Below are 49,058 nucleotides of genomic sequence, written 5' to 3'. Positions count from 1 at the left end.
AATTTTTGCAAATTAAATATAGCAATCCCTGCTATATAAATTACCGCCATTTTTTACCTTATTTGGGACGCTTCTGAAATTATTTAACAAAATTTTGCTGTTTACAGTATTGATTGGTGCTATTTCTTGCTCTAAAGATTCGGATAGTGGACAGCCTTCTGAAAATAAAGAGACTTTAAAGGTAACTGTCACAAGTTCGTCGTCATTTACAAATGACAATTCAGATATTCGTGTAACAGTATCATCGCACGATAACAAAGCAAATCCGATGAAATGGGTGGTAAATGGTGTTAACGGAACCGATGGGCAGGTGTTGTATAATGTGTCAAAAGAATATTTTTATGGTGGCAAAACTGCCGTATTGCAGTCTCCGTCAGGATATTTGACGTCATCAATAAATATAGGTGCTTTTGCTATTACCAATGCTTTTACATTGACTTACAAGATTGAAAAAGGGGATAAAGTAATGGTTGAAAAAACCGAAACGATTAATCCTGGAGGAACACCATTCACTCTCGCTTTAAACTATTAAAATAATAAAGAGTGCTACTAGCACTCTTTATTTAAGATAATAAAGTAAAATCAATTTGTCTTTTTTCCAAATCTACTTTCTTTACTTTGATTTGCACTTCATCACCCAGTTGGTAAGTTTTCTTTTTACGTTGACCGATGATGGCGTAATTCTTCTCATCTAGCGTGTAAAAGTCATCCGTGATATCGCGTAAGCGTACCATACCTTCACATTTATTTTCTTGAATCTCTACATACATTCCCCATTCTGTCACACCAGATACGATGCCTGCGTATTCTACACCAACTTGATCTTGTAAGAATTCTGCTTGTTTGTATTTGATTGAAGCGCGTTCAGCTTCTGCCGCACGTTTCTCCATTTGAGAAGAATGTTCAGCAAGCTTTTCGTAGTGCTCCGTATTTACTTTTGTACCGCCATCTAAATAGTACTGCAATAAACGATGCACCATTACATCAGGGTATCGGCGGATAGGAGAGGTGAAGTGTGTGTAATAATCAAAAGCCAATCCATAGTGGGATGAGCCTTTGGTTGTATAAATAGCTTTTGCCATAGAGCGAACGGCTAATGATGTCAACATGTTTTGTTCTTTAGAACCCTCAATTTTTGTCATCAGCTCATTCAATGATTTGGCAGTTTCTTTATCATTTTTAGTAAGCAACTTGTGTCCAAATTTTGCAGCAAATAGGGAGAAGCTAGCTAAGGCATCAGGTTTTGGGACATCGTGGAAACGGTATATAAAACCTAATTTGTTTTTACCTTTTCCTTGCTTGCCGATATATTCTGCTACTTTGCGATTTGCCAAAAGCATGAAGTCTTCGATAAGTTTGTGCGCGTCCTTACGAACTTTCGTGTACACGCCCAAAGGTTTTCCATTTTCATCCAAATGAAATTTTACTTCTTCGCTTTCGAAACTGATAGCGCCATTTTTGAATTTGCGTTCACGCAGGATATAAGCCAGCTCATTTAATTTTAGGATAGCTTCGGAATGATCTCCTTCTTTATTCTCGATAATCTCTTGCGCTTCTTCATAGGTGAAGCGACGATCGGAATGAATAACGGTGCGACCAAACCATTGATCGACGACGTTAGCTTTTTCGTCCATTTCAAATACTGCGGAGAACGTAAGCTTATCTTCATTCGGTCTTAACGAACAAAGATTGTTAGAAAGACGTTCTGGGAGCATCGGTATTACGCGGTCAACTAAATAAACTGAAGTGCCACGTTGGAATGCTTCTTTATCTAGAATAGAATCTGGCGTTACGTAATGAGACACGTCTGCAATGTGCACGCCAATCTCATAATTTCCATTTTCTAAAACTTGGAATGAAATTGCATCATCAAAATCTTTAGCATCAAAAGGGTCGATCGTGAATGTTAAAATATTTCTGAAATCACGACGTAAGGAAATCTCTTCTTGGCTGATTTCTTCCGAAATATTTAGGGCTGCTTGCTCAACCTCTTTTGGAAATTCTAATGGGAATCCGAAGTCCGCAAGGATCGCATTCATCTCCGTATTATTCTCTCCTTTTTTGCCCAATACAGCTTTCACTTTTCCGATGGGATTTTTCGCATTTTTGGGCCACTCGATAATAGACACGACGACCTTTTCTGTATTCTGTGCACCATTCAAATTGTCTAGTGGAATGAAGATGTCGTGCAGCATTTTTCGATCATCCGGAAGGAAGAATGCATAGGTTTTGGAGATGTCAATTGTACCTGTGAAATCTGTCTTTGCGCGGTGTAAAATCTCAACGATTTCACCTTCTCTTTTTCTGCCTTTTTTGCGTTCATAAACGTGCACTTTCACGGTGTCACCATGAAGTGCTTGACGCAGCTTTCGTGGTGCGACGAAGATGTCATTTTCGAGTTCATTCTCGGGTACAATATAGGCTGAACCGTCAGCTGTCATATCGACAGTTCCGGTGATGTATACGTTCAATTGACGTAGTTTGAATTTGCCTCTTTCGGGTTGTTGAAAGTGACCCTTTTTTGAAGCGTCGTTTAATATATCTGCTATCGTTATTTTGGAATCTGTATCGGTGATGTTAAGTTTTGCGGCCACCTGTTTGTAGTTCATCAGTTGGTTGCCGTTTTTCTCAAACACATCAATTATCATTTGAGTTATTACGTCTTTATATGGATTTTCTTTTTTGGTCTTCATATGAGTTATTCGTATTTGTTTTTTATTTAGATGAATTAAGGCAGGGTAGAGGAGAAGTGTTTCCCAATATGTGATGCCCTGAAAAATCTAATACTAATATACAACAATACTGCCAGAGTTTTCGAAAGTTTTGAGTCAAGGGGATGGGAACGACTGTTAAGATTATGTTTATTAACTTTATATTTATTTTAGCTATTTTAAGTTCTTGAATAACATATTTTTGTGCTATTTATTTGCTAAAATTGTGTTTTTTAAAACTGTGTTTAATAGGGGTTTATGAGGTGCTGTTGTAAATGTATATGTTATTTAAAAATATTAATATAATTTAATTTGTAATTTTAGCATATTTAATGTATTAAAAAATAGATAGATATGTTATTTTTAGCTAAAATAAATTTAGTTTTTTTTACTTAAAATGTGCTTAAAAAATGACAACAAAGATGCTTATCCCACATGTAAAATATGCGAGAGAAATCTTTAGAATGAATTACGATAAGCTTACTTTAATCCTGCTGTACTTGACACCCCGAACAAATACCAACGGCATTTATTGCGATAGCGTGTAAGGAAAAATTAGTGGGGATATTGATTTTGGGAACGGAGATTTCATCCAAACAATATACACTATTGCATACCGAGCAGATAAAGTGTACGTGCTGATCGTGGTGGTGATCAGCCGAACATTTAGTCGAACAGATAGCGTAAGTTGCTGTACCTTGCAAGTCGAAAATCTTATGTAAGATTCCTTTCTCTTCGAATGATGCAAGAATTCTGTATAAGGTTACGCGGTCTATTTCAGCACCGAAAACTTTCTCCAAATCAGGTTGTGTAATGGCTGTCTTTTTGTCAGAAATAACTTCCAATACACGCAGACGAGGCTTCGTAACTTTCAAGCCATTTGACTTTAAAAGTTGTGTAAAATCTGTGGGATGATTGTGGTTTTGTGCCTCGTGACCTGTTGTTTTCATAGGAGTAAATTTACGAATAATTGCTGGTATAATAAAGCCTCTCAAACGCGTGGTCAGAGAGGCTTTATTAAGCTGTATTTGGGGTTGTATTATTTGCCCGCAGCTTTGGCGTGATCCGCTAAAAATTGAGCAAGACCGCTATCTGTTAATGGGTGTTTTAACAACGCTGTGATTACCGATAATGGACCAGTCATAACATCTGCACCGATCTTCGCACAACCTAAAAGATGCGCGCTATGACGAACTGAAGCAGCTAAGATTTGAGTCGTGAAACCGTAGTTGTCATAGATCAAACGGATCTCTTCGATTAGGCCTAAACCATCTACTGAAATGTCATCCAAACGACCTACAAATGGAGATACATAAGTCGCTCCAGCTTTAGCCGCTAACAACGCTTGACCCGCTGAAAATACCAATGTACAATTTGTTTTTATACCTTTTTGGCTAAAATATTTGATCGCTTTAACGCCGTCTTTGATCATAGGAATTTTAACTACAATCTTAGAATCTAAAGCAGCTAATGCTTCTCCTTCTTTGATCATGTTTTCGTAATCTGTAGAGATAACTTCTGCACTTACATCACCATCCACGATTTCGCAGATCGCTTTGTAATGATTGATTACATTTTCGTCGCCAGAGATTCCTTCCTTAGCCATTAGGCTTGGATTAGTAGTTACACCGTCTAATACACCTAAGTCTTGCGCTTCTTTAATTTGAGCCAAGTTGGCTGTGTCGATAAAAAACTTCATTGTTTGGTTTTGTTGTATTTTAATAAATTTAAAACTATCTATAATTTTAGCTGTTACAAAGGTAGTTATTTATTCAGATTAAAAGCTATATCGTTCTCATGGAAATTTTCAGATCGTTGCACTATCCGAATTTCAGATTGCATACGATAGGACAGTCGTTGTCGCTATTAGGTACCTGGATGCAGCGAATAGCTATCAGTTGGTTGGTATATGAGCTAACAAACTCTGTATTTTGGTTGGGTTTCGTTTCATTTGTATCCTTATCTCCATCGCTTTTCTTATCTCCATTTATTGGATCTTTTGTGGACGGTCGATCGAAGTATAGGCTTGTGGTGTGGACACAAATTCTTTTGATGATTCAAGCTGGCGTACTGGCATTAGTAGTCTATTTTGGTTGGGAGACGGTCATTTGGTTGTGTGTACTGGGATTTATACAGGGCATAATCAATGCATTTGATGTCTTAGGAAGACAAGCTTTACTCTCTTCTTTGATCGACAATCGTAAGGATTTACCAAATGCAATAGCCCTGAATTCATCAGTTTTTAATGCTGCTCGTATGGTTGGGCCTGCTATTGGTGGGATTTTGCTTAGTACCTATGGAGAATTTGTTTGTTTCCTAATGAATTTTCTAAGTTTTATCCCCGTACTGACGACTTTGTCCTTGATGAAGGTGGTAGAAAAACCAATTATAAGGAAAAATGGAAGTTCCACGTGGCAAGGGCTTCGTGACGGTTTTGATTACTTAAAGCGTTCACCGCATTTGGCGTCATTGATAGTGATTATGACATTCTCAAGTTTGTTTGTCATCCCATATACTTCCTTGTTGCCCGCTGTTGCTCGAGATTTGTTCAATGGTAATGAAACAACATTCTCCTGGTTTGAGTCGGCAGCAGGCCTAGGCGCAATGATTGGTGCGATACGTATGGCAAGTTTGAAGACAGGAGAAAATCTTCGGTATCGGGTCATGTTTTCTGCCTTGATGATGGGGATTTCGTTATTGCTTTTGGCTTATGCACATTATTTGCCGTCAGCAATTTTCTTCACAGTGGCTGTTTCCTTTGCGATGATGATGCAAAATTCCAGTATCAATACTTATATTCAAACACATTCAATGTCTTCGTATAGAGCCCGAATTATGTCTTATTATGTAATGGCTTTCCAAGGGATATTTCCAATCGGAAGTTTATTGACAGGAGCTATTGCGGAGGCTGTGGGACTCAAAAATGCGCTATATATAATGGGGGGCGTTGGCGTGGCTATTTCGATTGGATTTTATATTTATTTGCGAATACACTTACATCGACGACTATTTAAAATTGATTATTCAAGTTGGAAGAAATAAGATTATTAATCTAAAAAGGACTAGTAATTTAATTACAAGTCCTTTTCGTTATAAATTTACAATCAAAAATTAAAGTATATTCTTAAATTTCAATACCAATAATTCTCCAGCGATTTCTCCTGGTTTAAAGCCTGATAAATCCACCTCACAATTCTTTCCTACATTTTTATTTTTTAAAATTTTAGAAGAACCTAATATAGATACAGTCGTATTAGACTTGATATTATAATCTTTCAACACGACCTTTGACTGGTACTTTGGTAAGAAAGCATAAAGATCCTTGTCTTTCATGGTGAAAAATAACTCCACATGTGCTACATCAGCTTTTGGTTCTATCAGTTTTGCAGCACTGTATCCTGCCATATAGCTTTTGTCATCTTTCTTTGGAATGCTAGTTGAACTCCATTGGTATGGATTTTTAACAGTTTTAGTGCCGTAAATTGCTTCTCCATTTACTTTAAGCCAGTCACCCATTTCAGTCAGACGCTCCTGCATAATAACCGGTATTCTTCCATCGGATGTAGGACCAATGTCGAGTAGTAAATTTCCGCCACGTGCGACAATATCAATAAGTAACAATAACAGTTCTTTCGAAGTTTTGTAATCATTGATATTTTCATTACGGTTGTAACCGTAGGAATGACCTATTCCTTGGCTTTCTTCCCAAACAATATCCGCATTCATGCCGCTACCATATTCGGAAGTCGTATAAGTCGCTCCGTGGTTTGTTTCCCGTGTATTTTTACCCCAACGATCATTTACGACTACATCTTTGGCTACAGGTGATTCATTGAAAAGCCAAGCCAAGAATTCTTTACTTTGCCATGTGGTATCGGATAAATCCCATTCACCATCCGAAAAAATAATAGATGGTTTATGTTTGTTAACCAAATCTTTCAATTGAGGAAGCATATGGTCGTTGATATATTTCTTTTTATCGGACTGCCATAGGGGGTTATACCATTCGTAAAGCGAATAATAGTAGCCCATTTTCAATCCTGCATCTCGTACAGCAGTTGTTAAGTCACCAAGCAAATCACGTTTTGGCGTACCAGAAACCGCATTCCAAGGTCTTCCCCAGGTGCGATCCGCTTGTGGATTATCCCATAATGCATAACCGTCATGATGTTTTGATGTCAAAACTACATATTTTGCCCCCGAATTTTTGAATACTTCAGCCCATTGTGCGGGATTGTATAATTCGGTCTTAAAATTTGGCTCAAATTGGTCGTATGTAAAATTTTCACCGAAATTCTTCGTGTGAAAATCCCAATATTTTGGTTCTTTGGAAGCAATTCGTTGCCAATACCATTCCGAATAACTTAATCCATTATTCGGGATGACAGGTGCATATGCTGGAACCGCATATACTCCCCAATGGATGAAAATTCCGAATTTATCTTGATTAAACCATTCTGGAATTCCTCTTTTGTTCAGTGATTCCCAATTCGCATCAAATTTTTGGGCATGTGAAAGACTGCTAATAAGCAAAGTGCATAGAAAAATGAGTTTTTTCATAAAGTTTATTTTGGTTTCCTTAAACTTAAATATACAAATTAAAAACAAAAGCCTTAAGTATCTACACTAAAGGCTTTGTAATCTCTTTATAGGGATGAAGATTAACTTTCTTCTACCCAAAGTCCATCGGACTTGATAATATTTATAAGTTCATCTAATGCATTTGCTGAGGAAACATTTTTCTTTACAACTTCTTGTCCACGGTAAAGTGTTATTTTATCAGGTCCCGCACCTACGTAACCATAATCCGCATCCGCCATTTCACCTGGTCCATTTACGATACAGCCCATAATGCCGATTTTCAAACCTTTAAGGTGGTTTGTGCGCGAGCGAATCATTTGTGTCGTATCTTGCAAGTCGAACAATGTACGACCACAGCTTGGACATGAAATATATTCGGTTTTTGAAATGCGTGAACGAGTAGCTTGTAATATTCCGAAAGAAACTGAAGCTAATTTATCTGTTGGCGTTGCAGGGGAATCAATCCAAATTCCAGATCCCAATCCATCGATTAATAAAGCGCCCAAATCTGTAGCCGCATACAATTGAATCTTAGAAATTGGCTCTTCAGGATTCATAATGTCACCAACAGGACCAGAGAAATCTTCTGCGGCATAACTGCGGCGTATAATCACCGGATTGTCTAATCCAATTTCTTGCAAATTTGCGAAAAACTGACGTTGATCTGCCATGCCGTGTGTATGTGTTGTCTCCAACAAAAAGACTACAGTTTTGTCTATTTGCAAGTTATTGAATTCTTCGCTGGCTAAATCATCATTTGAAATACGGACCATATTCAATGCAGAATCTTTTAGCGTTGCTTGATTAAATTCTGCTAAGCTATATACAGGATGAATATTGGCTTTATTTGTCAAGGACAACCACGTGTTGTAATTATACAATTGTTTTAGATTGCCGGGCATCGTAAACGAAGGTAATTGATCCGCCAAATAAACGAAATCTACCGATTGATCGCCCATGTGGTATTTATCGTTGATTGCATCATATTTGTAACCAACTTCCGAAAGAATAAATGGATCTTTCAAGTTTTTAGCTGAAATATCAATGATGACACGTGGAACGAGCGAACCACCTACAAATGTATTCACTTCACGTGAAACATAAGGAGTTGTCTCCCCAACTTCGTTTAATGTTAAGATTTCTCTATGTGGGTCTTGTGCTAGCGCAACTTTTCTTTTGCTGTAACGATTGACCAATGCAATAGCTACCGGCGCTTCTTTTTCGGGTTCTTCTGTCAAGGAAACACGTACAGTATCGCCTAAACCATCTTCTAATAAGGTTCCGATCCCGACAGCCGATTTGATACGACCATCTTCACCATCACCAGCTTCTGTCACGCCCAAATGCAATGGATAGTTCATGTTTTCCGATACCATTCTTTCCACCAGGAGTCGGTAAGCCTGCACCATAACTTTTGGATTAGACGATTTCATCGAAACACATAGGTTATAGAAATTCAAATCTTCGCAAATACGGATGAATTCCATTGCGGATTCCACCATACCTTCTGGGCTATCGCCATAGCGGCTCATAATGCGATCCGAAAGCGAACCGTGGTTTGTCCCGATACGCATAGCTGTGCCGTATTCTTTGCAAATACCCACAAGTGGAGCAAATTTTTTATAAATACGATCTAATTCAGCTTGATAAGCTGAATCGGTATAGTCTATTTGATCAAATTTCTTTTTGTCCGCGTAATTTCCTGGATTGACACGTACTTTCTCGATCAGACGTGCTGCTACTTCTGCGGCATTGGGAGTGAAATGAATATCAGCGACCAAAGGGACGTTATAGCCTCTTGCACGAAGTTCATTCTTAATATTACCTAAGTTTTCGGCTTCTTTGATACTAGGAGCGGTTATTCTCACAATCTCACAACCAGCATCCACCATGCGAATAGTTTGTTCGACCGATCCCAAGGTATCCATTGTATCAATAGTAGTCATACTTTGGATACGAATAGGATTATCACCACCCATTCCAAGATGACCAATTTGGATTTCACGCGTTTTGAATCGTGAATATGTTAATTTGGAGTTGCAATAACTACCTGGCAATATCAAACTTTGTTGTGTGTCCATTTCAAAAACAAAGGTAGTTATTTATAGATTTAATATCTATCGATCTTAAGAGAATTCGCTGCACCGTTTAATTCAACATTGTATTTTTTAGCTGCGGTTTCGTAATTATCGGTTTGCCATACTCCATCTTTCTTCGTAAATCCTTCTAATTTATTGTTTGAAAGAATTGTTGTCATATCGATGGCGCAAGCCACATCTTTAGGTAAAGAAAGTCGAGCTGTAGAAGCTGCTGTGTTTATTTCAATTTTGACATCATCTAAAGCAGGCTGTCCTAATTTTAGTGTTACGTTAGCAGCGCCTGAATTGATTTCCATTCTCGAAAACTTATGGGCAGAAAAATCTGCGTTGAATTTGGCCGCGCCAATATTAAAAGTCATCTTCCAAAGAGGAGTACTATTAAGTGCTAAATTTATTTTATGGCTCTTGGCGCTTTTGTCACTTATAGCTGCATTTAACTCAAAATTGTCTTCAATTCTATTTAGGTTAAATCCTAAGCTTTTGCTTTGAGAGTTTGCTTCAATAAGTTGATTGGTATTGCTGTCTATATCAACCAGTGCTGCGCCAATATTCAGTGTGAACTTTGGTTCTTTAATTTCATCTGAATAAGGTACTTCGACAGATTGTTCGCTTCCTGTTGTATCGTTGGCCATATTATTCAAGACCACTTTATTTGACCAATTAAACTTGTCTGTAGATGTATATCCAACATACGCTAAAAAAAGACACAAAGCCATATTTAATGCAATGATTACAGCCGTGCCGTAGTTTTTATATTGAAATATCAAATTGATACCTAAGGAAACAATCAGCAAAGGCCAATATTTTATGATGGCATAAAAATTAAAATCGATGATATTGAAATTGTCCAATAAAGCAATGATTCCAAAAAATACAAGCCAAATGCCGGTGGAAATTTTACTTTTCATATTAGTGTAAATATATACATTCTTCTATATATGATACGAATGTAAGAAGGTCGTTTAATGTTTGGTAACTATATTCGGTAAAGAAAGGAAAACTTTCGGTGAATGTGTAGATGTTTATTGAATTTTAAACAAAAGCAAATTTTATGGGTTATAAGTATATAATATGTATTTTAGCATAAACCGTAATTACACATATGATATTCTATTATTTTGGTGAATATATTCTCTTATTAAAAAAGGTTTTCAAAAAACCAGAAAAATGGCGCGTATACTATAAAGAAATGTTGCATGAGATGAGTGAGATAGGCGTAGGATCCTTGGGCTTGATTGTCATCATCTCAACATTCATCGGTGCTGTAATGACCATGCAAATTGCTTTTCAGCTGAATTCTGACTTTATTCCAAGATCTGTTATCGGACAAATTAACCGTGACTCTAATATCCTTGAGCTTGGACCAACCATTTCTGCGCTTGTATTAATGGGAAAAGTAGGGTCATCTATTTCTTCGCAAATAGGTTCTATGCGTGTGACTGAGCAGATAGATGCGTTGGAAATTATGGGAATTAATGCTGCAGGTTATTTAATTATGCCAAAGTTGATTGCTGGTGTGATCATGGTGCCTGTTTTGGTCATAATCGCTATAGTTTGTGCATTGGTAGGTGGTCTATTAGGTGGTGTATTGACAGGAGCAGTGACTACGAATGAGTATATACAAGGTATTCAGGGTGGATTCAACGGATTGACAGTGGCTGTAGCAATGGTGAAAGCTTTTGTGTATGGTTTTATCATTACGACTATTCCAGCGTATAAAGGTTTTCATGTGCGTGGGGGAGCATTAGAAGTAGGTCAAGCAGGTACGCGTGCTGTAGTGGTAGGTTGTATTACGATATTAGCTTGTGATTATGTGATTACTGCATTGATGTTATAATTAGAGAAGAATGATTGAAGTTCAAGATATACATAAATCTTTTGGCGATAAAAAAGTATTAACAGGAATTGATGCGATTTTTGAACCTGGAAAGGTTTCTTTAATAATTGGTGGTTCGGGATCTGGAAAGAGTACTTTGCTTAAATGTATTGTAGGGTTGCATAAACCTGAGCAGGGGCGCGTTTTCTTTGATAAGCAAGAATTCACAGCGATGGATTTTGAAGAGAAGGTTCCTGTCCGAAAAGAAATTGGTATGCTATTCCAGAATTCAGCATTATTTGACTCGATGACGGTAGAACAAAACATAATATTTACTTTGGATATGTTTACCGAAATGAGCAAATCCGAAAAACGTGATCGTGCTAATTTTTGTTTGGAACGCGTAAACTTATTGAATACGAACAAGCTTTATCCTGCTGAGCTTTCTGGAGGGATGAAGAAAAGGGTCGGGATTGCACGGGCAATAGCGATGAGTCCCAAATATTTGTTTTGCGATGAACCTAATTCGGGATTGGATCCAGCGACTTCTATTTTGATAGATGAACTTATTCTAGAATTGACCCAAGAATACGAATGTACAACTGTTGTCGTGACACACGATATGAATTCTGTGATGGGAATAGGCGAGTATATTATGTTTTTATATAAGGGGCAGAAATTTTGGGAAGGCTCGAATCAAGATATGTTGCATTCGGATGTACAAGAATTGAATGACTTCGTGTTTGCTAGTCCATTGATGAAAGCCGCTAAGGATACAATGAAGTAATTTATGTTAGAATTTAATTTTGAAACTTGGTATGCAAAAGATGAAAAGCCTAGTGAATGGTTGGTTGGAAACTTATCTAACTTAAACAAAGTTGAATTAAAGACAAATACGAAATTATTTTTATTAAAAGGGTTTCCTAGAGATGCGCCTTTATATATCTTTTTTAATAAAGAAAATGAATGTCTTTGGGTTGAATCTATAACAAAAGGTTGGTTGCATGAAGGCTATGATAACTATATTCAATTTGGTTCAGATGGTGCTGGAAATCCCATTTGTATTGATTTAAACGATAATGATAGTATTTGGATATTAGATCATGATAATGATTTTGAAGAAATATATATTAATCAAAAAATAGATTATTACGCACAATGCTTATTGGTATATAAAAACTTTTTATATGATATAGCTGATAAATATGGAGATGATGCATGGTACGATGGATTGTATAAAGAAAATGATATTATAGATTTAAAGAAATCATTCGAACAGATTGATAAAACCATTTTTGATGTATACAAAAGTTATTGGAGGTTGACAATTGATGATTTATTAGCCTTTATGAAAACCTAAAATAATTATTCGGTTTTCCGTATCTTTGCAAAAAATTAAACGAATAGCACATTGTCTACTTCAACAAATATCCAACTACTTACGCCACAGCATTGGAAAGATTACGAGTTAATCGATTGTGGTGATTTTGAAAAATTAGAACGTTTTGGTGATTTAATCTTGATTCGTCCAGAGCCGCAGGCTGTTTGGCCAAAAACTTTAGGCGATGCCGAATGGAATAAACGTTACCATATTAAGTTTAAAGGTCGTTCGGCAACAAGTGGTGAATGGCTTAAGAAAAATCCAAAATCGGCAGACCGTTGGCATATTGAGTACAAGAATAACGATGTGGCAATCAAATTTCGTTTGGGATTAACATCGTTTAAGCATGTGGGAATCTTCCCAGAGCAAGCGGTGAACTGGGATTATATTTCGGAATCGGTTAAATCCTTTAAAACGCCGAATCCAAAGGTTTTGAACTTATTTGCTTACACGGGCGGTGCTTCGATGATCGCACGTGCGGCTGGTGCTGATACTACGCATGTCGATTCAATTAAGCAAGTCGTGACTTGGGCGAACGAAAACCAGGAGCTTTCGGGCTTGTCTAATGTACGTTGGATGGTAGAAGATGCTTTGAAATTTGTAAAACGTGAATTGAAGCGTGGTAATAAATATAACGGTATTATCTTGGATCCGCCAGCTTACGGTCACGGGCCGAAAGGAGAGAAGTGGAAGTTGGAAGATCACATCATGGAAATGATGCAAGATGTGGTTCAATTGTTGGATCCAAAAGAACACTTCTTGATTTTGAATACTTATTCGTTAGGATTTTCTTCCGTAATCGTTGAGAATTTAATACGTACGTCATTTCCTAAAGTAGAAAACTTAGAAATAGGCGAGCTATACTTACAAGCTACTGCAGGACCAAAATTGCCATTAGGTGTATTTGGTAAATTCAGAAAATTTTCGAAATAAATAATAGAAAAGCTGCTCCAGAGCAGCTTTTCATTTTTATAATGTGTTGATTTGGTCTTTAGCTTCTTCCAGCTGTTGACTGAAATTATGATATTCTTTAGCGTTTGTTTCAAAAAGTGCTTCGCGTAAATTTTGATAGTATGCAACACCATCGAGCAATTCAGCTTTAAATTTCTGAATATATTTCTCTTTTTTAGTATCCAAGTCCTGTTTATTAGATTGAATATATGTTGTCAAATGTGCAATATATAAGCGTAATTCGTTGATAAATATAGAAGGTCTCGCGACATTCTTCAATAAATCCTGTCTTCCATATATGTGATCAACCATTTCTTGCAAAGAATAAATCCGATCGAAGTATGCCGTATTGGGTCCTGGGCAAATTGCAACAGTGCTCGAATCTTTTTTCTCCAATATATCATATTTTAGATATGCGGCATTTGCTAATCCTTCGCAGAGACAAGTTTTTTCTGTAATTTCTGCTAGTTTTGCTGCGTAGGTTTCCTCATCAAGCTCGAGTTCCTCCAGTTCCGTGATTTTTAGATGTTGGTATATTCTGGATGCGGAACACATGGGCTCTTCTTCATACGTCGACGGTGTGACAAGGTATTTTTTAGTACAAGGCGCACCAGGACGACCTTTTTCTATTCGAGATTCACGTAATATTTCTGCCGTACTTTTCTTGAAATTGTTAAAAGGCACTCCCAAAGGTGATGCACCACTGATATAGAAGTCGTCTGCTGTTGCTGTAGCTAAATTTTTAAGTGTATTTTCATCCACCGTAGTTGCTTCTGGAACTAATAAAAATGGTGATCCCCAACCTGTACCATCTAGTTTGTAATAATCTATCAAAAATTTTTGTTCTGCAGCTGTTCCAATTCCTCCTTGCGCAGTGATTTTTATCAGTGGAACCTTGTCAAGGACTATATTTTTTTCAATTAGAGCGAATTGATATATTGGAAAAAGCTCTTCCCTTAATTGCGATCGTTTTTGTTTAAATTCTTCTAAGATTGGACCAATTAAAAATCCATCAGTTGCAAAAGCATGACCTCCACAGTTTAATCCCGATTCTATACGATATTCAGAAATCCAGATTCCTTTTTTTGCCAAAAATTTAGCTTGAATTAGGGCTGATCTAAAGTCAGAAACTTTCAATGTTATTTTTTTATCGAATTCTCCAGCCTCATTCGGTAAGAACGATGGAAGTTCCGATATATAACTGTATAACCTTGGATTCATTCCTGCGGATAATACAACAGAAGACTTAACTTTACTATTTGCGAAACCGCGTAAAGCTGCACTGGCATCAGAATAGTGTCCTTCCAATGCATTTCCTTTTCTGTCGTGATTAATTTTATCCACTTTAGACATGATGTTTACATCTATCTGTCCAGCTTCAATACAATTCACTAAATCAGCAAAAATTAACTTCTTTTTTTCTTCCGAACCTTCTGCTAAGAATTTCTGGTAGGTTTCGCGGATTGGCGAAGAATCTGGTTGTAAGTCAATGTATTTTTTAAGTGATTCCGAAATCTCTTGTCTTGAATTTTTAAGTCTTTGGATTTGCGTGTTAACAATATCTTGCACCAAATCCAAATAAGCAGTAATTCGTTTGGCTCTACCGTCTTCTTCGAAAGCGGAAATACCTTGAAATGGTATCCCGTTTTGACTGCTGTAATATTTGCGCATACGCTCGATGAGTTCGTCATCGACAATAGATATTACAGATGAGATGCCATATTGCGCAACTTTGATAGGAGAATCAATAGAAAAAGCAAGTCCTAAGACGGGTATATGGAATGTATGTGTCATAGTTTGAAATATGACGCAATTACCTAAAATATCGCGGACTAAAAAATAGTGCAGTAGATACTAAAAAGTGTTTTAAAGCACATTTTAGTATCTATAAAATATAAAGTAAGGGCAAAATAAGTTCAGAACTATGCCTTAAAAACAATAGTTTTATTTCCATTGAGCATTACACGATCTTCTACAATCAATTGTATTGCTCTCGTAAGAACCGCTTTTTCAATTTCTTGACCTGCAGTACGCATTTTTTGGGGATCGTAACTGTGGTCTATAGACTTTGTGTTTTGAACAATAATTGGGCCTTCGTCCAAATCATTTGTCACGAAATGGGCAGTTGCACCAATTATTTTTACACCACGATCGTGCGCCTGTTTATATGGATTGGCACCAATAAATGCGGGTAAGAAAGAATGGTGAATATTAATGATTCGGTGTTCAAATTCTTTCACAAATGTTGGAGATAGAATGCGCATAAATTTGGCAAGAACGATGAAATCAGGATTTATCTCTTTCAGTTGAATCGCTAATTCATTTTCAAAGTCATCCTTTGTCTTATTTTCATGCGTAATGTAATAGTAGGGAATGTCAAATCTTTCTGTAAAATCTCGCAAATTGTCATAATTACCAATAACAGCGCAAACTTCAGCATTCAACGTTCCAAAGTAATTACGAACCAAAATATCTCCTAGACAGTGATGTTCTTTGGTGACTAATACAGCTATTTTTTTCTTTTTCGAAGGATTTATTTTAATCAATGCTTTTTCAGGTAAAACGGCTTTCAGGTGGCTATATAGACCATTGCTTTCTTCTGCATTTCCTGTGCACACCACACGAACGAAGAATTTATTGTTTTCTTCATCGACATACTCACGCATCGTTATGATGTTGAGTTTATGCTTAGCAAGTACGTTAGATATATTAGATACCAATCCAACAGCATCTTGACATTGAATAAGTATTAAAGTTTGTGTAGTCATGTTTGGTTAGGTTGTTTATAATGGTATTCAGCCTCTAAATTGGTAGAGGCTGAATGGTGTTTTTTAGATGGCTGCTTTCACCAGTTCTTCCTCTAAGTCAAGTTCTACGCGCAGATTATCTACAATATGGCGTTGACGATCAGGCGTATTTTTACCCATGTAATATTCCAAGATTTGTGGTAACTTATTGTCTTTATTTAAGATAACAGGTTCTAGTTTGATATCTTCGCCAATAAATTGACCAAACTCAGAAGGTGAAATTTCTCCCAAACCTTTGAATCGTGTGATCTCTGGTTTTCCGCCTAACTTATTTATAGCATCAAAACGTTCTTGATCCGAATAACAATAAATAGTTTCCCTTTTGTTACGCACACGGAATAATGGAGTTTGCAGGATATACACGTGGCCCGCTTTCACCAAATCAGGGAAAAATTGCAAAAAGAACGTCATCATCAACAGTCGAATGTGCATACCATCGACATCGGCATCGGTAGCGATTACAATATTGTTGTAACGTAGTCCGTCCATGCCATCTTCAATATTTAAAGCATGTTGCAATAAATTGAATTCCTCGTTTTCATACACGATTTTTTTGGTTAGACCATAGCAGTTCAACGGTTTACCACGCAAACTGAATACCGCTTGTGTCTGCACATCGCGCGATTTGGTAATCGAACCCGAAGCTGAGTCACCCTCGGTAATGAAAAGCGTGGTCTCTAGATTTCTGTCGCTTTTATCCCCATAATGGACTTTACAATCACGCAGTTTTCGGTTGTGTAAAGAAGCTTTTTTAGCGCGCTCGTTTGCTAATTTTTTAATACCAGCGATATCTTTACGTTCACGCTCGGACTGCATAATTCGTTTTAATAACGCTTCTGCCGTGGCTGAATCTTTATGTAAGTAGTCATCAAGGGCTTTTTTGACAAAATCATTGATGAATGTACGAACGGTAGGGCCTTCAGGGCCGACGCTTTGTGAACCTAATTTGGTTTTAGTTTGTGATTCAAAGACAGGCTCTTGTACTTTAATTGCAATAGCACTAATAATAGATGCACGGACATCTGAAGCATCAAAATCTTTTTTATAAAACTCGCGTATAGTTTTTACTACAGCTTCACGGAATGCCGCTTGGTGTGTTCCACCTTGTGTCGTATGTTGACCATTTACAAATGAATAATAATCTTCTCCGTATTGTTGCCCATGCGTCATCGCTATCTCGATATCTTCACCTTTTAGGTGAATGATTGGGTAGCGCATGCCTTCGGTATCAACATTTCTTTCCAACAAATCCTTTAATCCATTTTCAGAAACGAATTTTTGACCATTGAAATTGATTGTCAGTCCAGAATTCAAGAAAACATAATTCCATATCATGTTTTCGACAAATTCGATGCGGTATTTATAGTGTTTAAAAATACTATCGTCTGGATAGAATGTTACCGACGTACCATTACGTTGTGTTGTATCTTTTTGTTCATCGGTTTGCAATTCGCCTTTGCTAAAAGTCGCAATACGCGTTTTACCTTCGCGGTATGATTGCACAGTGAAACTGGTAGAAAGTGCATTCACAGCTTTCGTACCGACACCATTAAGACCAACAGATTTTTGGAAAGCCTTGCTGTCGTATTTACCTCCAGTATTAATCTTCGAAACTACATCGACTACAGAACCAATCGGTATACCACGCCCATAGTCACGTACCGAAACTTTATTTTCTGTCACTGTGATATCAATAGTTCTTCCAGCTCCCATGACAAATTCGTCAATCGAGTTGTCCATGACTTCTTTGAGCAATACATAAATACCATCGTCATAAGCAGAGCCATCGCCTAGCTTACCGATGTACATACCTGGACGTAATCTAATATGTTCTTTCCAGTCGAGTGATCGTATACTGTCTTCGTTATATGCTGTCATGATTTATCCAAAAATTTGAAGCAAAAATATAAAAAAAATACCGATAAAGAGAGGAATTAAGATGTGCGAAAAGTTACATCAATAAACTACAAAAAGAATATTAAAGTTGTTATATTTAAATCTTAATCAATTAATACATGCCTAATGAAAAGAATCTTAATCATTTGTATGCTGCTTGGATTCGTAATGTCTTCATTTGCCCAAATAAAGTACGACAATGCGAAAATAAAAACAGCTGCTGAGCGGACTTCATTTTATCTACCAAAGCTACAAGGGAAGCGTGTTGCTATAGTTGCCAATCAAACAACAATACTTGGGAAATCGCACTTGGTTGATAGCTTGCAGAAGCTTGGTATTAATATCGTAAAAGTATTTGGACCAGAACATGGTTTTAGAGGTAATGCAAGTAATGGCACTACCGTGAATGACGAGGTTGATATTCAAACAGGATTAAAAATCGTTTCCTTGTATGGCAATAAGAAGAAGCCAAGCAAAGAAGATCTAAAGGATGTGGATCTGATGATTTTTGATATTCAAGATGTCGGCTGCCGATTTTATACCATTATGAATACCATGCGTGATGTGATGGAAGCTTGTGCTGAAAATGGTATATCGGTCATGATACTGGATCGCCCAAATCCAAATGGCTATTTTATCGATGGACCAATATTGGATATGAAATATAAATCCGGCATAGGGCAATTCCCTATTCCTGTGGTGCATGGCTTGACATTGGGAGAATTTGCACTAATGGTCAATGGTGAAGGTTGGATGGTAAATAATATTAAGTGTGATTTGGAAGTGATTCCAATGGAAGGCTACAAACACAGTATGTTGTATGAATTACCTGTCAATCCATCGCCAAATTTGAATACAGCACAAAGTATTTTGCTTTATCCATCAACGTGTTTATTTGAAGGTGTTGCATTGAATCATGGTCGTGGTACAGATTTTCCATTTACGATTATTGGTGGCCCAATGTTGAAGGATAAATATTCTTTTAGTTTCACACCAGTTAGTAAACCAGGGATGGCTGAAGATCCTGTATTTCAGGATCAAGTATGCTATGGTTTGGATTTACGTAATTATGATTTGGAGAAATTAGTGAAAAGTAAGAAGATAAATCTCTCTTGGATGATTGAGCTGTATAATAACCATCCAAACAAAGACAAGTTTTTTGACAGAAGCATAAGCAGACAAATCGGAAATATTGATTTTTTGATCGGAGATGGAGAATTTAAAAAACAGTTGGCAGCTGGTTGGAGTGAGCAACGAATCAGAAAAACTTGGGAACCAGGGATTTCTTCTTATAAGAAAATGCGTAAGAAATATTTATTATATCCTTAAAAATGAAGAAGCCGAGAATGGTAATTTCTCGGCTTTTCGTTATTTTTTTTTAAATGGATCTTCCAAAATCATCCTGAACACGCACTATATCATCTTCATCCGAAGGATTAACTGCGTCAGTGTGTTGCCATATTTCTGCGACTACACCATATTCGGCTAAACCAACTAATCTATGGCGCTGACCTTGTGAAAGACGTATAAAATCACCTTCTTTCAGTATTTTTAACTCATGCTCATCGTCATCTGGACTAGTTACGACACCAACCTCCCCACGAATTACACGCCAGATTTCAGCACGACGGTGGTGGTATTGCCACGATAAACGCTTATTCGGACCCACTATAAGAATTTTTGGACTTAATTTTCCTGAAATCTTAAGCTCTTGTGTATCTAAACCATCAAAAAATTCATTTGCGAATTTTTGAGCTTGACTTTCGTCAATTACAAAAAAACCTCCCCATGGTCTAGATTGATCTATACTTTCTATAGAGAAACCCAAGCCATCTAGTTTTTCCTGAATTTGATTGAATAACTCACTTTTATCAACATATGCCATAGTAAGAATTTATTTAAGTTTTTTAAAATTTTATTATGAACTAATATCCACAAAATTTTTCGAAAATTTAAAAATTAATATAGAAATACTTATTCTTAGACATTAGTATATCTTTGTAGAAGATATGAGTGAACAAAAGATCGACGCAAATAATCTAATTTTCAAAAAGGCTGTTGCCTTTGTCAATCAAACCAACCAAAATCTTTTTCTTACAGGGAAGGCAGGAACGGGAAAGACTACTTTTCTGAAATATATCCGTGAAAACTGTTATAAGAAAATGGCAATCACGGCACCCACTGGAGTAGCTGCGATGAATGCTGGCGGTACAACTTTGCATGCTTTATTCTGGTTGCCTTTTGGTGTTTTTGTAGAAGATTATGAGTTGAAGTGGGATGAGCAAGACAATAATATTTATAACAAAAATCGTTTATTCTCCACGATCAAATTAACCAAACAACGTCGAGCAATTTTGCAAGAGTTGGAAATGTTAGTGATCGATGAAGTATCTATGGTGCGTGCAGATACGCTAGATGCAATTGATGTGATTTTGAAGTCTGTTCGTCGCGATATGCGTCCTTTTGGTGGTGTTCAAGTGCTATTTATCGGAGATTTGTACCAGTTGCCACCTGTGGTTAGAGACCAAGAATGGCAGATTTTGCGCAATCATTATACGAGTCCTTTTTTCTTCAATGCAAAGGTGTTGCGTGCTACACCAATGATTAAACTAGAACTTCAGCACATTTATAGACAAAGTGACGATAAGTTTATCTCTGTCCTAAATAATATTCGAAATAATGAGTGTGATCAGCAGGATTTGGAGGAATTGAATGCACATTATAAAGAGGAATTTGTTCCCGAGAAAAACGAACAATACATTACATTAACATCACATAATCGATTAGCGGATCAAATTAACCAAGAGGAATTGGCGAAGCTTTCGGGTAAGATGCATAATGTTAAAGCGGTCGTGAAAGATGATTTTCAGCAAGGAGCTTATCCGACGGAGGAAACGTTAACACTAAAGCTTGGCGCACAAGTGATGTTCATTAAGAATGATACAGGCGAAGATCGTAAATATTTTAATGGCAAGATAGGTGTTGTCAAAGAACTAAATTTAGACAAACATCAGGTTTTAGTAGGTTTTAAGGACGGTTCCGAAGATGTGGTTGTCCGTCGAGAAACTTGGGAAAATATCAAATACAAGTACAATAAGGGAGAAGACAAGATAGAAGAAGAGGTATTGGGTACGTTTTCTCAATTTCCGTTGCGGTTGGCTTGGGCGATTACGATTCACAAAAGCCAAGGCTTAACTTTTGAAAAGGCAATTATCGACGCCGGAACTTCGTTTGCAGCAGGACAAGTGTATGTTGCGCTGAGTAGGTTGACGGGTTTGGAAGGTTTGGTGCTACGTTCCAAAATTGCGCCACATGCGATTCGTACGGATTTTCAAGTTGTGGATTTTATGAAGCAGCTCGTGAAAGAAGATGAAGTCGATGAAATTTTAAAAAATAGTCAACGCGCCTATCTTGGACAGATTTTATTGCAAAGTTTTCGTTGGACAAGCTTGACTGAGGCTGTAAGTGAGCTGCAGGAAAGTTTGAAAGACCGTAATATCGATAACAAAGAAGGCGTGGTCTCGTTCTTTTATTTGTTAGAACAGTCTATTAAGACGCAAGAGAAAGTCGCGCATAAGTTTATGCAGCAATTGCATGTTATGCTTTCGGACAAGGCAGCATTGGATTATCATAAAATTTGTGAACGCACGACTTCTGCTGTCAATTGGTTTTTGCCAAAAATGGAGGAGGAGCTTCTCAAAGCTACCGAAAAACACATCGAAGACTGGACTATTCGTAAGCGAACGAAGAAATATATTCAAGAAGTCAAAGCATTATTGCTGGATTTCAAACGTAAATATGAAGTTTTGAAGCATTGTCTGACTATAGCGGAAGCATTGACCAAAGAGCAAGTCTTGGATGATTTACCATTGCAGATAAATGTCGTTAAAGATGAATCAGTAAAAGTAGCTGACGACGATGTTAATGAAGAGAAAGATACTAAGCAAATTACGCTAGATATGTATCAGGATGGGATGGATATTGCGCAGATTGCGCAAAAAAGAGGAATGGTCGAAGGTACGGTGTATGGGCATTTGATTCATTATGTAGGTACAGAAATTGAGGCTGAAGAATTGATCGATCTCAAAAAACTGGATAGAATTCTTGATGTCCTTAAAGCAAACGAAGGAAAGTCTTCTTCGCAAATCAAAATCATCTTAGGTGATGATTATTCTTATCCAGAAATTAAGATTGGTCAAAAAGTGTTAGAAACTAAAGTTTAGCATTGTCTTCGCGATAAGCCTTTATTGTAATATATTTGTTGGGTTAATTTGAAGGCTTTGACAGCGAATAAAGATAAAAAGAAAGATTCTAAGCTGAATAAATGGTTAGTATTTACTTCCATGCCATTTCAAATGGGGGTGACCATTTATGTTTTTTATCTGTTAGGAGAGTGGCTGGATGGCAAGTATCAAGTCGAAGGTGGTTGGTGGACCAAAGGATTAACCATGTTGGGTGTTACGGTATCATTATTTCAATTTATCAAACAAGCCAACCGAATAAGTAAAAATGAATAACTATATTAGATATATTGTGATGTTACTCGTCGTTGGGGTAGCGTCTTATTTTGCACATACTTTAGTATTAAACGGAATAGAAACTAACCATTTCTGGGAGCAAACGGATTATACCCTGTTGGGGATGTATTCTTTTGGTGTGGGGATTTCCTTATTTGTAGTCGTATTGACGTTGTTGACACAATACGCAATGCCTAAAAGTTTGGGTTTTGTGTTTTTGGCTTTGATGACAATTAATGCTATTGCGAGTTACATTTACATCAAAAATGGCTTAAATAAATTTGAAAATGACTTTATTGAATATAATTTCTTAGTTGTGTTTTTTCTGTTCCTTATTTTCGATGTTTTTGTGGCATTCAAGGCTCTTAATCAAGAAAATAATGCGCAGTAAACTTTTTATAAAAAAGTTTAAGTAAAACATATTATATGCCAAATAAAGTTGTATTTTTGCACAAAATTTTTCATTATTCAATAGTAATCTAAAATGGTGAATCTTAAAAGAGCACTTTTATTTTTAACAGTAATTTTATTTGCTGCCAATCCTTTCTTATCTCTAGCTGCTGAAGACGCACACGGTGAAACTCCAAAGTCTCAAGCGCAAGAAATTAATGAGCACATCGCACATCACTTGCAAGATGATCACTATTTTACTTTATTCAAAAAAGGTGAAGAATATGTAGGTTTTCCATTGCCAGTAATTTTGATTGATGGTGGTTTGAAAGTGTTTTCTTCTGGCGAGTTCAAAAAAGGAAACGGTGTAGTCGAGAAAGATGGTGAATTTTACAAAAATTACCACGGTAAGATTTACAAAACTGATGCTGCTGGAACAATCAACTACGATGCTGAGCATCACCCAACAAATGCAAAGCCTTGGGATTTTTCTATCACGAAAAACGTAGTAGGTTTAATGTTAGCTGCATTGTTGTTGTTCTTAGGATTTACTGCATTAGCTAAAACTTACAAAAAAGGTGCGAACGCAATTCCTACTGGAGTAGGTCGTTTCTTAGAGCCTTTAGTATTATATGTACGTGACGAAATGGCTAAACCAAACATTGGTCACCGTTACAAAGAATTTATGCCTTATTTATTGTCTGTATTCTTCTTGATTTTCTTATTGAATATCATGGGGCTTACGCCAATAGGATTTAACGTAACTGGAAATATCTCCGTTACATTGTGTTTGGCATTGTTTACTTTCTTTATCACGAATTTCAAAGCAAACAAAGATTATTGGAAGCACATTTTCTGGATGCCTGGTGTACCAGTTCCATTCAAAATTGTATTAGCTCCAATTGAAGTTTTAGGGATGTTTACTAAGCCATTCTCATTGATGTTGCGTCTTTTCGCTAACATCACTGCAGGTCACTCTGTAGTAATGGGTTTGATTGCTATCGTTTATTTATTCCAACAACAATTAACAGTGGGAGGTAGTATCGGTGTGTCTATGTTGTTGACATTGATCTTATTCTTCTTAGAATTGTTAGTTGCATTTTTACAAGCGTTTATCTTCACGATGTTGTCATCACTATTCATTGGTATGGCTGTAGAAGAGCACGCGCATCATTAATCAGAATTTTTTGTTAAATTTTTATAAATAAATCATTATGTACAATTTAATTGGAGCAGGTTTAATCGTAATCGGTGCAGGTTTAGGTTTAGGTAAAATCGGTGGTTCTGCAATGGAAGCTATCGCTCGTCAACCTGAGGCAGCTGGTAAAATTCAAACTGCGATGATCATCATTGGTGCCTTAGTAGAAGGTTTAGCATTCGGTGCTTTAATCTTAGGTAAATAATCCAAGTTGATTAAAAGATCTAAACATGACTTGCAACGGTTGGTTGTAAGTCATGTTTAAAACAAAAAATTAAAGACAACAAATAGAAAAATTCATATTTTATAAGCAAATATAATGGACGCATTAATTAATCAGTTCTCATACGGTTTGTTCTTTTGGCAATTAATTATCTTATTGATTGTAATCTTTATTTTAGGAAAATTTGCTTGGACACCTATCGTTAATGCTTTAGAGGAACGTGAAAAAGGGATTTCTGATGCTTTGGCTTCTGCAGAGAAAGCTAAATTGGAAATGGCACGTTTGACTAACGAAAACGAGCAATTGTTGAAAGAAGCACGCGAAGAACGTGACGCAATCTTGAAAGAAGCAAAAGAGTTGAAGGATAAAATCGTTACGGAAGCAAAGTTATCTGCGCAAACTGAAGGTGCAAAATTAATTGAATCTGCAAAACGTGAGATCGAAGATCAAAAATTAAAAGCGTTGGCAGAAGTTAAAAACCAAGTGTCTGCATTGTCATTAGACATCGCACGCAAAGTTTTGACTAAAGAATTTGAAGACCAAGGTAAACAAGAAGCATTAGTGTCTGACTTGTTGAAAGACGTGAAATTAAACTAATATTACTAGCGTTAGCTTTTTAATATTACTAGTTTTTAATTTTTAATTTTATAAAATGTCAGTATTCAAAGTTGCTTCGAGATATGCTAAATCTATTTTGGATTTGGCAAAAGAGAAAGGTACGTTAGAGCAGGTGAAAGCCGAGATGGAAGAGGTTGCGAAAGTAATCAAATCTAGTTCGGAATTGAAAGCTGTATTGGCGAATCCTATCGTAAAAACAGATAAGAAGCAAAATATCTTAAAAGCATTATTCGAAGGAAAAGTAAGTGCAGAAGTGTCTACATTCTTCGATATCATGGTACGCAAAGGTCGTGGCGAATTAGTATACGCTACAGCTTTAGAGTTTGTTCGTGAATACAACGAATTGAAAGGTATCGTGAAAGCTGAAGTTATTTCAGCACAACCATTGTCTGCAGCTAATGTACAATCTTTAGGCAATACAATTGCTCAACAAATAAATGCGAATGTTATCCTTACGAATAAAGTAGATACATCATTGATTGGTGGATTTATCATTAAAGTAGGCGATAAGCAATTGGATGAGAGTATTGCTGGAAAATTAAATAAATTAGAAAGACATTTCTTCAATCAAGGTGTTTAATCACATTGATGTAGTAAAAGTTAATAGAATCTAAAACCCCTTATACGAAGTAAAATGATAGAGGTAAGACCAGATGAAGTTTCGGCAATTCTAAGAGAGCAATTGTCAGGCTTTAAGTCAGAGGCCGAATTAGAGGAAGTAGGTACCGTGCTTACAGTTGGTGACGGTATTGCTCGCGTTTACGGCTTAACAAAAGTTCAATCAGGTGAGTTGGTTGAATTTTCAAACGGATTACAAGGTATTGTATTAAACTTAGAAGAAGACAACGCAGGTGTTGTACTTTTAGGTCCTTCAGATGAAATCAAAGAAGGTGATACAATCAAACGTACAAATCGTATCGCATCTATTAAAGTAGGTGAAGGTATGCTTGGCCGTGTAGTTAATACTTTAGGTCAACCAATTGATGGTAAAGGACCTATCGTTGGCGAAACTTATGAAATGCCTATCGAGCGTAAAGCTCCTGGTGTTATCTACCGTCAGCCAGTAACTGAGCCATTACAAACTGGTATCAAAGCTATCGATGCGATGATTCCTGTAGGTCGTGGACAACGTGAGTTAGTAATCGGTGACCGTCAAACTGGTAAAACAGCGGTATGTATCGATACTATCATCAATCAAAAAGAATTTTATGATGCTGGTCAACCAGTATTCTGTATATATGTTGCAGTTGGTCAAAAGAACTCTACAGTAGCTAATATCGTACGTGTATTGGAGGAAAGAGGCGCTATGGCTTATACGGTTGTAGTTGCTGCTTCTGCTGCTGATCCTGCTCCACTTCAATTCTACGCGCCAATGGCGGGTGCTGCTATCGGAGAATTCTTCCGTGATACAGGTCGTCCAGCATTGATCGTATATGATGATTTATCAAAACAAGCGGTAGCTTACCGTGAGGTGTCATTATTATTGAAACGTCCTCCAGGTCGTGAGGCTTATCCAGGTGACGTTTTCTACCTTCACTCTCGTTTATTAGAGCGTGCAGCGAAAATCAACTCTTCTGATGATATCGCTCGTAACATGAATGACCTTCCTGAGTCTATCAAGCACTTAGTAAAAGGTGGTGGTTCATTGACAGCTCTTCCTATCATCGAGACACAAGCAGGTGACGTATCCGCATATATCCCTACTAACGTAATCTCAATCACGGATGGTCAGATCTTCTTAGAGTCTAACTTATTCAATGCAGGTATCCGTCCAGCGATCAACGTAGGTATCTCGGTATCACGTGTGGGTGGTAACGCACAGATTAAGTCGATGAAGAAAGTATCTGGTACATTAAAATTAGATCAAGCACAATACCGTGAGTTGGAAGCTTTCGCTAAATTCGGTTCGGATTTAGATGCAGCTACTAAATCAGTATTAGATAAAGGTGTTCGTAACGTTGAGATCTTAAAACAAGGTCAATTCTCACCAGTATCAGTTGAAAAGCAAACAGCTATCATCTATGCAGGTACAAAAGGATTGTTGCGTAATGTTCCAGTGAACAAAGTACGTCAATTCGAAGAGGAATACTTGACGCAATTAGAGCAACGTCATCCAGAAGTATTATCAGCATTAAAAGCTGGTAAATTCTCAGATGAGTTAACAGACGTTTTAGAAAAAGTAGCTAAAGAATTAGCTTCAAAATATTAATTAGATAAGAGTATAGAGTATTGAGTAGGGAGTATCTTACTCAATACGCAATACTCCTTACTCAAATCTCTATTAAAATATGGCAAATTTAAAAGAAGTAAGAAACCGTATCACCTCGGTGACATCCACGCAGCAGATTACCAAAGCCATGAAAATGGTTTCTGCGGCAAAATTAAAGCGTGCGACGAATGCTATCGTGCAATTGCGCCCTTATGCCAATAAATTAAGAGATATTCTTGCTCAAGTTTCAGCTTCTGTAGAAGGAAATGATTCTCCATATACTCAAGATAGAGTGCCTACTAAGGTTTTGATCGTAGTAGTGACTTCAAATAGAGGTTTGGCAGGAGCTTTCAATGCTAATGCTATTAAAACGACGAATAACTTGATCGCTACTAAATATGCGGATCAATTTGCGAGAGGTGATGTAAGTATGATTGCTATTGGTAAGCGTGGTCATGACTTCTTCTCTAAGCGTAATTTCAACGTTATTGGCAATCATAATGAATTATTCAACAACTTAGATTTCGAAAACGTATCTAAAGTGACTGAATACATCATGAATGAATTCAAAGAAGGAAATATCGACCGTGTTGAGGTTGTTTACAACCAATTCCGTAATGCTGCTGTACAAGTTTTGACTTCAGAACAATTGTTACCTCTATTGCCTGAAGAAAAGAAAGAAGACGCAGTTGAATTGGATTACATTATCGAGCCTTCAAAAGAAAAAATCATTGAAGAATTAATCCCTAAAGCGATTAAGATTCAATTGTACAAAGCGGTATTAGATTCTAATGCTTCGGAGCACGGTGCGCGTATGACTGCGATGGATAAGGCAACAGAAAATGCTGGTGACTTATTAAAGCAATTAAAACTTTCATACAACCAAGCTCGTCAAGCAGCTATTACAACAGAGCTTACAGAGATTGTTTCGGGTGCAGCTGCACTTTCAAACGGCTAAATAATTCCTTCGGGAATCTCAATAGAAAAGCGATGAAATTAATTTCATCGCTTTTTTTTGCTTTAAACTATTACCAAAAAGTTTCAACATTAAATGAGTGATAGTATAAATAGTTATGCTTCGTTAAAACTGTTGCATTGCTCTTATACAATTGGATTAACTCTATTGAGTGTATGCATTGAATATCATTAGTTGTTATTTGTTAAATATACAGGCTTAATTAGTGTTTCAAAAATCACGTATTAAAAGGTTAGAATTAGCTACATTTTCAACATACATTTTGTTTATTGCTACAGCATAGTGTTTTATTAGGACATAAAAATGGGGCTTATTGATAAAGCCCCATTCAATTTATTTAAAAAGTATTTGTTACTTATTTGCTTGTTTGAATTCTAAAAACTCTTTATGAAGTCTTAACAATTTGAAAGTAGAACTTACCATTTCATTTGTCTCAAGTAAGATAGAGAAGTATAATCTCGTATTTCTTGGACTAGTATCTGTTGTTCTAATATCATTGATTTGAAGATCCATTAATTCATTGATGGTGCTCTGAATCTTGTTACGTTGATTCATTACACTATCAATATTGGTAAATTCAAGGCGCTTGTACATATTGTATATTTCAGCATACCAATTACTCAATTGCTTGGTAACTAGACGAAGATCTTCACCACGACTCGTTCTTAGCGGCTTGTGATTATTGTCAACATGACTGTGTGCATTATTGGCAATGATGTACAGGTTTTCAATAATATCTTGAAGATAACCTAACGAAATAATGTAGTAACGGCTTGATTTAGCTGAATTATCATCCAAGTTGCGGATGAAGTTATACAAATTATCGTTAGTAGAATCCAAATCCTTATTGAGCTTCTTAATTAGTTTTTTGTTGATGGATAATGACGTTAAATCTGTTTTAATAAGATTCTCAATTACCTCACTATAGAATAAGTTTGCTTTTGCGACTACTTCACTTATCTGATTGGAGCTCGCTTCCGTCACTTGTTGAACAGAACGAATGTCTGTTTTTTCCAATTGAAGTTTACGTTCTGCTTGTTCAGCCACTTTTTTCTTATGGCTACGTGCATTTTGGAATAATAATAAAGCCAACACGATCAATGCGACAACAAAACTTACAATGCCGCCAATTTTTAAGAAGTAAGCGATTACAAATGCACCAGTAAATGCACAAGCTGCTGTGAAGAACCATCCACCTATTACATGAAAAACACCTGATACACGATATACCGCAGATTCACGATCCCATGCTCTATCTGCAAATGCTGTACCCATTGCCACCATGAAAGTCACATAAGTCGTGGATAAAGGTAATTTCATTGAAGTTCCCAAAGCGATTAGACTACTCGCTACCATCAAGTTTACAGATGCACGAACCATGTCAAACATAGGTTCATCTTTTGACTTTTGTGTAGTAGCTGATACTGTCTGCTCAAATCGTTTATCCAACTTTGATTGCAATGTACGAGGCATCACGTACGATAACACATTACCTAAATTTACAAAACCTCTTACAATCCATCTTGATAATGTATTGGGTTGGAATTTTTCTGTAGATGAGTCTTGGCTACTCAAGCTCATTTCTGTTTCGATAACCGTACGAGCTTTCTTAGATGTCCATAATGTAAAGATCATAATCAATCCACTGACAGATAAGATCCACATTGGAGCTACAATCTCCGATGAAGCCAATTCTGACATCATGTATGTATTGGGATCTATTCCTGTACCAGCCGCTTTGAAAAATCCTATAGACTGAATAGCAGCTACAGGTACACCGATAAAGTTTACTAAGTCATTTCCTGCAAAAGAAAGTGCCAGACCAAAAGTACCAACGCCAATAATTACTTTAAGTATATTGATATTAAGACGCGTAAGTATAAAACTAAAAATAGTAAAAACGACAAAGCTTCCCCCTAATAGGGTTAATTCATGTGTGCTTATCCAAGATTGCACATCTTTGCTAATAAATGTTACAGACTTTAATCCTTTGATTAAAATAAAATAAGAAATCAAAGCTAGTGCAAGACCTCCAAAGAAAACACCAAAAGTCTTTATTCGTTTTTGAAATTGAAAAGTAAACAACACACGTGATACGTATTGTACGAGCATACCCAATGTAAATGATATCGCTACAGAAAATAAGATACTTACAACTATTTCAGAAGCTTTTTTAGTGTTAATATATTGTGAAAGTGTGCTATAATCACCTGAGGACATCATTATTTTGTATAAGGCTAAACACACAGCTGCTCCAAGTAATTCAAAAACTATAGATACGGTGGTAGAGGTAGGTAATCCAAAATAATTAAATACGTCAAGCAAGATAATATCGGTAATCATGACGGCAAGGAATATGACCATGACATCATTAAAACTGAACATACTCGGGACGTAAATCCCGCTTCGGGCAATTTCCATCATCCCACTGGAAAAAACCGCACCACACAGAATACCTGCTGATGCAAGTATCATAATTAGTCGGAAAGAAAGGGCTTTTGATCCTAAACCAGAGTTTAGAAAATTCACAGCATCATTACTAACACCAACCATCAAGTCGATGACTGCTAAAACTATAAGTGTAATGATGACTAAATAAAGGTAGTGTTCCATACTTATATAAAGTTAACCCTACAAAAGTATGAAGCTAATGTTAACTTAATGTTAACATTAGCTAAGTTTGATTTATTTAAAACATTGTAATACAGATTCTGCCATTAAGCTTATACCTGCCATACTTGTATGTACGCCGTCATATGCCCAGTATTTTCCATCGGCTTCTTTTCCTGCCTTGTCAAATATGCTTTGGTAAGGTATGAATACTGCCTTGTATTCAGTTGCGATCTCTTTACTTACGCGCTGATAATCGCCAAATTCAGGATACCAGCTGTTGTCCACATGTTGTACATCTTTGACACCGAAAGGTTCTCCGATGATTAATTTTACATTAGGAAGATGCTGAAGCGTAAGATCCAGCATTTTTTGGTATTGTGCTTTATACTCCGCTGCTGATCCGTTATAGTTTCCATTTCGTTTATGCCAATAATCGTTGACACCAATCAGAATACTCAATACATTTGGCTTAATATCCAAGCAATCTTTTTGCCAACGCTCAATTAATTGAGGTACTTTATGACCACTGATTCCACGGTTATAGATTTGCAAATCTTTAGAAGCATGTTTATGTAAAAGTGTACGTGCAGCGTGTGCAGCATAACCTTTCCCCATCGCGTCTAAATCATTCGGACCAAGTCGATCTCTACTACGTCCGTGGTCTGTTATCGAATCGCCTTGAAATAGAATGATGTCGTTTTTGCGTAATTCAATTTTATTATTTTTTGCGGCAAATGATTCAGCATGAGTCAAGTTACTGCCAATAACAGTTGTGCCGATAGCTGCAAGCGATTGTTTTAGAAAACTTCTTCTGTCTTTCATAGTTTAAGGTTTATAACCCTAAAGTAGCGATATTAACAGAATTTATCAATTCCTTGCTTGATGATTTGACAAGCTTCATTGATTTCTTCCTTAGAAATAGTCAATGGAGGCGCTACACGTAAAGCCGTTTCGCAGTGTAAATACCAGTCTATCATGATGCCGTTGTCAGCACAGTATTTACTAACATTATATACTTGATCAAAGTTTTCTAACTGCAAACACATCATTAAACCCAATCCGCGAATTTCTTTGATTTTTGGATGCGCTAGTTCCTGACGGAATAATAGTGCTTTTTCTTCTACTCCTTCCACCAGCTGCTCTTCTAGAATTACTTTCAGCGAAGCTAATGCTGCAGCGCAAGAAACAGGGTGACCACCAAATGTCGTGATATGTCCCAACATCGGATTGGCTTTGATAACATCCATAATTTCTTTAGGTGCTACAAACGCACCTAAAGGCATACCGCCTCCAATACCTTTTGCCAACATCAAAATATCAGGAACGACACCAAAATGTTCAAATGCAAACAGCTTACCTGTACGTCCAAAACCTGTTTGAATTTCATCGAAGACTAATAATGCACCAACCTCCGTACATTTAGCACGTAATGCTTGCATATATTCCGCAGATGGTACACGTACACCTGCTTCGCCTTGGATAGCTTCTACAATGACTGCAGCAGTTTTATCTGTAATAGTTTCTAAATCTGTCTGGGAGTTAAACTCGATAAAGTCAATTTCTGGTAGGAGAGGAGCGTAAGCTTCTTGATATTGTGTACCACCTATTAAACTCAAAGCACCTTGTGTACTGCCATGATACGCATTCTTAGCCGCAATAATTTGCCGACGACCTGTGTATCGTTTCGCAATTTTCATCGAACCTTCTACAGCCTCCGCGCCCGAATTGGTTAAGTAAACTGAACCAAAAGATGAGGGCAGGTTTTCTAATAGTTTAGTCGCAAACTGTACTTGTGGCGCTTGTACAAACTCACCATAAACCGTTACGTGCAAATATTTTTCCAATTGCTCTTGAATTGCTGCAATCACTTTAGGATGGCGATGACCAATATTACTTACATTAAAACCAGATACTAAGTCTAAATATTTCTGTCCTTGAGGTCCGTAAAGGTAAGAAGCTTCAGCTTTTTCAATTTCTATAAGTCGTGGACTTTCTGATGTTTGAGCTGTGTTTTTCAGGAAAAGCTCTCTATTACTAATCATAGGACAAAGGTACTAATGATTAATTAAGTGAAAAAGTTAATGTTTGTTTGTTTTTTTTGTCAATAATTTTACCTTAGAATTAAATCAAAGACTTTTATTATGAAATATTTTTATATTTTCTTGTCCATTATACTGTTGAGTAGCTGTGAGCCATTATTTAATGATCTAATATGCAGTTATGAAGGATATCGAACTAAAAAAGATAATATGAATAGATGTTATTATACCAATGGTATTGGACAAGAGATTTTCGTTGATAATTCTTATTGTAATTGTTTATTATAACTTTATAAAGATAAATATGAAAATTAACTATATCAGTTTTCTCCTATTTGGAATATTTCTTTTGACTACAGCTTTTCATTGTGAACCAGTTCGTCCAGAGGCCTTTCCAATTGAAGAATTAAAGGATGCGAAAGTTTTTGCCACTATTACACCAGCTAAAGATGTATATAAAGTCGGAGATACAATCAAATGTGTTTTGAAGGTTAATAAAAGTGACTGGAATAATTGGAAAGGATTTAGTTCTGCAATTTATAGCACGTTTATACTTTTTGATAATAATAACAATGATGGAAGATATTTATCTCCATTATTTGATATTAGTAAGATGAATAATTCAATCGTAAGTCATAATAATGAAACTTATTTTGAACAAATTATTTATTATGAACTTTTAGAAAGTAAAAATTATCTTTTGGGAGTTAGATTTCGAGATTTATCGGAGAATAAAAACTTAAGTTTTGATACATTCTTAGAGGTTGAGTACTGGGGAAACGAAGTGACGTATCACCAAATGGTTCCTATATATTTTACTAATAACAATCAACGATATATTACCTTAAATGTTGTGGAGTAAAATAATAAACTCATTTAATTAGAAGAAAAGTTGTTAGATACTTTCTGTTGTCTATATGAAATAGTAAAGCCCCAATCAACGATTGAGGCTTTACAAAATATCTAAAAGACCTAATTATTCTGCGATAATCAAGAAATAATTTTTTTTACCTTTTTGCGCAACTAAATATTTGTTGTTGATTAAATCGCCAGCTGTTACAGTTTGTTCGATATCGCCTAATTTTACTTTATTCAGTGATACGCCACCGCCAGTCAACATTTTCTTAGCTTCGCCTTTTGAAGCAAAAACTTGCGTTTGTACGGCTAATAAGTCCAAAATATTAACTCCAGATTCCAATTCAGCTTTGCTAATTGTAAATTGAGGTACACCATCAAAAACTTCCAAAACTGTATCGTGTTCTAAATTCGCCAAGAATTCCAAAGAACCATTACCAAATAAGAACTCGGAAGTTTTAACCGCTGTCTCGTAAGCCTCTTTAGAGTGTGTACGGATCGTGATATCCTCCGCCAAAGCTTTCTGTACGATACGTAAATGTGGCGCAGCATCATGTTCAGCTACGATAGCTTCGATTTCTTCTTTCGAACGTAGTGTAAAAATATTAATCCAGTTTTTCGCATCGTCATCCGTTGCATTCAACCAGAATTGGTAATATTTGAAAGGCGAAGTTTTCTTCGGGTCTAACCATACTGCACCAGATTCCGTTTTACCGAATTTCTGACCGTCAGATTTTTTAATCAACTGCGTAGTCAATGCGTAAGCTGTACCTTGGTCTTGACGACGAATCATCTCCGAACCTGTTACAATATTTCCCCACTGATCCGAACCACCCATTTGGATTTTGCAATTGTGGTGTTTCCACAAATAATAAAAATCATATCCTTGAATCAGTTGATAAGTAAACTCCGTGAACGATAATCCGTTATCACCTTCTAAACGTTTCTTTACCGAATCCTTAGACATCATATAGTTGACCGTAATCAACTTACCTACGTCACGAATAAAATCCAAAAAGCTGAAATCTTTAAACCAATCGTAGTTATTTACCATTTTAGCGTCGTTTTCGCCGTCGCCAAAATTTAAAAACTTCGCCAATTGATTTTTAAGACAAGTTACATTGTGATTCAATGTAGCTTCGTCTAAAAGATTTCTTTCTGCAGACTTGAACGATGGATCACCGATCATTCCTGTAGCACCTCCGACAAGGGCAACAGGTTTGTGTCCTGCATTTTGAAAATGGATTAAAGTCATGATTTGAGTCAAATGCCCCACATGTAAAGAATCGCCAGTTGGGTCAAAACCGATATAACCTGAAACTTTTTCTTTGTTCAGTAAATCTTCTGTTCCCGGCATGATATCTTGAAGCATGCCTCTCCAACGTAATTCTTCTACAAAACTCATAACGATATGATTATATATTTTTTGATTTAAGATTGCAAAGATAGCAGATTATGACGTATATTACGACTAATAATTCTGTAATTGCTGCATTTTGAATTTTTTGTCACATTACTATTTCGAACGATATGCTGTTCATTCTGAGCAAGTGTTAGGCGGACTTTTGCCTGATTTATTAAAGAATGCAGACAAAGACAATTCTTTTCAGCTTCATAAATTTTCACCCATGCTGCCGATAGGTATAAAGAGTGAATCGATTACGGAGGGATGGAAAAGACATCTTTTGGTAGATAAAATTTTTCATAGTTCAGATTTCTTTTACCATCATACCCATCAAATTCGTAAAATCATTGAGCAAAACGTTGTCGATTTACCAGTTAGAGCATCTTTTTTAGCCCACATTAGCTTAGAATTATTACTTGACCACAAGCTTATAGCGAATAATCTACTTTCCGTATCTCGATTGTACGAACATTTAGAACATATTAATAAAATTACTTTAACAAAGTACTTGGAAACTTTTGAGACAGTGGATGTAGAAAGATTTTACAACTTTTATGATAGATTTGTTTCCTCAAAATATATCTTTGACTATGCAAAAGTGGAAAATCTTCCACATGCATTATTCAATATTTGTAAGAGAGTATGGAAATTTACACCTGAAAAGCGTCATTTTGAAGTACTCGCAATGCAGCTAGATGAATACCAACGCGAGAAATTGAAAGATTATTACGATATCTATATATCTATCACGCAACAGTTGGATTAAAAGTTTTAATGACCAAAATATTAATTATATGAAAAACCAACTTTTCAAAAAGAAAAGTGTTGACCAGATACTACTTGATGCAGAGACTAAAGGTAGTGGACTAGCTAAAATATTAGGTGTTCGGGATTTGGTTTCGTTGGGAATAGCTGCTATCGTCGGTGCTGGGATTTTTAGTACAATTGGTTTGGCGTCATATAATGGTGGCCCTGCCGTATCGATGTTATTCGTTTTTGTTGCCTTTGCTTGTGTTTTTACAGCACTTTCTTATGCTCAGTTTGCAAGTACAGTTCCAGTTTCAGGATCTGCTTACACTTACGCATATGTGGCCTTCGGCGAATTATTTGCATGGATTATTGGATGGGCATTGGTTTTAGAATATGCGGTTTCCAATATGGTAGTCGCTATTTCATGGTCGCAATATTTTGTGTCAATGCTCGAAGGATTTGGGATACATCTCCCCAAATGGATGACAATGGCTCCGGGATATGCCACAGAAGCGCACGCAAAAATGCTTGAAGTAGGCGTTGATAAATTGACTGGAATTGACAAAATCGCTTTGCAAGCATATGAAACTGCGCCTAAAATAGGAGAGATACCTATCATTTTTGATATGCCAGCAGGGTTAATCACCGTATTGGTGACGTGGTTGGTTTATATTGGAATAAAAGAATCACAACGAGCAAGTAATATTATGGTTATCGTTAAGATTGGGATAATATTGGCTGTAATCTTTGGAGGTCTTTTCTTCGTCAAACCAGAAAACTGGACACCATTCGCACCCAACGGACTTGGAGGTGTGATGAGTGGTGTTGCAGCTGTTTTCTTTGCTTTCATTGGTTTTGACTCGATTTCGACTACGGCTGAAGAGTGTAAAAATCCACAACGTGACCTGCCAAGAGCGATGATTTATTGTTTGGTAATTTGCGCTGTCTTATATGTGTTGATTACTTTGGTTTTGACAGGAATGGTTAATTATACTGAATTGAATGTGAAAGATCCATTGGCCTATGTTTTCCAATATGTTGGGTTTGACCATATGGCAGGAATTATTTCAGTAACATCTGTAATTGCTATTACTAGTGCATTATTGGTATTCCAATTGGCACAGCCGCGCATTTGGATGACGATGAGTCGCGATGGTTTATTGTGGAAAAAATTCGCTACAATCCATCCCAAATATAAAACTCCATCGTTTGCTACAATTGTTACAGGTTTTGTGGTAGCAATTCCAGCATTATTTTTCAAAATGGATTTCTTTGTGGATTTGACTTCAGTAGGGACATTCTTTGCTTTTATATTAGTTTGTGCAGGTGTACTTTATATGGATAAATCGGGGCTTTCTGCGAAGTCTAAATTTAAAGTGCCTTACGTCAATGGAAAATATATAGTCGGATTGAGTTTTATTGTGGGAATAGGGTTGATGTATTTGTATGGTCAAGATAGCTTGGCAGAATGGAAAACTTTGGGTGCTTCGGAAGTTATTTTACATAAATCGCTCGTGGTAATATTCTGGCTGACTTGGTTAACCATGAGTATTCTTTCTTATAAACATAATTTTTCACTGCTTCCAGTGATTGGTATATTGGTTAACCTGTATCTGATGACAGAGTTAGGTGCCAGTAATTGGTTTATATTTATAATTTGGTTAGCGATTGGATTGGTAATCTACTTTATGTATGGGTACAAAAATTCAAAATTAAGAACACAGGAATAAAAGAAATTTACACAAAGAATTAAAATAATACAGCCACTTCAGAAAGAGTGGCTGTATTATTTTAATTAGTTCGATGAAGTCGAATATTCTCTGTTGTCGGAATATTAAGCGGAACTCTTTCCAGTGTTACAAAACTGCTGTCTAAACCAAAGCCCTTTTCTTCACTTAAACTGAATCGGCGTAGAATTTTGTAGATTTCCATTACAATACGATTTGGCCAAGTCAAAGCAGAAGTTTTGGTAAATACCTTCTCCAATACGACAAAGTTGAAATCTCCCGGAATTTTGTGTTTCTTAAGCGTGTCGTATTGACTGATGATGTCTACTTCGCCTTTTTGAACCATATCTTCCACAACTTTTCGGAAAAGTAAACTCACGCGTTGTTCTTCCCGAAATCCTAATTTGAAATCTATTCGAATTAATTTGCCTGGAATTAATTGTTCCACCGTATATTCTCTACCGTGAGGTGCATCAGTCACATCTACGTGAACAAACCAATATACATCAGCGCGTTTTGGTTTTTTATTTAAAATGGAATAGATGACTTTAGCTTCAATTTCATGTTTGTTATTTGCACTAGTTAGATATACCAGTTGAGACGCAAATGTTGGCACCGAACGATCTTTACTGAGCTCATCAATAATAGGGAAATACTCGTCTATCGCTACAAAACGGACAAATTCATTTTTAATTTTACGCGCTCTAAACCATGCATACATAATTATAAATATACTTGCTGCAAGAAGTAGTGTCAACCATCCTCCATGCGTAATCTTAACGCCATTACCAAAGAGAAAAGTTACTTCTATGGTAAAGTACACAACAGCAAAAACTCCGATCAACAGTTTGTTGATTCTACGTCTCAACATGAAGAAGATCATTAAGATTGTCGTAGACAAAAACGTTAAATTGATTGCCAATCCATAAGCGGCCTCCATATTACTGGATTTTTCGAATACGAAAATTATCAGCATACAGCCAATAAATAATATCAAATTTATGGATGGAACGTATAATTGCCCTTTTTGATTACTTGGATACCGAATGCTAACCTTCGGCCATATATTCAATCTTACAGCTTCAGATATTAATGTAAATGATCCTGTTATCATGGCTTGACTGGCGATGACAGCAGCGATTGTCGCAATTGCAATTCCATATACTAAAAACCATTCTGGCATAATGGAATAAAATGGATTCATTTCTCCGATAGATTGACCATCATGTGCAATCAACCACGCGCCTTGTCCAAAATAATTTAAAATGAGGGTTAATTTAACGAATATCCAACTTACACGGATATTATCCTTTCCACAGTGTCCCATATCCGAATACAAGGCTTCTGCACCGGTAGTACACAAGAATATAGCGCCAATTATAAATAAGGCATTAGGGTAGTGGATTATGGTTTGTAATGCATAATAAGGATTGATAGCTTTTAATATTTCTGGAGCATGATCAATAGCATTAAAACCAAGAATCCCAATAACACTAAACCAAACCAACATTAGTGGGCCAAATACTCGACCTACAATTGAAGTCCCAAAACGCTGAATCAAAAATAGACAAGATATAATTGCAATAACGATTGGTACTGTAGGAATGTCTGGATTAAAAATTGCAAGACCCTCGATTGCAGACGAAATGGTAATAGCAGGGGTAATCATGCCATCCGCTAACAGCGTGGAGGCACCTACAATAGCAGGAATAATAAGCCATTTCGCTTTACGTCGCACGAGCGAGTAAAGGGATAATATTCCTCCTTCGCCCTTATTGTCTGCATTTAATGTAATAAGGACATACTTAATTGTTGTCTGAATTGTCAATGTCCACAATACACAGGAAACACAGCCTATAACCAATTCCTTGTTAATAATATTGTTGTTGAAAATAGCTTTGAAAACATATAATGGTGAAGTACCGATATCACCGAAAATAATGCCTAGGGAAATTAATAAACCTGCTCCACTGAGCCGATTCAAGTGTGGATTATGGTGGGAGCCCATATATTTTTTCTATCTAATAATATTTATTTCGGTAGCCAATTTATAGCAATTATTCGACATAACGAATAATCTTGTTAAAAATTGTTAATTGTTCAAAAAAAATATTTATTTTTAACTCCTGATAACCAAAATCGAGTTACATTTGTAATATCGATTAAATGAATAAAAAAAATTCAATCTTAAACCACAACCATCATTAATTGTCGAATAGAGAAGATGAATAGAATTAATTTAAAAGTTGGTAATATGTTGAAAGTTAGAGTACTTGCTCTAGCCATATTCTCTTTTGGGTTATTCGGTTCTGCTGTTTATGCAAATTCTTTGCCCGTTGATGCTTCAATGTCAATAGATAGAGAAAAAGAAACCGCCGACAAATTGATTACCAATGTGAAAGCTTCTTATAATCCCGTGGTTGAACAAATCGTTGTTTCATTTAATTTGGCTAAGCAATCTTCTGTAACAATCAAATTAATGGATGCTTTGGGAAATGAAGTTTTGCATCTGTTCAACGGTAATCTAGATGAGGGCAATCAGAATCATCTTTTTGATACGAATGAAAAAGTCACTCCAGGCTTTTATTTCTTGCGCGTAGCTTCGGGATCTGAAACTATTGTAAAACGTATTTCCATTAAATAAAATTACATTTATCTTTCTTATTTAGATTTATGGCTGTGGATTATATCTTCCATTTCTATAAATTCTTTATCAATATCAGTATTTTCTTTTTTCGTAAATAAAGACACCACAATTGTTGCGACAAAGCTAATTGCAAATCCAGGAATGATTTCATACAATTCTTTGAAATTATGTGGAATATAAACCCATCCCAATACGGTCAAAGCACCCAGTATCATTCCTGTCAATGCGCCTTGCGTAGTTGTGTTTTTCCAAAATAGCGAAAGAATAATTAACGGTCCAAACGCGGCAGCAAAACCAGCCCATGCATTTCCTACAAGATTAAGAATGCTATCTTTTGGTGTTAAGGAAAGTAAAAAGGCTACAATTGCGACTAATAAAACAGCTATTCTACTAATGATTAACAAATGTTTTGAGCTTGCATCTCGTCTGATAAACGCTTTGTAGATATCTTCTGTCATCGAGCTCGAAGTCACTAATAATTGCGAAGAAATAGTACTCATAACGGCAGCTAAAATCGCGGAAAGTAAAAATCCTCCAATCAATGGATGAAACAAGTAACGGGAGAAAAATATAAAAACAGTTTCCGCATTTTCTTTAGAACCATCAAAAAATGCCATTTTTTCGGGTAACTGGGCGGACATATAAGCAATTGCAAATAATCCAACAAGAATAGCTCCACCAACCGTGAAAATCATCCAGCCGATTCCAACACGTCGTGCCTTGGTTAATTCCCTTACATCATTAATAGCCATAAAACGCACCAAAATATGTGGTTGTCCAAAATAACCTAATCCCCATGCAAGCAATGAAATAATACTTACGACTGAACTTCCTTTTAATATATCTAAGTAAAATGAATTTTTAGCTTCGATAATACGCAATGTATTAGTAAATCCATCAAGATCCATTAACATTACGGCAGGAACTAGAAGTAGGGCAATTAACATAATCGTTCCCTGCACAAAATCTGTTAGACTAACTGCTAGAAAACCACCAAGAAATGTGTATAATACGACCACGAAGCTCGTGACAATGAGTCCAGTGCTGTAATCCATTCCAAAAGCAGATTCAAACAATCTTCCTCCCGAAACCATCCCTGCTGAGGTATAAAGCGTGAAGAATACGAGAATTAGGATACTAGCCACGATTTTGAGTAATTGCGATTTGTCTTTAAATCGATTTTCAAAGAAAACGGGTAGAGTAATTGAATTATTCGATATTTCGGTGTAAACTCTCAGTCTTGGTGCGATGAGTACATAATTTAAATAAGCTCCAATGGTCAATCCTATGGCTATCCATGTAGCTGAAATACCAGACAAATACACCGCTCCTGGCACTCCCATCAATAGCCAACCGCTCATGTCTGCAGCACCTGCGGATAAAGCAGTGACTACTGCGCCCATTTTTCTGCCGCCAATCAGAAAATCATCCGAACTGTTTTTAGTCTTTGCGTACGAATAAAATCCTATAAGGATCATTAATAACATATATAAACCGATAGAAATGTATTCGTATGTATTCATAAAAATAGCTTTATTGAATCGAAGATAGTCAAAAGCAACAAAAAAGCGTTATTCTTTTGGAATAACGCTTCATGTATCAGCGAATTTTGTGTTTATTTCTTTTCTTCCAAGAATCTTTCGATGTCTTTTGGATTTTTAACCTTATTTTTTGTCAGAGCTAGATTTATAACCTCCGACATTTCAGTTACGTAATGGAAATTCATGTCTTTAATGTAATCTTCTTTGATTTCCAAAATATCTTTTTGATTGGATTTACAAAGAATGATTTCTTTGATGTTAGCGCGTTTTGCTGCCAAAATCTTTTCTTTGATACCACCTACAGGAAGAACTTTTCCACGTAATGTAATTTCACCTGTCATCGCCAATTTTTCTTTCACTTTACGCTGCGTAAATAAAGAAGTCAACGCTGTCAACATGGTGATACCGGCAGAAGGACCGTCTTTTGGTGTAGCTCCTGCTGGTACGTGAATATTCACATCCCACGTATCAAATACTTTGTAATTAATACCAAATTCATCTGCATGCGAACGCAAATATGCCATTGCAATTGATGCAGACTCTTTCATCACGTCCCCCAAATTACCAGTCAAACTTAATTTTCCTTTGCCTGGACTCAAGCTTGATTCGATGAAAAGAATATCGCCACCTACAGCGGTCCATGCCAATCCTGTTACGACACCAGCTACATCGTTATTTTCGTAGATATCTTTATCAAAAATTGGTGCGCCTAATACCTCTTCGACCATATCTGCATTAATGTTTGCAGCATAAGGTTTCTCCATTACGATTTTTGTCGCGACACCACGTACGATAGAACCAATCTTTTTCTCTAAACCCCGAACTCCCGATTCACGTGTGTATTCTTCGATTACTTTCTCAATGATTTTTCCTGACAAGGCAACATCTTTCGTACCAAGGCCGTGCATTTCTCGTTGCTTTGGTAATAAATGCTTCTTCGCAATCTCAATTTTCTCTTCAATGGTATAACCGTTCACTTCGATGATTTCCATTCTATCCAATAATGCGGGCTGAATTGAGCTCAATGAATTCGCTGTAGCGATAAACATCACTTTGGATAAATCGTATTCCATTTCTACATAATGATCGTAGAAATTGGTGTTTTGCTCAGGATCTAATACCTCCAATAAAGCAGATGAAGGATCACCTTTGAAGTCAGCACCCAATTTATCGATTTCATCCAATACAAAAACAGGATTTGAAGTTCCAGCTTTTTTCAACGATTGAATAATACGACCCGGCATCGCACCGATGTATGTTTTACGGTGACCTCTGATTTCTGCTTCATCACGAACACCACCCAGCGCCATACGTGTATACTTACGACCCAAAGCTTTCGCAATTGATTTTCCTAAGGACGTCTTACCAACTCCCGGAGGGCCAACAAGACATAAAATAGGGGCTTTCATATCGTTTTTCAGCTTTAACACCGCCAAATATTCGATAATACGTTGTTTCACTTTTTCTAAACCATAATGGTCTTTATCTAAAACCTTAACCGCACGATTTAAGTCAAATTTATCTTTAGTGAATTCACCCCAAGGTAAATCCAACAGCAATTCAAGGTAATTCAATTGCACAGAATAATCAGCTGCAGCAGGATTGATACGCGCCAACTTTTCTAATTCTTTATAGAAATGTTTGCTTACATCTTCTGGCCATTTCTTAGATTTACCACGAGCGCTTAAGTTTTCGATTTCCAAATCAGGCGTATTTCCACCCAATTCTTCTTGAATAGTCTTAAGTTGTTGATTTAAGTAATAATCGCGTTGTTGCTTATCTAAATCAATGCGAACTTTGTTTTGAATCTGATTTTTAAGCTCCAACATTTGGACTTCCATTGTCAAATGCTCTAACAAAAGTTTAGCTCTTTTGACAAAATCTTTCATCTCCAACAATTCTTGCTTAGCTTGAAGTTCCAAGGCTAAATTTGAAGAAATGAAATTCACCAAGAAAGTAGGGCTTTCAATATTTTTGATCGCGATACCAGCTTCCGAAGGAAGATTGGGAGATAATTGTATAATTTGTAAAGCCAATTCTTTTATCGAAGAAATCAATGCTTTGAATTCCTTACTACTCGTTTTTGGCTTTTCTTCAGCAAAGCGTTCTACTTTAGCTTTGATATATGGCTCTGATTGAACAAGTTCATTCAGTTTAAAACGTTGTTTACCTTGGATAATGACAGTAGTATTACCATCTGGCATTTGCAACACTTTAATAATACTTGCTACGGTTCCAATTTTATTTAGTTGATCGAAATCAGGATCTTCGACGCTCATATCTTTTTGGGATACGACGCCGATAGTTTTTTCGCCTTTATACGCTTCTTTGACTAATTTAATGGATTTATCACGTCCTACAGTAATAGGAATTACTACTCCAGGAAATAAAACAGTATTTCGTAACGGCAGGATAGCTAATATTTCAGGTATATCTTCGTTTCGCATTTCATCTTCATCTTGCTGACTCAATAGTGGAAAAAATTCCGTATCCTCATTGATAATGGGGATTGCTTGATTGAAGTCGAACGTGTTAAATTTGCTCATATGTATATTGTTCCTTCTCCGACAAGATGTCAGATTTGTATGTATATTTTAAATCTTTGTGATACGTTATAGTATATTGCAAGTGGAATGCCAAATACAAATTTGGTATCATTTGTGCTATATGAATTGCGTTTACTGCTATTTCGTCAGCAATATAATTGCTGGATGGCAGTTTTAGAAATTAATTAGAAATGGATATTTTCGATGTAGAACATGTAGAATGTGGAAATGTTTATAAGTATTTGTTGACGGCTTAAACTTAATGTGGCAAATTTACTCTAATTAGGATAGAAACAATTAAAAATACACGATATGAACTTTAATTATTTGAATAGCAGATTGAAATCAGTGAAAATTGGCTTTTCAACGTTGGCTCTAGCGATGCTTGCATTAACTGCATCTGCACAACAACAAGAGGAACACAAAAATCCAAATGTACGTTTGGGACAAAAAGCATTATTGGATGGTGATTTTAAATCGGCTGTTACGCATTTACAAAAAGCACTTCCTGCCGAAGCAAATGATCCTAATGTACTTTATCTTTTGGGGTATTCGCAATTCCAATCTACAGATTTCAAAAAAGCTGCAGATACATTTGGCAAAGTAGTCGCACTTGATGCCAAAAATGCTAATGCCTTGTATTACAAAGCGAAAGCTAACAATACTTTAGCCGTAGAAAAAGATTCTAAATTAACAGTTGCACAAAAAGAGCAGTTATTACAATCTGTTGTAGCAGATTATACTAAAGCAATCGCAATCAATGCTAGCGATGCCAAATTATATCAAAATCGTGCGGTAGCGTATAGAGATTTAGGTATCTTGAAGGGTACAGCAGGTGCTGCTGGTTATAACAAACAAATCGCAACTGATGCTTATACTAAAGCGGTGGCTGATTATGAGAAAGTATTAAGCTATGATGCGAATAGAAAGGACATTCAAACAGAGCTTAAAAAAGCAAAAGTTTACAGAGATCTTTTAAAATAACAACAAACAACAATTAAATATGAAGATGAAGTGCGTAAATGCATTTCGTCTTTTTTTATTGAATTCGTGTGTATGTTTTGCTTATAAAAGTAATTGAGGATTCCATCAATTTTTGTAATGCTTCCAAATTGATATCACTTAATTTCTTGATATAAATACAGGCTTTGGCTACTTTAAACTTTCCGAGATCGTCTAGTAAGTACTTGTGCTCTTCAGCTCCAGTATAGACGTAAAGTGAAATGGCAGCTTTGCGTGGCGAAAATCCTAAAAGCGGTGCTTCTCCGCTGTGTCCTGAGTCATATTTATACTGATATTTACCAAAACCTATGATGGATGATCCATACATTTTAGCTTTTTCTCCCGTAGCTTTTTCCATTAAATTAATTAATTCTAAGCTATCTTCGCGTTTTTGAATATCTTCTACCGTATTGATGAAATCTAATACGTTTGCATCGGTAAATTGTGTCTTGTTTTCTGCCATTCTTTAGCAATTAAGATTAGTCGCGTTTTTAAATTCAATCAATACCTTCAGATGTATGCTCTACGAACGATTTGAAACTGTTTAATATGGCTTGCCAACCTTCCTTTTGCATTTCTACAGAATTCATGTTTTCCGCTTCGAAGTCAATAATTATTGTGGTTTTATTTGATTGATGTTGAAAATTAATAAAGACTCTTCTGTCATCATCCATTTTGTAAACAATTTTTTGATTGGGGATTACATCCAAATACTCACCTTCAAAGTCAAACCCAAAGCTACCATCTTTAGCTTCCATTCTATTTTTAAATCTACCACCAATGCGCAAATCGTTAGAAGATAATGGACAATGCCAATCTGGACTTGCTTGATTCCATTTCGTGATCGATTCGGGATTATTATAGTAATCCCATACTGTTTTTAATGGCGCATTAATTTCGGTTTCAATATGTATCAATTGCTTTTCCATTTTTTAAAGTTTGTATTTATCATGAAGACCCTTCCCAGATAAAATCATCGGAGCAATTTTTTCTAGGCGAGATGCTTTTGTTTTATCTAGTTTGGCTTCATTGATATATTGAATGTATTCTTTCTGACGCCCAGTAGTCAAAGCATTAAAAGCTTTGTTGAGATCTGAATTATTCACTAATTCTTCTTTTAAAATCCCTATTGGCTCTAATATTTTTCTTTCGATAGGAATAAACTTTCCATCCACAATCGTTTGTATGCTATCGTTAATATATTCTAAAATTTTATCCTCATCAAATGGAGTACTTTCTTGTAAACGCCATTGCCGCAAAGATTTTGTTTTTCCTTCTGTCGCAGCCACTAAAACTTTGTAAGGATCAGCTAAAAACACCCCATTGTAAAACCAAATGGAGAAAAAATGTTTAAAACCAGCCCAGCCGACAACATTTTTGCCCTCATACGTATAAATATCCATGCCCCATTTAATTTCCTTTTTAAGGCTGGTTTTTTGAATCAATTGTGCCATCTTTTCGTACAACTCTTCCCACTGCCCGCGATAAGCAGTCCAATTTGGACTTTTTTTATCTTTTAATAGATTAACATTAAAAAGTACAATGGATTCTATGAGCTTTCTTTTCAACGGGACTTCATTTGGGATTTGTATTGCTCCTTTAGAAGTTTTATAACATGAAAGTTGATCTTTAAAAGCTTCAATAGCATCAGGTCCGGGATAAATCCCAATGTGTTTTTTGAATTGTCCAAAATGTATCAGATTGCCATTAAATTTATACGTTGGCATTCCATATGAAATTGTTTCTTTGGTCTCGATTGGTACTATTCCAGCGATTATTGATCGCAACTCATGCAGTTTTGCCTGTCTTTCATATTCCTGAAAAGCGATATAAGCATCAATATTTTCAAATTCAGTATTCATTACCGTTTAATGTTTCATAAAATCGAAAGCTCCTTGACGAAGATTTACTCCATATTCCAAATAAGCCTTTAGGCATGCGAGAAAGTTTGCCCAACCTTCTGTCTGTCCTATAGCCTGTTTGGTACCTTCTTCATCTGGATTAAATTTACCTTCTTTGACTCGAACTACGGTTGTCATAGGCGAAGTTTTTTCAAGAAATATTTCGACTAGCATATCAGGATCACCACCACTCCAATCAAATGAAATGTAATCGTATGGTTGGACGATTTGTCCTTCCACAGGAAATATATCGTCAAATTCTGGAAACTTCCAATCAACAGTAGATTTATTGTCTAGTCTATCACTTCCACTTTCAATAAAATATTTGTTCATTTTATTAGGGTCTACAATTGCTTCGTACACTACTTCAATTGGTTTAAGTATTTGGATGGATGCTTTGGCTGTGATTATTTGGTCCATATCGTTAGTTGTTAAAAATTATATGTTCTTTTAGAACAAATTTGTACTGTACTCTGTTTTACTTTAAAACATTATAAACTAAGAATTATACATTATGAAAAAGTATTTCACCTTATTATGGGAGCGATCGTTGTTGTTAATTATGTTCGTTTTCACATCGGTTCAAACATTTGCACAAGACAAAGGGCTTGATATAGATGTAGATATTAATAAAAATGATGATGATTTGTTTGCAAAACCTTGGGTGTGGATTGTAGGAGCTGCAGTATTTATTTTGATTTTGGTAGCAATTCTTCGTGGCGGTAAAAAATAGTATTTTTGTTTGGTAATGTAAGTTAATTACGAAGGTAGGTTGCATATATGTGCAACCTACTTATTTTAGAATACCTTGTGGAGCGAATATTGATTAGCCATTTCGCTTTCTATGATATTACCTGTACTGTCCGTTTGTAATAATACATTCTCTCCAACTTTGTACTTTGTATCTATTTCTTTCGCTTTCAAATGCACTACGCTACCATTGTTGTGCCACATGAATTTCCCTGTATCTTGAAGTGTCGTATTGCGCTCCAAATATTCTGCGTAATACGCGTATGTACCATCTTCGTAAAGCTTGACTGTGGTGAGTATTCCTGGGCAATCAGCGCATGGAATTGTGTCTTGATATACTCCAGCCCAGTCTAAAGAATTTTCGGAAGTATGGGAGTCAATTACAGCAACGCTATCTTCCTGTTGCTGACTTTCTTTTTTATCAGCGCTATTCTGGCAGCTTAGCGTAATTAAGGTGAGAGTTGCGCTTAAAAGGACAAAAGTATTTTTCATCGTGCAGTTAATTAAAGTATATTTGTTTATGACTTTGAACGAATTATTACAACAATTAGAATCAAAACAAATAGTATTCAAAGATGTTTTGGCTCACATAGAAGAAAACTACAATTACACGGCTTCTGCATTTACAAATGGTACGCAGCAAAATTCAGCGTCAGAAAATCAAGGTAGTGCCCGTGTTCTTTTTTTTGCAGAATTGAACAAATTGACTAAAGAACAAACTTTAAGCCTTTTTGCAGAACATTATGATGCGGTATTGTCGACACCAGAAGGTACAGATCATCAAAATATTCGCCAATTCATGGCTAATGGTTGGGATGCTGTTCAATTTGATAATGATGTTCTTTCCGCAAAATAAATCGAAGAGATTCCCTCTTCGATTTATTGTTCTAAATTAGCCTTCATGTTGAC

The 49,058-nt window shown here is 36.3% G+C and carries 46 protein-coding genes (1 of these 46 only partly in view); 23 read left to right on the top strand and 23 right to left on the bottom strand.

Annotation, left to right across the window (positions count from 1 at the left end; translation table 11 throughout):
* Positions 1-94: 94 nt before the first annotated feature.
* Positions 95-532: a hypothetical protein gene (locus tag GOQ16_RS06630; protein ID WP_160068573.1), complete on the top strand. Its 438-nt coding sequence runs from the start codon at positions 95-97 to the stop codon at positions 530-532.
* 31 nt (positions 533-563) lie between these two features.
* Here GOQ16_RS06630 and rnr read toward each other — a convergent pair whose 3' ends face one another.
* The 3 genes from rnr to fsa all read right to left on the bottom strand — a co-directional run bounded on the left by rnr (position 564) and on the right by fsa (position 4,410).
* A complete protein-coding gene (gene rnr, locus GOQ16_RS06625; RefSeq protein WP_160068572.1) occupies positions 564-2,693 on the bottom strand; it encodes a ribonuclease R in 2,130 nt (709 codons plus the stop codon).
* A gap of 503 nt (positions 2,694-3,196) precedes the next feature.
* Entirely contained in the window at positions 3,197-3,661 is a 465-nt protein-coding gene (locus tag GOQ16_RS06620; protein ID WP_160068571.1) for a Fur family transcriptional regulator, read from the bottom strand.
* 89 nt (positions 3,662-3,750) lie between these two features.
* The gene (gene fsa, locus GOQ16_RS06615) at positions 3,751-4,410 is read right to left on the bottom strand and encodes a fructose-6-phosphate aldolase (RefSeq protein ID WP_160068570.1); all 660 of its coding nucleotides are present in this window, start codon (positions 4,408-4,410) and stop codon (positions 3,751-3,753) included.
* A gap of 98 nt (positions 4,411-4,508) precedes the next feature.
* On the opposite strand from fsa, the gene GOQ16_RS06610 reads away from it, so the two are divergent.
* Positions 4,509-5,753 (top strand): MFS transporter, encoded by a 1,245-nt coding sequence (locus tag GOQ16_RS06610; RefSeq protein ID WP_160068569.1) that lies wholly within the window; start codon positions 4,509-4,511, stop codon positions 5,751-5,753.
* 69 nt (positions 5,754-5,822) lie between these two features.
* Here the strand turns inward: GOQ16_RS06610 and GOQ16_RS06605 are convergent, their stop codons facing one another.
* The 3 genes from GOQ16_RS06605 to GOQ16_RS06595 form a co-directional block, all read right to left on the bottom strand.
* Positions 5,823-7,271 carry an alpha-L-fucosidase gene (locus tag GOQ16_RS06605; protein ID WP_160068568.1) on the bottom strand — a complete coding sequence of 483 codons (1,449 nt, stop codon included), beginning with the start codon at positions 7,269-7,271 and terminating at the stop codon, positions 5,823-5,825.
* A 101-nt stretch (positions 7,272-7,372) separates the two neighbouring features.
* Entirely contained in the window at positions 7,373-9,373 is a 2,001-nt protein-coding gene (gene ispG / locus GOQ16_RS06600) for a (E)-4-hydroxy-3-methylbut-2-enyl-diphosphate synthase (protein WP_160068567.1), read from the bottom strand.
* Between the two features lie 29 nt (positions 9,374-9,402).
* On the bottom strand, positions 9,403-10,299 hold the full coding sequence (locus GOQ16_RS06595; protein ID WP_160068566.1) for a toast rack family protein: 897 nt from the start codon (positions 10,297-10,299) through the stop codon (positions 9,403-9,405).
* 194 nt (positions 10,300-10,493) lie between these two features.
* Here GOQ16_RS06595 and GOQ16_RS06590 point away from each other — a divergent pair, with 194 nt between their 5' ends.
* The 4 genes from GOQ16_RS06590 to GOQ16_RS06575 are packed head-to-tail and all read left to right on the top strand — an operon-like array spanning position 10,494 to position 13,521.
* The gene (locus GOQ16_RS06590) at positions 10,494-11,228 is read left to right on the top strand and encodes an MlaE family ABC transporter permease (protein WP_160068565.1); all 735 of its coding nucleotides are present in this window, start codon (positions 10,494-10,496) and stop codon (positions 11,226-11,228) included.
* Between the two features lie 10 nt (positions 11,229-11,238).
* A complete protein-coding gene (locus GOQ16_RS06585) occupies positions 11,239-11,994 on the top strand; it encodes an ABC transporter ATP-binding protein (protein ID WP_149913040.1) in 756 nt (251 codons plus the stop codon).
* 3 nt (positions 11,995-11,997) lie between these two features.
* Positions 11,998-12,567, top strand: coding sequence for a hypothetical protein (locus tag GOQ16_RS06580; RefSeq protein WP_160068564.1), 570 nt, complete (start codon positions 11,998-12,000; stop codon positions 12,565-12,567).
* A gap of 51 nt (positions 12,568-12,618) precedes the next feature.
* Positions 12,619-13,521, top strand: a complete 903-nt coding sequence (locus GOQ16_RS06575) for a class I SAM-dependent methyltransferase (protein ID WP_160068563.1) — start codon at positions 12,619-12,621, stop codon at positions 13,519-13,521.
* Between the two features lie 36 nt (positions 13,522-13,557).
* Here GOQ16_RS06575 and GOQ16_RS06570 read toward each other — a convergent pair whose 3' ends face one another.
* The 3 genes from GOQ16_RS06570 to GOQ16_RS06560 all read right to left on the bottom strand — a co-directional run bounded on the left by GOQ16_RS06570 (position 13,558) and on the right by GOQ16_RS06560 (position 18,224).
* A complete protein-coding gene (locus GOQ16_RS06570; RefSeq protein ID WP_160068562.1) occupies positions 13,558-15,333 on the bottom strand; it encodes a hypothetical protein in 1,776 nt (591 codons plus the stop codon).
* 128 nt (positions 15,334-15,461) lie between these two features.
* Positions 15,462-16,307: a formyltetrahydrofolate deformylase gene (purU, locus tag GOQ16_RS06565; RefSeq protein ID WP_160068561.1), complete on the bottom strand. Its 846-nt coding sequence runs from the start codon at positions 16,305-16,307 to the stop codon at positions 15,462-15,464.
* 63 nt (positions 16,308-16,370) lie between these two features.
* Complete coding sequence (locus GOQ16_RS06560; protein ID WP_149913036.1) at positions 16,371-18,224, bottom strand: DNA topoisomerase IV subunit B; 1,854 nt, start codon at positions 18,222-18,224, stop codon at positions 16,371-16,373.
* Positions 18,225-18,368: 144 nt separating this feature from the next.
* On the opposite strand from GOQ16_RS06560, the gene GOQ16_RS06555 reads away from it, so the two are divergent.
* Positions 18,369-19,571: an exo-beta-N-acetylmuramidase NamZ family protein gene (locus tag GOQ16_RS06555; RefSeq protein ID WP_160068560.1), complete on the top strand. Its 1,203-nt coding sequence runs from the start codon at positions 18,369-18,371 to the stop codon at positions 19,569-19,571.
* 49 nt (positions 19,572-19,620) lie between these two features.
* Here the strand turns inward: GOQ16_RS06555 and GOQ16_RS06550 are convergent, their stop codons facing one another.
* Complete coding sequence (locus GOQ16_RS06550; RefSeq protein ID WP_149913034.1) at positions 19,621-20,127, bottom strand: cupin domain-containing protein; 507 nt, start codon at positions 20,125-20,127, stop codon at positions 19,621-19,623.
* A gap of 124 nt (positions 20,128-20,251) precedes the next feature.
* Here GOQ16_RS06550 and GOQ16_RS18085 point away from each other — a divergent pair, with 124 nt between their 5' ends.
* From GOQ16_RS18085 to atpG, 9 genes are all read left to right on the top strand, one after another.
* Positions 20,252-22,465, top strand: coding sequence for a helix-turn-helix domain-containing protein (locus GOQ16_RS18085; protein WP_160068559.1), 2,214 nt, complete (start codon positions 20,252-20,254; stop codon positions 22,463-22,465).
* A 57-nt stretch (positions 22,466-22,522) separates the two neighbouring features.
* Positions 22,523-22,759, top strand: a complete 237-nt coding sequence (locus GOQ16_RS06540; protein ID WP_223225118.1) for an AtpZ/AtpI family protein — start codon at positions 22,523-22,525, stop codon at positions 22,757-22,759.
* Positions 22,752-23,150 (top strand): hypothetical protein, encoded by a 399-nt coding sequence (locus GOQ16_RS06535; RefSeq protein WP_160068558.1) that lies wholly within the window; start codon positions 22,752-22,754, stop codon positions 23,148-23,150. Before GOQ16_RS06540 ends, GOQ16_RS06535 begins: the two co-directional genes overlap by 8 nt.
* A 93-nt stretch (positions 23,151-23,243) precedes the next feature.
* The gene (gene atpB, locus GOQ16_RS06530) at positions 23,244-24,326 is read left to right on the top strand and encodes a F0F1 ATP synthase subunit A (RefSeq protein ID WP_160068557.1); all 1,083 of its coding nucleotides are present in this window, start codon (positions 23,244-23,246) and stop codon (positions 24,324-24,326) included.
* A gap of 37 nt (positions 24,327-24,363) precedes the next feature.
* Complete coding sequence (atpE, locus tag GOQ16_RS06525; RefSeq protein ID WP_039053475.1) at positions 24,364-24,552, top strand: ATP synthase F0 subunit C; 189 nt, start codon at positions 24,364-24,366, stop codon at positions 24,550-24,552.
* A gap of 114 nt (positions 24,553-24,666) precedes the next feature.
* Positions 24,667-25,167, top strand: a complete 501-nt coding sequence (locus GOQ16_RS06520) for a F0F1 ATP synthase subunit B (RefSeq protein WP_160068556.1) — start codon at positions 24,667-24,669, stop codon at positions 25,165-25,167.
* A gap of 55 nt (positions 25,168-25,222) precedes the next feature.
* Positions 25,223-25,768, top strand: a complete 546-nt coding sequence (gene atpH, locus GOQ16_RS06515) for an ATP synthase F1 subunit delta (protein WP_160068555.1) — start codon at positions 25,223-25,225, stop codon at positions 25,766-25,768.
* 54 nt (positions 25,769-25,822) lie between these two features.
* Positions 25,823-27,397 (top strand): F0F1 ATP synthase subunit alpha, encoded by a 1,575-nt coding sequence (gene atpA / locus GOQ16_RS06510; RefSeq protein ID WP_149913028.1) that lies wholly within the window; start codon positions 25,823-25,825, stop codon positions 27,395-27,397.
* Between the two features lie 79 nt (positions 27,398-27,476).
* Positions 27,477-28,355 carry an ATP synthase F1 subunit gamma gene (atpG, locus tag GOQ16_RS06505; RefSeq protein ID WP_160068554.1) on the top strand — a complete coding sequence of 293 codons (879 nt, stop codon included), beginning with the start codon at positions 27,477-27,479 and terminating at the stop codon, positions 28,353-28,355.
* Between the two features lie 369 nt (positions 28,356-28,724).
* Here the strand turns inward: atpG and GOQ16_RS06500 are convergent, their stop codons facing one another.
* From GOQ16_RS06500 to GOQ16_RS06490, 3 genes are all read right to left on the bottom strand, one after another.
* A complete protein-coding gene (locus tag GOQ16_RS06500; RefSeq protein ID WP_160068553.1) occupies positions 28,725-30,986 on the bottom strand; it encodes an inorganic phosphate transporter in 2,262 nt (753 codons plus the stop codon).
* Between the two features lie 72 nt (positions 30,987-31,058).
* Entirely contained in the window at positions 31,059-31,808 is a 750-nt protein-coding gene (locus GOQ16_RS06495) for an SGNH/GDSL hydrolase family protein (RefSeq protein WP_160068552.1), read from the bottom strand.
* A gap of 32 nt (positions 31,809-31,840) precedes the next feature.
* Positions 31,841-33,028, bottom strand: coding sequence for an aspartate aminotransferase family protein (locus tag GOQ16_RS06490; protein ID WP_160068551.1), 1,188 nt, complete (start codon positions 33,026-33,028; stop codon positions 31,841-31,843).
* A gap of 301 nt (positions 33,029-33,329) precedes the next feature.
* Between GOQ16_RS06490 and GOQ16_RS06485 the strand changes: the two genes are divergently transcribed.
* Positions 33,330-33,887 (top strand): hypothetical protein, encoded by a 558-nt coding sequence (locus GOQ16_RS06485; RefSeq protein WP_160068550.1) that lies wholly within the window; start codon positions 33,330-33,332, stop codon positions 33,885-33,887.
* A 114-nt stretch (positions 33,888-34,001) separates the two neighbouring features.
* On the opposite strand, the gene tyrS is transcribed toward GOQ16_RS06485, so the two are convergent.
* Positions 34,002-35,285 (bottom strand): tyrosine--tRNA ligase, encoded by a 1,284-nt coding sequence (tyrS, locus tag GOQ16_RS06480; RefSeq protein ID WP_149913022.1) that lies wholly within the window; start codon positions 35,283-35,285, stop codon positions 34,002-34,004.
* A 100-nt stretch (positions 35,286-35,385) separates the two neighbouring features.
* Here tyrS and GOQ16_RS06475 point away from each other — a divergent pair, with 100 nt between their 5' ends.
* A complete protein-coding gene (locus GOQ16_RS06475; protein ID WP_160068549.1) occupies positions 35,386-36,051 on the top strand; it encodes a hypothetical protein in 666 nt (221 codons plus the stop codon).
* A 28-nt stretch (positions 36,052-36,079) separates the two neighbouring features.
* The gene (locus GOQ16_RS06470) at positions 36,080-37,765 is read left to right on the top strand and encodes an amino acid permease (RefSeq protein ID WP_160068548.1); all 1,686 of its coding nucleotides are present in this window, start codon (positions 36,080-36,082) and stop codon (positions 37,763-37,765) included.
* Positions 37,766-37,826: 61 nt separating this feature from the next.
* Here GOQ16_RS06470 and GOQ16_RS06465 read toward each other — a convergent pair whose 3' ends face one another.
* Positions 37,827-39,770, bottom strand: coding sequence for a KUP/HAK/KT family potassium transporter (locus tag GOQ16_RS06465; RefSeq protein WP_160068547.1), 1,944 nt, complete (start codon positions 39,768-39,770; stop codon positions 37,827-37,829).
* Positions 39,771-39,986: 216 nt separating this feature from the next.
* On the opposite strand from GOQ16_RS06465, the gene GOQ16_RS06460 reads away from it, so the two are divergent.
* The gene (locus GOQ16_RS06460) at positions 39,987-40,406 is read left to right on the top strand and encodes a T9SS type A sorting domain-containing protein (protein ID WP_160068546.1); all 420 of its coding nucleotides are present in this window, start codon (positions 39,987-39,989) and stop codon (positions 40,404-40,406) included.
* A 17-nt stretch (positions 40,407-40,423) separates the two neighbouring features.
* Here the strand turns inward: GOQ16_RS06460 and putP are convergent, their stop codons facing one another.
* Both putP and lon read right to left on the bottom strand, forming a co-directional pair.
* Positions 40,424-41,932 (bottom strand): sodium/proline symporter PutP, encoded by a 1,509-nt coding sequence (putP, locus tag GOQ16_RS06455; RefSeq protein WP_160068545.1) that lies wholly within the window; start codon positions 41,930-41,932, stop codon positions 40,424-40,426.
* Positions 41,933-42,024: 92 nt separating this feature from the next.
* Positions 42,025-44,496: an endopeptidase La gene (gene lon / locus GOQ16_RS06450; protein WP_160068544.1), complete on the bottom strand. Its 2,472-nt coding sequence runs from the start codon at positions 44,494-44,496 to the stop codon at positions 42,025-42,027.
* Positions 44,497-44,808: 312 nt separating this feature from the next.
* Here lon and GOQ16_RS06445 point away from each other — a divergent pair, with 312 nt between their 5' ends.
* Entirely contained in the window at positions 44,809-45,480 is a 672-nt protein-coding gene (locus GOQ16_RS06445) for a CDC27 family protein (RefSeq protein WP_160068543.1), read from the top strand.
* 55 nt (positions 45,481-45,535) lie between these two features.
* Here GOQ16_RS06445 and GOQ16_RS06440 read toward each other — a convergent pair whose 3' ends face one another.
* The 4 genes from GOQ16_RS06440 to GOQ16_RS06420 are packed head-to-tail and all read right to left on the bottom strand — an operon-like array spanning position 45,536 to position 47,819.
* A complete protein-coding gene (locus GOQ16_RS06440; RefSeq protein WP_160068542.1) occupies positions 45,536-45,961 on the bottom strand; it encodes a DUF1801 domain-containing protein in 426 nt (141 codons plus the stop codon).
* Between the two features lie 34 nt (positions 45,962-45,995).
* On the bottom strand, positions 45,996-46,427 hold the full coding sequence (locus GOQ16_RS06435) for an SRPBCC family protein (RefSeq protein WP_160068541.1): 432 nt from the start codon (positions 46,425-46,427) through the stop codon (positions 45,996-45,998).
* Between the two features lie 3 nt (positions 46,428-46,430).
* On the bottom strand, positions 46,431-47,360 hold the full coding sequence (locus tag GOQ16_RS17590) for a DUF1801 domain-containing protein (RefSeq protein WP_204987437.1): 930 nt from the start codon (positions 47,358-47,360) through the stop codon (positions 46,431-46,433).
* 6 nt (positions 47,361-47,366) lie between these two features.
* A complete protein-coding gene (locus GOQ16_RS06420; RefSeq protein WP_160068540.1) occupies positions 47,367-47,819 on the bottom strand; it encodes an SRPBCC domain-containing protein in 453 nt (150 codons plus the stop codon).
* A 94-nt stretch (positions 47,820-47,913) separates the two neighbouring features.
* Between GOQ16_RS06420 and GOQ16_RS06415 the strand changes: the two genes are divergently transcribed.
* Positions 47,914-48,132, top strand: coding sequence for a hypothetical protein (locus GOQ16_RS06415; RefSeq protein WP_160068539.1), 219 nt, complete (start codon positions 47,914-47,916; stop codon positions 48,130-48,132).
* A 65-nt stretch (positions 48,133-48,197) separates the two neighbouring features.
* Here the strand turns inward: GOQ16_RS06415 and GOQ16_RS06410 are convergent, their stop codons facing one another.
* Positions 48,198-48,641, bottom strand: coding sequence for a copper resistance protein NlpE (locus GOQ16_RS06410; RefSeq protein WP_160068538.1), 444 nt, complete (start codon positions 48,639-48,641; stop codon positions 48,198-48,200).
* A 28-nt stretch (positions 48,642-48,669) separates the two neighbouring features.
* Between GOQ16_RS06410 and GOQ16_RS06405 the strand changes: the two genes are divergently transcribed.
* A complete protein-coding gene (locus GOQ16_RS06405) occupies positions 48,670-49,005 on the top strand; it encodes a HopJ type III effector protein (RefSeq protein WP_160068537.1) in 336 nt (111 codons plus the stop codon).
* Positions 49,006-49,028: 23 nt separating this feature from the next.
* On the opposite strand, the gene GOQ16_RS06400 is transcribed toward GOQ16_RS06405, so the two are convergent.
* Positions 49,029-49,058: the final stretch of an SRPBCC family protein gene (locus GOQ16_RS06400; RefSeq protein ID WP_160068536.1), read on the bottom strand. 489 nt of this gene lie beyond the right edge of the window; only the last 30 of its 519 coding nucleotides appear in the window; its start codon lies off the right edge, out of view — the gene reads right to left on this strand; it ends in the stop codon at positions 49,029-49,031.

Origin of the sequence: Sphingobacterium bovisgrunnientis, assembly GCF_009829085.1 — a bacterium.
GTDB classification, from domain to species: domain Bacteria; phylum Bacteroidota; class Bacteroidia; order Sphingobacteriales; family Sphingobacteriaceae; genus Sphingobacterium; species Sphingobacterium bovisgrunnientis.
The sequence above is the reverse complement of the archived record's forward strand: the minus strand, read 5'-3'. Positions and strand labels throughout refer to the sequence as shown.

Coding starts and splice junctions, on each gene's coding strand:
- rnr (WP_160068572.1), bottom strand. CDS start 2,693: ATGAAGACCAAAAAAGAAAATCCATATAAAGACGTAATAACTCAAATG.
- GOQ16_RS06620 (WP_160068571.1), bottom strand. CDS start 3,661: ATGAAAACAACAGGTCACGAGGCACAAAACCACAATCATCCCACAGAT.
- fsa (WP_160068570.1), bottom strand. CDS start 4,410: ATGAAGTTTTTTATCGACACAGCCAACTTGGCTCAAATTAAAGAAGCG.
- GOQ16_RS06610 (WP_160068569.1), top strand. CDS start 4,509: ATGGAAATTTTCAGATCGTTGCACTATCCGAATTTCAGATTGCATACG.
- GOQ16_RS06605 (WP_160068568.1), bottom strand. CDS start 7,271: ATGAAAAAACTCATTTTTCTATGCACTTTGCTTATTAGCAGTCTTTCA.
- ispG (WP_160068567.1), bottom strand. CDS start 9,373: ATGGACACACAACAAAGTTTGATATTGCCAGGTAGTTATTGCAACTCC.
- GOQ16_RS06595 (WP_160068566.1), bottom strand. CDS start 10,299: ATGAAAAGTAAAATTTCCACCGGCATTTGGCTTGTATTTTTTGGAATC.
- GOQ16_RS06590 (WP_160068565.1), top strand. CDS start 10,494: ATGATATTCTATTATTTTGGTGAATATATTCTCTTATTAAAAAAGGTT.
- GOQ16_RS06585 (WP_149913040.1), top strand. CDS start 11,239: ATGATTGAAGTTCAAGATATACATAAATCTTTTGGCGATAAAAAAGTA.
- GOQ16_RS06580 (WP_160068564.1), top strand. CDS start 11,998: ATGTTAGAATTTAATTTTGAAACTTGGTATGCAAAAGATGAAAAGCCT.
- GOQ16_RS06570 (WP_160068562.1), bottom strand. CDS start 15,333: ATGACACATACATTCCATATACCCGTCTTAGGACTTGCTTTTTCTATT.
- purU (WP_160068561.1), bottom strand. CDS start 16,307: ATGACTACACAAACTTTAATACTTATTCAATGTCAAGATGCTGTTGGA.
- GOQ16_RS06560 (WP_149913036.1), bottom strand. CDS start 18,224: ATGACAGCATATAACGAAGACAGTATACGATCACTCGACTGGAAAGAA.
- GOQ16_RS06555 (WP_160068560.1), top strand. CDS start 18,369: ATGAAAAGAATCTTAATCATTTGTATGCTGCTTGGATTCGTAATGTCT.
- GOQ16_RS06550 (WP_149913034.1), bottom strand. CDS start 20,127: ATGGCATATGTTGATAAAAGTGAGTTATTCAATCAAATTCAGGAAAAA.
- GOQ16_RS18085 (WP_160068559.1), top strand. CDS start 20,252: ATGAGTGAACAAAAGATCGACGCAAATAATCTAATTTTCAAAAAGGCT.
- GOQ16_RS06535 (WP_160068558.1), top strand. CDS start 22,752: ATGAATAACTATATTAGATATATTGTGATGTTACTCGTCGTTGGGGTA.
- atpB (WP_160068557.1), top strand. CDS start 23,244: ATGGTGAATCTTAAAAGAGCACTTTTATTTTTAACAGTAATTTTATTT.
- atpE (WP_039053475.1), top strand. CDS start 24,364: ATGTACAATTTAATTGGAGCAGGTTTAATCGTAATCGGTGCAGGTTTA.
- GOQ16_RS06520 (WP_160068556.1), top strand. CDS start 24,667: ATGGACGCATTAATTAATCAGTTCTCATACGGTTTGTTCTTTTGGCAA.
- atpH (WP_160068555.1), top strand. CDS start 25,223: ATGTCAGTATTCAAAGTTGCTTCGAGATATGCTAAATCTATTTTGGAT.
- atpA (WP_149913028.1), top strand. CDS start 25,823: ATGATAGAGGTAAGACCAGATGAAGTTTCGGCAATTCTAAGAGAGCAA.
- atpG (WP_160068554.1), top strand. CDS start 27,477: ATGGCAAATTTAAAAGAAGTAAGAAACCGTATCACCTCGGTGACATCC.
- GOQ16_RS06500 (WP_160068553.1), bottom strand. CDS start 30,986: ATGGAACACTACCTTTATTTAGTCATCATTACACTTATAGTTTTAGCA.
- GOQ16_RS06495 (WP_160068552.1), bottom strand. CDS start 31,808: ATGAAAGACAGAAGAAGTTTTCTAAAACAATCGCTTGCAGCTATCGGC.
- GOQ16_RS06490 (WP_160068551.1), bottom strand. CDS start 33,028: ATGATTAGTAATAGAGAGCTTTTCCTGAAAAACACAGCTCAAACATCA.
- GOQ16_RS06485 (WP_160068550.1), top strand. CDS start 33,330: ATGAAAATTAACTATATCAGTTTTCTCCTATTTGGAATATTTCTTTTG.
- tyrS (WP_149913022.1), bottom strand. CDS start 35,285: ATGAGTTTTGTAGAAGAATTACGTTGGAGAGGCATGCTTCAAGATATC.
- GOQ16_RS06470 (WP_160068548.1), top strand. CDS start 36,080: ATGAAAAACCAACTTTTCAAAAAGAAAAGTGTTGACCAGATACTACTT.
- GOQ16_RS06465 (WP_160068547.1), bottom strand. CDS start 39,770: ATGGGCTCCCACCATAATCCACACTTGAATCGGCTCAGTGGAGCAGGT.
- GOQ16_RS06460 (WP_160068546.1), top strand. CDS start 39,987: ATGAATAGAATTAATTTAAAAGTTGGTAATATGTTGAAAGTTAGAGTA.
- putP (WP_160068545.1), bottom strand. CDS start 41,932: ATGAATACATACGAATACATTTCTATCGGTTTATATATGTTATTAATG.
- lon (WP_160068544.1), bottom strand. CDS start 44,496: ATGAGCAAATTTAACACGTTCGACTTCAATCAAGCAATCCCCATTATC.
- GOQ16_RS06445 (WP_160068543.1), top strand. CDS start 44,809: ATGAACTTTAATTATTTGAATAGCAGATTGAAATCAGTGAAAATTGGC.
- GOQ16_RS06440 (WP_160068542.1), bottom strand. CDS start 45,961: ATGGCAGAAAACAAGACACAATTTACCGATGCAAACGTATTAGATTTC.
- GOQ16_RS06435 (WP_160068541.1), bottom strand. CDS start 46,427: ATGGAAAAGCAATTGATACATATTGAAACCGAAATTAATGCGCCATTA.
- GOQ16_RS17590 (WP_204987437.1), bottom strand. CDS start 47,360: ATGAATACTGAATTTGAAAATATTGATGCTTATATCGCTTTTCAGGAA.
- GOQ16_RS06420 (WP_160068540.1), bottom strand. CDS start 47,819: ATGGACCAAATAATCACAGCCAAAGCATCCATCCAAATACTTAAACCA.
- GOQ16_RS06415 (WP_160068539.1), top strand. CDS start 47,914: ATGAAAAAGTATTTCACCTTATTATGGGAGCGATCGTTGTTGTTAATT.
- GOQ16_RS06410 (WP_160068538.1), bottom strand. CDS start 48,641: ATGAAAAATACTTTTGTCCTTTTAAGCGCAACTCTCACCTTAATTACG.
- GOQ16_RS06405 (WP_160068537.1), top strand. CDS start 48,670: ATGACTTTGAACGAATTATTACAACAATTAGAATCAAAACAAATAGTA.